Annotated in this window: 52 protein-coding genes, 1 rRNA gene and 2 pseudogenes; 39 read left to right on the plus strand and 16 right to left on the minus strand. The window is 71.8% G+C overall.

Annotated features, from left to right (window positions below):
• The first annotated feature begins 144 nt into the window (after positions 1-144).
• The 3 genes from rrf (at position 145) to ACFPZI_RS10900 (ending at position 2,786) form a co-directional block, all read left to right on the plus strand.
• Positions 145-261: ribosomal RNA gene (rrf, locus tag ACFPZI_RS10890) — 5S ribosomal RNA — on the plus strand.
• Positions 262-444: 183 nt separating this feature from the next.
• The gene (locus ACFPZI_RS10895) at positions 445-2,046 is read left to right on the plus strand and encodes a hypothetical protein (protein WP_381361654.1); all 1,602 of its coding nucleotides are present in this window, start codon (positions 445-447) and stop codon (positions 2,044-2,046) included.
• Positions 1,938-2,786 (plus strand): hypothetical protein, encoded by an 849-nt coding sequence (locus ACFPZI_RS10900; RefSeq protein WP_381361628.1) that lies wholly within the window; start codon positions 1,938-1,940, stop codon positions 2,784-2,786. Before ACFPZI_RS10895 ends, ACFPZI_RS10900 begins: the two co-directional genes overlap by 109 nt.
• A gap of 77 nt (positions 2,787-2,863) precedes the next feature.
• On the opposite strand, the gene ACFPZI_RS10905 is transcribed toward ACFPZI_RS10900, so the two are convergent.
• Entirely contained in the window at positions 2,864-4,156 is a 1,293-nt protein-coding gene (locus ACFPZI_RS10905) for a DUF1015 domain-containing protein (RefSeq protein ID WP_381361486.1), read from the minus strand.
• A 71-nt stretch (positions 4,157-4,227) separates the two neighbouring features.
• Between ACFPZI_RS10905 and ACFPZI_RS10910 the strand changes: the two genes are divergently transcribed.
• The 4 genes from ACFPZI_RS10910 (at position 4,228) to ACFPZI_RS10925 (ending at position 8,418) form a co-directional block, all read left to right on the plus strand.
• Positions 4,228-5,259 (plus strand): HAD hydrolase-like protein, encoded by a 1,032-nt coding sequence (locus tag ACFPZI_RS10910; RefSeq protein WP_381361488.1) that lies wholly within the window; start codon positions 4,228-4,230, stop codon positions 5,257-5,259.
• Between the two features lie 74 nt (positions 5,260-5,333).
• Positions 5,334-6,380: a FecCD family ABC transporter permease gene (locus tag ACFPZI_RS10915; RefSeq protein ID WP_381361490.1), complete on the plus strand. Its 1,047-nt coding sequence runs from the start codon at positions 5,334-5,336 to the stop codon at positions 6,378-6,380.
• Entirely contained in the window at positions 6,377-7,447 is a 1,071-nt protein-coding gene (locus ACFPZI_RS10920) for a FecCD family ABC transporter permease (protein WP_381361492.1), read from the plus strand. The genes ACFPZI_RS10915 and ACFPZI_RS10920 overlap by 4 nt, the downstream gene beginning before the upstream one ends.
• 74 nt (positions 7,448-7,521) lie before the next feature.
• Positions 7,522-8,418: an ABC transporter ATP-binding protein gene (locus ACFPZI_RS10925; protein ID WP_381361494.1), complete on the plus strand. Its 897-nt coding sequence runs from the start codon at positions 7,522-7,524 to the stop codon at positions 8,416-8,418.
• On the opposite strand, the gene ACFPZI_RS10930 is transcribed toward ACFPZI_RS10925, so the two are convergent.
• Positions 8,402-8,749 carry a sterol-binding protein gene (locus tag ACFPZI_RS10930; RefSeq protein ID WP_381361497.1) on the minus strand — a complete coding sequence of 116 codons (348 nt, stop codon included), beginning with the start codon at positions 8,747-8,749 and terminating at the stop codon, positions 8,402-8,404. The two genes, ACFPZI_RS10925 and ACFPZI_RS10930, sit on opposite strands and share 17 nt — an antisense overlap.
• Before the next feature lie 42 nt (positions 8,750-8,791).
• On the opposite strand from ACFPZI_RS10930, the gene ACFPZI_RS10935 reads away from it, so the two are divergent.
• The 5 genes from ACFPZI_RS10935 to ACFPZI_RS10955 all read left to right on the plus strand — a co-directional run bounded on the left by ACFPZI_RS10935 (position 8,792) and on the right by ACFPZI_RS10955 (position 14,435).
• Entirely contained in the window at positions 8,792-9,169 is a 378-nt protein-coding gene (locus ACFPZI_RS10935) for a hypothetical protein (RefSeq protein ID WP_381361499.1), read from the plus strand.
• A gap of 7 nt (positions 9,170-9,176) precedes the next feature.
• A complete protein-coding gene (locus ACFPZI_RS10940) occupies positions 9,177-9,992 on the plus strand; it encodes a TlyA family RNA methyltransferase (RefSeq protein WP_381361501.1) in 816 nt (271 codons plus the stop codon).
• Entirely contained in the window at positions 9,989-10,894 is a 906-nt protein-coding gene (locus tag ACFPZI_RS10945) for an NAD kinase (RefSeq protein WP_381361504.1), read from the plus strand. The genes ACFPZI_RS10940 and ACFPZI_RS10945 overlap by 4 nt, the downstream gene beginning before the upstream one ends.
• Before the next feature lie 411 nt (positions 10,895-11,305).
• Positions 11,306-13,024: a DNA repair protein RecN gene (gene recN / locus ACFPZI_RS10950; protein WP_381361631.1), complete on the plus strand. Its 1,719-nt coding sequence runs from the start codon at positions 11,306-11,308 to the stop codon at positions 13,022-13,024.
• A gap of 274 nt (positions 13,025-13,298) precedes the next feature.
• On the plus strand, positions 13,299-14,435 hold the full coding sequence (locus tag ACFPZI_RS10955; RefSeq protein WP_381361506.1) for a glycosyltransferase family 4 protein: 1,137 nt from the start codon (positions 13,299-13,301) through the stop codon (positions 14,433-14,435).
• A 110-nt stretch (positions 14,436-14,545) separates the two neighbouring features.
• Here the strand turns inward: ACFPZI_RS10955 and ACFPZI_RS10960 are convergent, their stop codons facing one another.
• Positions 14,546-16,348, minus strand: a complete 1,803-nt coding sequence (locus ACFPZI_RS10960; RefSeq protein ID WP_381361634.1) for a glycoside hydrolase family 15 protein — start codon at positions 16,346-16,348, stop codon at positions 14,546-14,548.
• A 528-nt stretch (positions 16,349-16,876) separates the two neighbouring features.
• Here ACFPZI_RS10960 and ACFPZI_RS10965 point away from each other — a divergent pair.
• The 11 genes from ACFPZI_RS10965 to ACFPZI_RS11015 all read left to right on the plus strand — a co-directional run bounded on the left by ACFPZI_RS10965 (position 16,877) and on the right by ACFPZI_RS11015 (position 29,897).
• Complete coding sequence (locus ACFPZI_RS10965) at positions 16,877-18,523, plus strand: CTP synthase (protein ID WP_381361509.1); 1,647 nt, start codon at positions 16,877-16,879, stop codon at positions 18,521-18,523.
• A 109-nt stretch (positions 18,524-18,632) separates the two neighbouring features.
• The gene (locus tag ACFPZI_RS10970) at positions 18,633-19,259 is read left to right on the plus strand and encodes an NUDIX domain-containing protein (protein WP_381361637.1); all 627 of its coding nucleotides are present in this window, start codon (positions 18,633-18,635) and stop codon (positions 19,257-19,259) included.
• Positions 19,260-19,421: 162 nt separating this feature from the next.
• Positions 19,422-21,479 carry a tetratricopeptide repeat protein gene (locus ACFPZI_RS10975; RefSeq protein WP_381361512.1) on the plus strand — a complete coding sequence of 686 codons (2,058 nt, stop codon included), beginning with the start codon at positions 19,422-19,424 and terminating at the stop codon, positions 21,477-21,479.
• Positions 21,480-21,614: 135 nt separating this feature from the next.
• A complete protein-coding gene (ald, locus tag ACFPZI_RS10980) occupies positions 21,615-22,739 on the plus strand; it encodes an alanine dehydrogenase (RefSeq protein ID WP_381361640.1) in 1,125 nt (374 codons plus the stop codon).
• Positions 22,740-23,246: 507 nt separating this feature from the next.
• Positions 23,247-24,374 (plus strand): ParA family protein, encoded by a 1,128-nt coding sequence (locus ACFPZI_RS10985; RefSeq protein WP_381361515.1) that lies wholly within the window; start codon positions 23,247-23,249, stop codon positions 24,372-24,374.
• A complete protein-coding gene (locus ACFPZI_RS10990) occupies positions 24,359-24,925 on the plus strand; it encodes a hypothetical protein (RefSeq protein WP_381361517.1) in 567 nt (188 codons plus the stop codon). Before ACFPZI_RS10985 ends, ACFPZI_RS10990 begins: the two co-directional genes overlap by 16 nt.
• 423 nt (positions 24,926-25,348) lie before the next feature.
• On the plus strand, positions 25,349-26,353 hold the full coding sequence (locus ACFPZI_RS10995) for a segregation and condensation protein A (RefSeq protein ID WP_417801254.1): 1,005 nt from the start codon (positions 25,349-25,351) through the stop codon (positions 26,351-26,353).
• The gene (gene scpB / locus ACFPZI_RS11000; RefSeq protein WP_381361520.1) at positions 26,350-27,003 is read left to right on the plus strand and encodes an SMC-Scp complex subunit ScpB; all 654 of its coding nucleotides are present in this window, start codon (positions 26,350-26,352) and stop codon (positions 27,001-27,003) included. Before ACFPZI_RS10995 ends, scpB begins: the two co-directional genes overlap by 4 nt.
• A 21-nt stretch (positions 27,004-27,024) precedes the next feature.
• Positions 27,025-28,101, plus strand: a complete 1,077-nt coding sequence (locus ACFPZI_RS11005) for a pseudouridine synthase (protein ID WP_381361522.1) — start codon at positions 27,025-27,027, stop codon at positions 28,099-28,101.
• A gap of 63 nt (positions 28,102-28,164) precedes the next feature.
• Positions 28,165-28,884 (plus strand): NUDIX hydrolase, encoded by a 720-nt coding sequence (locus tag ACFPZI_RS11010; RefSeq protein WP_381361524.1) that lies wholly within the window; start codon positions 28,165-28,167, stop codon positions 28,882-28,884.
• Entirely contained in the window at positions 28,881-29,897 is a 1,017-nt protein-coding gene (locus ACFPZI_RS11015) for an ADP-ribosylglycohydrolase family protein (RefSeq protein ID WP_381361526.1), read from the plus strand. Before ACFPZI_RS11010 ends, ACFPZI_RS11015 begins: the two co-directional genes overlap by 4 nt.
• 30 nt (positions 29,898-29,927) lie before the next feature.
• On the opposite strand, the gene ACFPZI_RS11020 is transcribed toward ACFPZI_RS11015, so the two are convergent.
• Both ACFPZI_RS11020 and ACFPZI_RS11025 read right to left on the minus strand, forming a co-directional pair.
• Entirely contained in the window at positions 29,928-30,620 is a 693-nt protein-coding gene (locus ACFPZI_RS11020) for a nucleotidyltransferase domain-containing protein (protein ID WP_381361644.1), read from the minus strand.
• A 141-nt stretch (positions 30,621-30,761) separates the two neighbouring features.
• Positions 30,762-31,364 (minus strand): annotated as a pseudogene (locus ACFPZI_RS11025) (Rieske (2Fe-2S) protein); the annotation flags it as partial.
• Here ACFPZI_RS11025 and aroH point away from each other — a divergent pair.
• The 5 genes from aroH to der all read left to right on the plus strand — a co-directional run bounded on the left by aroH (position 31,306) and on the right by der (position 36,025).
• Positions 31,306-31,668 (plus strand): chorismate mutase, encoded by a 363-nt coding sequence (aroH, locus tag ACFPZI_RS11030; RefSeq protein WP_381361529.1) that lies wholly within the window; start codon positions 31,306-31,308, stop codon positions 31,666-31,668. The pseudogene ACFPZI_RS11025 and the gene aroH overlap by 59 nt on opposite strands.
• Positions 31,665-32,750 (plus strand): prephenate dehydrogenase, encoded by a 1,086-nt coding sequence (locus ACFPZI_RS11035; RefSeq protein WP_381361532.1) that lies wholly within the window; start codon positions 31,665-31,667, stop codon positions 32,748-32,750. Before aroH ends, ACFPZI_RS11035 begins: the two co-directional genes overlap by 4 nt.
• 396 nt (positions 32,751-33,146) lie before the next feature.
• A complete protein-coding gene (cmk, locus tag ACFPZI_RS11040; RefSeq protein ID WP_381361535.1) occupies positions 33,147-33,827 on the plus strand; it encodes a (d)CMP kinase in 681 nt (226 codons plus the stop codon).
• A complete protein-coding gene (locus ACFPZI_RS11045; RefSeq protein ID WP_381361538.1) occupies positions 33,824-34,471 on the plus strand; it encodes a lysophospholipid acyltransferase family protein in 648 nt (215 codons plus the stop codon). The genes cmk and ACFPZI_RS11045 overlap by 4 nt, the downstream gene beginning before the upstream one ends.
• A gap of 75 nt (positions 34,472-34,546) precedes the next feature.
• Positions 34,547-36,025, plus strand: a complete 1,479-nt coding sequence (gene der, locus ACFPZI_RS11050; protein WP_381361539.1) for a ribosome biogenesis GTPase Der — start codon at positions 34,547-34,549, stop codon at positions 36,023-36,025.
• 89 nt (positions 36,026-36,114) lie between these two features.
• On the opposite strand, the gene ACFPZI_RS11055 is transcribed toward der, so the two are convergent.
• Both ACFPZI_RS11055 and ACFPZI_RS11060 read right to left on the minus strand, forming a co-directional pair.
• A complete protein-coding gene (locus ACFPZI_RS11055) occupies positions 36,115-36,534 on the minus strand; it encodes a hypothetical protein (RefSeq protein ID WP_381361542.1) in 420 nt (139 codons plus the stop codon).
• A 130-nt stretch (positions 36,535-36,664) separates the two neighbouring features.
• Positions 36,665-37,513, minus strand: coding sequence for a hypothetical protein (locus tag ACFPZI_RS11060; RefSeq protein WP_381361544.1), 849 nt, complete (start codon positions 37,511-37,513; stop codon positions 36,665-36,667).
• Between the two features lie 558 nt (positions 37,514-38,071).
• On the opposite strand from ACFPZI_RS11060, the gene ACFPZI_RS11065 reads away from it, so the two are divergent.
• The 3 genes from ACFPZI_RS11065 (at position 38,072) to ACFPZI_RS11075 (ending at position 40,551) form a co-directional block, all read left to right on the plus strand.
• Positions 38,072-38,782 (plus strand): transglycosylase family protein, encoded by a 711-nt coding sequence (locus ACFPZI_RS11065; RefSeq protein WP_381361546.1) that lies wholly within the window; start codon positions 38,072-38,074, stop codon positions 38,780-38,782.
• 131 nt (positions 38,783-38,913) lie between these two features.
• Positions 38,914-39,900 carry a helix-turn-helix transcriptional regulator gene (locus ACFPZI_RS11070; RefSeq protein ID WP_381361549.1) on the plus strand — a complete coding sequence of 329 codons (987 nt, stop codon included), beginning with the start codon at positions 38,914-38,916 and terminating at the stop codon, positions 39,898-39,900.
• Between the two features lie 435 nt (positions 39,901-40,335).
• Positions 40,336-40,551, plus strand: coding sequence for an I78 family peptidase inhibitor (locus tag ACFPZI_RS11075; protein ID WP_381361551.1), 216 nt, complete (start codon positions 40,336-40,338; stop codon positions 40,549-40,551).
• A gap of 83 nt (positions 40,552-40,634) precedes the next feature.
• Here ACFPZI_RS11075 and ACFPZI_RS11080 read toward each other — a convergent pair whose 3' ends face one another.
• Positions 40,635-41,651 carry a phosphatase PAP2 family protein gene (locus tag ACFPZI_RS11080; protein ID WP_381361553.1) on the minus strand — a complete coding sequence of 339 codons (1,017 nt, stop codon included), beginning with the start codon at positions 41,649-41,651 and terminating at the stop codon, positions 40,635-40,637.
• 267 nt (positions 41,652-41,918) lie between these two features.
• A complete protein-coding gene (locus ACFPZI_RS11085) occupies positions 41,919-43,214 on the minus strand; it encodes a glycosyltransferase family 39 protein (protein WP_381361556.1) in 1,296 nt (431 codons plus the stop codon).
• A gap of 281 nt (positions 43,215-43,495) precedes the next feature.
• Between ACFPZI_RS11085 and ACFPZI_RS11090 the strand changes: the two genes are divergently transcribed.
• Together ACFPZI_RS11090 and ACFPZI_RS11095 are read left to right on the plus strand one after the other, a co-directional pair.
• A complete protein-coding gene (locus tag ACFPZI_RS11090; RefSeq protein ID WP_381361559.1) occupies positions 43,496-45,154 on the plus strand; it encodes an MFS transporter in 1,659 nt (552 codons plus the stop codon).
• Between the two features lie 188 nt (positions 45,155-45,342).
• Positions 45,343-46,533, plus strand: coding sequence for an acyl-CoA dehydrogenase family protein (locus tag ACFPZI_RS11095; protein WP_381361561.1), 1,191 nt, complete (start codon positions 45,343-45,345; stop codon positions 46,531-46,533).
• A 52-nt stretch (positions 46,534-46,585) separates the two neighbouring features.
• On the opposite strand, the gene ACFPZI_RS11100 is transcribed toward ACFPZI_RS11095, so the two are convergent.
• Complete coding sequence (locus tag ACFPZI_RS11100) at positions 46,586-47,023, minus strand: cell division protein SepF (RefSeq protein ID WP_381361564.1); 438 nt, start codon at positions 47,021-47,023, stop codon at positions 46,586-46,588.
• Positions 47,024-47,374: 351 nt separating this feature from the next.
• Here ACFPZI_RS11100 and ACFPZI_RS11105 point away from each other — a divergent pair.
• Both ACFPZI_RS11105 and ACFPZI_RS11110 read left to right on the plus strand, forming a co-directional pair.
• Positions 47,375-48,454 (plus strand): annotated as a pseudogene (locus ACFPZI_RS11105) (DUF5685 family protein).
• 455 nt (positions 48,455-48,909) lie between these two features.
• The gene (locus ACFPZI_RS11110) at positions 48,910-49,815 is read left to right on the plus strand and encodes a S1 family peptidase (protein ID WP_381361646.1); all 906 of its coding nucleotides are present in this window, start codon (positions 48,910-48,912) and stop codon (positions 49,813-49,815) included.
• Positions 49,816-50,278: 463 nt separating this feature from the next.
• Here the strand turns inward: ACFPZI_RS11110 and ACFPZI_RS11115 are convergent, their stop codons facing one another.
• Positions 50,279-50,653 (minus strand): cupin domain-containing protein, encoded by a 375-nt coding sequence (locus ACFPZI_RS11115; protein WP_381214513.1) that lies wholly within the window; start codon positions 50,651-50,653, stop codon positions 50,279-50,281.
• 110 nt (positions 50,654-50,763) lie between these two features.
• On the opposite strand from ACFPZI_RS11115, the gene ACFPZI_RS11120 reads away from it, so the two are divergent.
• Positions 50,764-51,210: a MarR family winged helix-turn-helix transcriptional regulator gene (locus ACFPZI_RS11120; protein ID WP_381361567.1), complete on the plus strand. Its 447-nt coding sequence runs from the start codon at positions 50,764-50,766 to the stop codon at positions 51,208-51,210.
• 174 nt (positions 51,211-51,384) lie between these two features.
• Positions 51,385-52,245 carry an esterase/lipase family protein gene (locus tag ACFPZI_RS11125; protein WP_381361569.1) on the plus strand — a complete coding sequence of 287 codons (861 nt, stop codon included), beginning with the start codon at positions 51,385-51,387 and terminating at the stop codon, positions 52,243-52,245.
• Between the two features lie 107 nt (positions 52,246-52,352).
• Here the strand turns inward: ACFPZI_RS11125 and ACFPZI_RS11130 are convergent, their stop codons facing one another.
• Both ACFPZI_RS11130 and ACFPZI_RS11135 read right to left on the minus strand, forming a co-directional pair.
• Positions 52,353-52,634: an LAETG motif-containing sortase-dependent surface protein gene (locus ACFPZI_RS11130; RefSeq protein WP_381361648.1), complete on the minus strand. Its 282-nt coding sequence runs from the start codon at positions 52,632-52,634 to the stop codon at positions 52,353-52,355.
• Between the two features lie 6 nt (positions 52,635-52,640).
• The gene (locus tag ACFPZI_RS11135; RefSeq protein ID WP_381361571.1) at positions 52,641-52,775 is read right to left on the minus strand and encodes a hypothetical protein; all 135 of its coding nucleotides are present in this window, start codon (positions 52,773-52,775) and stop codon (positions 52,641-52,643) included.
• 138 nt (positions 52,776-52,913) lie between these two features.
• Here ACFPZI_RS11135 and ACFPZI_RS11140 point away from each other — a divergent pair, with 138 nt between their 5' ends.
• On the plus strand, positions 52,914-53,552 hold the full coding sequence (locus ACFPZI_RS11140) for a class I SAM-dependent methyltransferase (protein ID WP_381361574.1): 639 nt from the start codon (positions 52,914-52,916) through the stop codon (positions 53,550-53,552).
• Here the strand turns inward: ACFPZI_RS11140 and ACFPZI_RS11145 are convergent.
• A complete protein-coding gene (locus tag ACFPZI_RS11145) occupies positions 53,541-54,041 on the minus strand; it encodes a ribonuclease FAU-1 family protein (protein WP_381361576.1) in 501 nt (166 codons plus the stop codon). The genes ACFPZI_RS11140 and ACFPZI_RS11145 overlap by 12 nt on opposite strands.
• Positions 54,022-54,951 carry a GNAT family N-acetyltransferase gene (locus tag ACFPZI_RS11150; RefSeq protein ID WP_381361578.1) on the minus strand — a complete coding sequence of 310 codons (930 nt, stop codon included), beginning with the start codon at positions 54,949-54,951 and terminating at the stop codon, positions 54,022-54,024. Before ACFPZI_RS11150 ends, ACFPZI_RS11145 begins: the two co-directional genes overlap by 20 nt.
• Before the next feature lie 71 nt (positions 54,952-55,022).
• Here ACFPZI_RS11150 and ACFPZI_RS11155 point away from each other — a divergent pair, with 71 nt between their 5' ends.
• Entirely contained in the window at positions 55,023-55,391 is a 369-nt protein-coding gene (locus ACFPZI_RS11155) for a GntR family transcriptional regulator (RefSeq protein WP_381361581.1), read from the plus strand.
• Between the two features lie 57 nt (positions 55,392-55,448).
• On the opposite strand, the gene ACFPZI_RS11160 is transcribed toward ACFPZI_RS11155, so the two are convergent.
• On the minus strand, positions 55,449-56,546 hold the full coding sequence (locus tag ACFPZI_RS11160) for a DUF5925 domain-containing protein (RefSeq protein WP_381361584.1): 1,098 nt from the start codon (positions 56,544-56,546) through the stop codon (positions 55,449-55,451).
• Between the last annotated feature and the right edge of the window lie 133 nt (positions 56,547-56,679).

Here is a 56,679-nt window from a genome sequence, read left to right on the forward strand (position 1 = left end):
TGTGGAGTTGACCGGTACTAATAGGCCGAGGGCTTGTCCTCAGTTGCTCGCGTCCACTGTGTTAGTTCTGAGACAACGAACAGTTGTCGGCTTTGAGCAGAACATAAAAGAAAAGTGTGCTTGTTCGCTCGAAACCATTAGGGTTTCGGTGGTCATAGCGTAGGGGAAACGCCCGGTTACATTCCGAACCCGGAAGCTAAGCCTTACCGCGCCGATGGTACTGCAGGGGGGACCCTGTGGGAGAGTAGGACGCCGCCGAACAATCTTTGGAAGGACCCCTGGTCACCAGCGTTCAGCTGGGGCCAGGGGTCCTTTTGTATTTTCTGGAGCGCGCCGGATGTCTGGCTGCGCGAGAATATTTGCGGTACCGAAGACAGGAGCCACCGATGTCCACCAACTCTCCCGACGATCGACCGGAGCGCGACCAGCGGCGACGGGACAGTGGTGACCGTTCGGACCGAGGCGGCCAGCGGGGTGCCGGTCCGCGTCGATCCAGCGACCGCGACCGTGGGGTTCATCGGGACGACCGGCGCGACGACCGAGGCGCCGGCCGACCGGAGCGGGGCGGTTTCCGCGGCAGGGACGACAACCGCGGTGACACCCGGAGCGGTGAGCGCGGCGGCCACCAGGGCCGGGACGACCGTAAGGACGATCGCCGTGACGGTGGACGTGAGCGTTCCGGCTTCCGCCGCGATGACGACCGGGGCCACGGCCGCCGGGACGACCGGCGCAGTGACGACCGTGGCGAGCGTGGTGGTGACCGCGGGCGTGATGACAGCCGTGGTGGCGAGCGTGGCGGATACCGCGGCCGGGACGACAGCCGCGGTGACCGGGGTGGTTTCCGCGGGCGTGACGACCGTGGTGGCTTCCGGCGTGACGACAACCGCGGTGGTGGCGAGCGTGGCGGTTTCCGCCGGGACGACAGCCGCGGTGACAGCCGTGGTGGCGAGCGGGGTGGATACCGCGGCCGGGACGACAGCCGCGGTGACCGGGGTGGTTTCCGCGGGCGTGACGACCGTGGTGGCTTCCGGCGTGACGACAACCGCGGTGGTGGCGAGCGTGGTGGTGACCGCGGGCGTGACGACAGCCGTGGCGGTGACCGGGGCGGTTTCCGCCGGGACGACAGCCGCGGTGACAGCCGCGGTGACCGGGGTGGTTTCCGCGGGCGTGACGATCGTGACGACCGTGGTGGCTTCCGGCGTGACGACAACCGCGGTGGTGGCGAGCGTGGTGGTGACCGCGGGCGTGACGACAGCCGTGGCGGTGACCGGGGCGGATACCGCGGCCGGGACGACAGCCGCGGTGACCGGGGTGGTTTCCGCGGGCGTGATGACAGCCGTGGCGGTGACCGGGGCGGCTTCCGCCGCGACGACGACCGAGGCCACGGCCGCCGCGACGACCGGCGCAGTGACGACCGTGGCGAGCGTGGTGGTGACCGCGGCCGGGACGACAGCCGTGGCGGTGACCGCGGTGGCTTCCGTCGCGACGACAGTCGCGGTGACAGTCGTGGTGGCGAGCGGGGTGGATACCGCGGCCGGGACGACAGCCGCGGTGACAGCCGTGGTGGCTTCCGCGGGCGTGATGACAGCCGTGGCGGTGACCGGGGCGGCTTCCGCCGCGATGACGACCGGGGCCACGGCCGCCGCGACGACCGGCGCAGTGACGACCGTGGCGAGCGTGGTGGTGACCGCGGCCGGGACGACAGCCGTGGCGGTGACCGCGGTGGCTTCCGTCGCGACGACAGTCGCGGTGACAGTCGTGGTGGCGAGCGGGGCGGATACCGCGGCCGGGACGACAGCCGCGGTGACAGCCGTGGTGGCTTCCGCGGCCGTGACGACCGGGGCGGGCGGCCCAGTGGGTTCCGTGGGCACGATGACCGGCACGGTGGCGGCCGGTTCCGTGAGGAGCGGGAGCGGGACCGGGAGCCCATCAAGCGGCTGCCGATCCCCGAGGACGTCACGGGCGAGGAGATCGACAAGGACGTACGGCAGGAGTTGCAGAGCCTGCCCAAGACGCTCGCGGAGGATGTTGCCAAGAACCTGGTGATGGTCGCCCGGCTGATCGACGAGGACCCCGAGGGCGCGTACGACTACTCCAGGGTCGCGCTGCGGCTGGCGTCGCGCGTCGCCGCCGTGCGGGAGGCCGCCGGCTTCGCCGCGTACGCCAACCAGAAGTACTCCGAGGCACTGGCCGAGTTCCGGGCGGCGCGGAGGATGACCGGTACCGCGGAGCTGTGGCCCCTCATGGCCGACTGCGAGCGTGGGCTCGGGCGGCCGGAGAAGGCGCTGGACATGGCCGGTGCCCCCGAGGTGCAGAAGTTGGACAAGGCCGGGCAGGTCGAGATGCGGCTTGTCGCGGCCGGCGCGCGGCGCGACATGGGGCAACTGGACGCCGCCATTGTGACGCTCCAGAGCTCCGAGCTGGCGTCCCACGTCGTGCAGCCGTGGACCGCGCGGCTGCGGTACGCATACGCCGACGCGCTTCTCGCCGCCGACCGGGCGGACGAGGCACGGGAGTGGTTCGCGAAGGCCGTGGAGGCCGACCGGGACGGCAGCACCGACGCCTCGGACCGGCTGGCCGAGATGGACGGCGTGGAGTTCATGGACGCGCTCGACGAGCATGACGACACCGCCACCGAAACCGACGCCGACGCCGGTTCCGACACCTTGGCCGACGAGGCCGAGGACGTGCGCACGGACCTGGACACGGACAACGGTGATGCCGACAACGGTGATGCCGACAACGGTGATGCCGATAAGGCCGAGACCGACGTCAACAAGGACTGACGCCTGACGCAGGAAGGGGTGGGATTCCCGGTTCACCGACCGGGAATCCCACCCCTTCCTGCGTCACCGGCGACGCGTCACCCGTCGAACGCGCGCAGCACCAGCCCCGAGGCCGGCTTGGGGCCGAAGGACGTCGACTTGCGGGGCATCGTGACGCCCTGGCGGGCGAGGTCGCGGACGACCTCCTCGCGGACCGGATGCATCAGCACCGCCGTACCGCCGTCGCGTTCCGCCTTCTCGACGGTCGCGGCCGTGTCGTGGATGTAGGCGATGTGGGCCGGGGAATCTTCGGGGATGTGCCACACCTGGTCCAGGAGCGTGGAGTGCAGGACCGCCGCGTCCAGGGTTCGCCAGACTTCCGGGCGGTCGGCGGGGACCGTACGGGCCAGCAGATCCGGGTCCGGGCGGTCGACGAGGTGGAAGGCGCCGTCGCCGGCCAGGAGGAAGGCGTTGCCCGCACCGGCCGCCCCGGCCAGTGCCTCCATGGCCTCCGGCAACGCGGTGTCGATGCGGCGGACCCGGAACAGGCCGTCGAGGGCGGCCAGCGCGTCCGTGACGGGCAGGCCGTGCAGCAGGCGGTGGATGGCGCGGACGCGCAGCGGGTAGCGGGCCGTGTCGACGAGAAGCACCAGGCCGTGGTCCCAAGGGCTGGGGGAGGGGTGCTGCGCGCGCAGGCGACGGTAGGTCGCCCAGCGGTGGTGGCCGTCGGCGATGAGCGCCTGCTGGCCGGCCAGGTCGGTCCGGACGGTGGCCAGGTCCTCGGGGTCGGTGAGGGACCACAGCCGGTGGTGGAAGCCGTCCTCCGTGGTGGTCGCGAGGACGGGAGATGTCTTGGCCGTGCGCTCGATCAGGTCGGCGGTGGCGGTTGCCGAGCCGTCGCCGGGGTAGGTCAGCAGCAGCGGTTCGAGGTTCGCCGAGGTGGCCAGCATCAGGGCCGCGCGGTCGGCGACGATGTGCGGCATGACGTCCTCGTGCGGCAGGACCAGCTGCTCGTCGGGGTCCGACACACGCAGGGCGCCGATGATTCCACGCTGCAGCAGACCGTCGCCGTCGCGCTGTTCATAGACGTAGAGACCGGGTTCGGGGTCCGTGGTCAGCACGCCCTCGGCCCGCCAGCGGTTCAGGGTCTCGGCGGCCTGGGCATTGCGGGCTTCGGGGGTTTCGGCCTCGGGCAGGATCAGCCGGACGATGTTGTACGGGTCGGCGGACTGCAAGTGATGCAGACCGTCGGGACGGACGACGACGTCGTACGGCGGGGATGTCACGGCGGCCAGGCTGCCGACCCGGTCGGGGTCGTAACGAAGGCCTCGGAACGGGGTGAGTTCCAGGCCTCGGCGCGCCTTCGCTTCCGAGGGACCTGCAGTCTTCATCCAGGCATCGTACGGGTGTCAGTGGCATGGGGGATGATCGGGGAAAGCCGTCGAACGAGGAGCGATGCACAATGAGCCGAAGCGTCAGGACGAGGCCCGAGGGCAGTGGGCAGGCCCTGAGCGAGGCGTACGACACGGCGCTGCTCGACCTCGACGGTGTGGTGTACGCGGGGGGGAAGGCGATCGTCCACGCGGTCGAGTCGCTGGCCACTGCCGGCGCCGGGGGCATGCATCTGGCGTACGTGACGAACAACGCCCTGCGCACGCCGGACACCGTCGCCGCGCATCTGACGGAGCTGGGGATACCGACGGAGGCCGGCGATGTGATCACATCGGCGCAGGCGGTCGCGCGGTTGGTGAGTGAGCAGGTGCCGCCGGGGGCCAGGGTGCTGGTGATCGGTGGCGAGGGCCTGCGGGTGGCGCTGAGCGAGCGCGGGCTGACGCCCGTGGAGTCGGCGGACGACGACCCGGCGGCGGTGGTGCAGGGGTACGGCGGCCCCGACTTCCCGTGGGGGAGGTTCGGGGAGGCGAGTTACGCGATCGCGCGCGGAGTGCCGTGGTTCGCGTCCAACACGGATCTGACGATCCCCAGCGGCCGGGGCATCGCGCCGGGCAACGGGGCGGCGGTGGAGGTCGTACGGATCGCGACGGGCGCCGAGCCGCAGGTGGCGGGCAAGCCGCTGCCGCCGATGCACCGGGAGACGATTCTGCGGACGGGTGCCGAGCGGCCGCTGGTGGTGGGCGACCGACTGGACACGGACATCGAGGGCGCTTTCAACGGCGGTGTCGACTCACTGCTGGTACTCACGGGCGTGACCGACGGTGCGCAGCTGCTGGCAGCGCCGCCGCAGCACCGGCCGACCTTCGTCGACGCCGATCTGCGCGGGATGCTCACCGGGCAGCCGGAGGTCGTCGCGGTGGACGGCGGCGGGTTCCGGTGCGGTGGCTGGACGGCGACGGCGGCCGGCGAGCGCCTGGAGCTGGACGGGGAGGGTACGGCTCCGGACGGGCTGCGGGCGTTGTGCGCGGCGGCGTGGACAGCGGCGGGCGACGGCGAGTGCCGGCTGGACGGGGGGAAGGCGCTGGCGCGGCTGGGGCTGTGAGGGGTGCTCAGTACCCGGATGCCCGCGGATCCGAGGAATCGTGATCGAATGGGAGGGTAGGCTAACCTAACCGGGTGTTGGTCGAGAGTCCCCCCGAACAGCGCGCGGACACCGTCCTCGCGCATCCGAACCGCCGGGCGCTGCTCCGTGTCCTAGGGCTGCTCCTCTCCGCCGTGGTCCTGGTACTCGTCGCCCTGGCGAGTATCGCGATCGGGGCGAAGGACCTGTCCCTGCAACAGGTCTGGCACGGCCTGTTCGAGGATTCGGGCACCTACGGCGATGCCGTCGTCGCCGACCGGTTGTCACGGACCGTTCTCGGCGCGCTCGCCGGTGCCGCGCTCGGCCTGGCGGGAGCGGTGCTTCAGGCGCTGACCCGTAATCCGCTGGCCGATCCGGGACTGCTCGGCATCAACGCGGGCGCGTCCGCGGCGGTCGTCACGGCCATCACCTTCTTCGGCGTCACCTCGCTGTCCGGCTATGTGTGGTTCGCGTTCTGCGGAGCGGCGGCGGTCGGGGCACTGGTGTGGTTCCTCGGCGGCAGCCGGGGCGCGACACCGGTGCGCCTGGTACTCGCCGGCACCGCGATCACCGCCGCGCTGTTCGGCTACCTCCAGGCGGTCATGATCCTCGACGAGGCTGCCCTGGGCAGGATGCGCTTCTGGACGGTCGGATCGCTGTCCTCGGCGAACGGCTCGGTGATCCGGCAGGTGCTGCCCTTCCTGCTGATCGGTTTCGTGCTGGCGCTGCTGCTCGCCCGACCGTTGAACGCCATGGCCATGGGCGACGACACCGCCAAGGCCCTCGGCGCCAACCTGAACCGCACGCGAGGGCTGGCCATGCTCGCCGCGACCCTGTTGTGCGGGGCCGCGACGGCCGCCTGCGGGCCGATCGTCTTCGTCGGCCTGATGGTGCCGCACGTCGTGCGCTCGTTCACCGGACCCGACCTGCGCTGGATCCTGCCGTACGCGGCGGTCCTGTCGCCCGTGCTGCTGCTCGGCGCCGACGTCATCGGCCGTGTCCTGGCCCGGCCCGCCGAAGTCCAGGTCGGCATCGTCACCGCGATCATCGGCGGCCCGGTGTTCATCTATCTCGTACGACGGCGGAGGACGGCCCAGCTGTGAAGACCAACCGTGTTGTGCGGACGCCCGGCGGCCTCTCGCTCCGGGTGGACGTGCGCGCCCTCGTCGTCGGCGTCCTGCTGCTGCTCGTGGCGCTCACCGCGAGTGTGATGCTGATCGGCACCGGCGACTTCCCGATACCGGCCGCCGACGTGATCCGGACACTGCTGGGCGAGGGCGACCCGGGCCAGGAATTCATCGTCACCGAACTGCGGCTGCCCCGGGTCCTGGTGGGGCTCCTCGTCGGTGCCTCCCTCGGTCTCTCCGGTGCGCTGTTCCAGTCCATCTCCCGCAATCCGCTTGGTAGTCCGGACGTCCTCGGCCTGGGCCAGGGCGCCACGGCCGGCGCGCTCGTGATGATCGTGCTGTTCTCCGGAACCGCCAACCAGGTCGCCCTCGGCGCACTGGTCGGCGGCCTCGTGACCGGGTTCGCCATCTATGTGCTCGCCTGGAAGCGGGGGGTGCACGGATACCGGCTGGTCCTGGTCGGTATCGGTGTCTCCGCGATCGTCACCGCGGTCAACGGCTATCTGCTCACCAAGTCCGACATCGTCGACGCGGCCCGTGCGATCGTCTGGATGACCGGTTCCCTCGACGGCCGTGACTGGGACCAGGTCTGGCCCCTGCTGGCGCTGTGCGCCGTCCTCGTACCACTGGTTCTCGCCAACTCCCGAGGGCTCAGGGTGATGGAGATGGGCGACGACGTCTCGTACGCCCTCGGGGTCCGGGTGGAGCGCGTACGAATGCTACTGATGCTGTCCGCCGTCCTGCTCACCGCGTCGGCGACGGCCGCCTCCGGGCCGGTCGGTTTCGTCGCACTCACCGCGCCGCAGCTCGCCCGGCGCCTGACCCTCCCCCGCTGCTTCAAGGGTGTGGGAGGTGCCCCCATGCCCGGACCGAATCTGGTGCCGTCGATGTGCATGGGTGCCGCCCTGCTGGTGACCGCCGACTGGATCTCGCAGCGGGCCTTCGGCGCCGAGCAGTTGCCCGTGGGCGTCGTCACCGGCGTGCTCGGCGGTGTCTACCTGCTGTGGCTGCTGGTCACCGAACGCAAGGCGGGCCGGATATGAAGCGACCGATCAACGGACCGATCAACGGACCGGCCGACCGACAGACCGGCGGGCTGAACGACCGAAGGAGCATCGTGAACCGACTGTCCGCCGAGGACGTCACCCTCGCCTACGACCAGCGCGTCATCGCCGAGCAACTGTCGGTGGAGATACCGGACAACTCCTTCACCGTGATCGTCGGCCCGAACGCCTGCGGCAAGTCGACGCTCCTGCGGGCGTTGTCCCGGATGCTGAAGCCCAGCCGGGGGCGGGTGCTGCTGGACGGTCAGGTCATCCAGTCGATGCCCGCGAAGAAGGTCGCCCGCACCCTCGGGCTGCTGCCCCAGTCGTCGATCGCGCCCGACGGGATCACCGTCGCCGACCTGGTGGGGCGCGGCCGGTATCCGCACCAGGGCATCCTGCGCCAGTGGTCCACCGAGGACGAGCGGGTCGTCCAGGAGTCGATGGCCCGGACCGGCATCGCCGACCTCGGCGAACGCCATGTCGACGAACTCTCCGGCGGACAGCGGCAGCGTGTGTGGATCGCCATGGCGCTCGCCCAGGAGACCCCGCTGCTGCTGCTCGACGAGCCGACGACCTATCTGGACATCCAGCACCAGATCGACGTACTGGACCTGTGCGCGGAACTGCACGAGGAGCAGGGCCGCACCCTCGTCGCCGTCCTGCACGATCTCAACCACGCCGCCCGGTACGCCACCCACCTCATCGCGCTGCGCGAAGGGAAGGTCATCGCACAGGGTGCTCCGAAGGAGATCGTCACCGCCGGGCTGGTCGAGCAGGTCTTCGGCCTGAGCTGCCAGGTCATCGACGACCCCGAGACGGGTACGCCCCTGATCGTGCCGGCCGCCCGCAAGGCGCGGACCGCGGCAAAGCAGGGCACGGACAAGCAGGGCACGGACAAGCAGGACACGGTCGAGCAGAGCACCGGCAAGCAGGCCGTGGCGAAGGTGGGAGCTAGAGAAGCTTCCTGAGGTGGAGCAGGTCGAGCAGTCCTGTCTCCAGCTTCACCCGGCCCGCCCCCCAGGCCCTGGCGAAGTGCAGTTCGCCGTCGACCAGGGCCAGCAGGTCGTCCCCCTTCATGGCGAGCCTGATCTGCGCCCGCTCGCGCGGAGGGCCCTCGAAAGTGTCGTGCACCTCGATCCGCCCGCCGGTGAGCCGGCCGGAGAAGGTCACATCCAGGTCGGTGACGTGGCAGCTGACCGAGCGGTCCATCGCCGCCGCCGCGCGGACGTCGCCCTCGGCACGCCGCATGGAGTCGGACAGTCTGCCGAGTGCGGCACGGCATTCCTCGATCGTGGCCATCGTGGACGACGGTACCCCAGCGGTTCGCGGTAGCGTCAGGGCATGAACGACGCAGTACCCCAGCAGGGGAGCGCGCAGCAGCCGCCCCCGCAGGCGGAGCACACCGGGTCACCGGCCGCGTACCCCACATCTCCGCGGCCCGAGTACACCCCCGCCGCCCCCGCGCCCCTGAACGTGACCCGCACCCCCACCGGCAACGCCGAGGTGGACGCGCGGGTGGAGCGGCTGGCCGACGCCGACCACCTTGCCACGGACGGCCATGTCGAGGTGTACGAAGATGTGCACCGGGGGCTGCGCGACGCGCTCACCGCGCTCGACGCCCGCCCGGGACCTCCGGTTCCCACCCGTCACCCGACCACCGCCCCTCAACGGGGCCCTTCGGGCCACGAGTCCCATTCGACCTACCGACAGGGGAGCTGAACCGAACGTGGCAGGAGTCGCACGCCGCCGTCTCGACGCGGAGCTGGTCCGCCGGAAGCTCGCCCGGTCGCGTGAGCACGCCGGTCAGCTGATCGCCGCCGGGCGGGTCAGCGTCGGCAAGACCGTCGCGACCAAGCCCGCCACCCAGGTGGAGACCGCCGCCGCGATCCTCGTCGCCGAGGACGCCGGCGACCCGGGCTACGTGTCGCGCGGCGGCCACAAGCTCGCCGGCGCGTTCGAGGTGTTCGTGCCGCAGGGGCTGGTCGTCCAAGGGCGGCGGGCGCTGGACGCCGGTGCCTCGACCGGGGGTTTCACCGATGTTCTGCTCCGGACCGGGGCCGCGCACGTGGTCGCGGTGGACGTCGGATACGGACAACTCGCCTGGTCTCTCCGAAACGATGAACGCGTCACCGTCAAGGACCGTACGAACGTACGGGAGTTGACGCTTGAAGCAATCGATGGGGAGCCTGTGGATCTTGTCGTGGGGGATCTGTCCTTCATCCCGCTCGGGCTGGTCCTGCCCGCCCTGACACGGTGCGTGCGGCCGGACGCCGATCTGGTGATGATGGTCAAGCCGCAGTTCGAGGTGGGCAAGGAGCGGCTGGGCAGCGGCGGCGTCGTACGCAGCCCGCAGCTGCGCACCGAGGCCGTGCGGGGAGTGGCCGCCAAGGCCTGGGAGCTGGGACTGGGGGCGAAGGGCGTGACCGCGAGTCCGCTGCCCGGACCCTCGGGGAATGTCGAATACTTTTTGTGGCTGCGGGCGGGGGCTCCGGAACTGGACCCGGCCGACGTCGACCGTGCAGTGGCGGAGGGGCCGCGTTGACACCGAACCGAGCTCGTACTGTTTTCCTGCTCGCCCACACCGGCCGCCCGGCGGCCATCCGCAGTGCGGAACTCGTGGTCAAAGGACTGCTGCACTCCGGACTCGGGGTGCGGGTGCTGGAGACCGAGGCGCGTGACCTGCCGCTGCCGGACGAGGTGGAGACCGTCAGGGAGGCCACCCCCGAGTGCCTCGACGGCTGCGAACTGCTGATCGTGCTGGGCGGCGACGGCACCCTGCTGCGCGGCGCGGAGTTCGCCCGGGCCTCGGGCGTGCCGATGCTCGGCGTGAACCTCGGCAGCGTCGGCTTCCTCGCCGAGGCCGAGCGGGACGACCTCGACAAGGTCGTCGACCGGGTGGTGAGCAAGGCGTACGAGGTCGAGGAACGGATGACCGTCGACGTCGTCGTGCACCAGAACGGCGCCATCGTGCACACGGACTGGGCGCTGAACGAGGCGGCGGTGCAGAAGGTGTCCGCCGAGCGGATGCTGGAGGTCGTGCTGGAGATCGACGGGCGTCCGGTGACCGGGTTCGGCTGCGACGGCATCGTGTGCGCCACCCCGACCGGATCGACCGCGTACGCGTTCTCCGCCGGCGGGCCCGTGGTGTGGCCCGAGGTCGAGGCGCTGCTGATGGTGCCGATCAGCGCGCACGCCCTGTTCGCCAAGCCGCTGGTGACCTCGCCGGACTCGGTGCTCGCGGTGGAAATGCTGCCGCACGTCCCGCCCGGCGTGCTGTGGTGCGACGGGCGGCGGACCGTGGAACTGCCGGCCGGCGCGAGGGTGGAGGTCCGGCGCGGTGCCGTCCCGGTCCGGCTGGCCCGGCTGCATCACGCCTCGTTCACGGACCGGCTGGTGGCGAAGTTCGCACTGCCGGTCTCGGGATGGCGGGGAGCGCCGCACTAGGGCGTGTTTCGAAAGTAGCGTCGTCTGCCCGAAGGGCGGGCCCGACGGCGTCTGGTGCGTGCGATCGCAAGGCGGAGGGTCGCCCCGATACTGGGTGTATCGGGGCGAGCCCGACAACGCGGCTGGGGGGTCCCCCTGCTCGAAGAGCTTGGGGGAGTGCGTGCCAGGCGTCGCCGGGCAGGCGGGGCTTTCGAAACACGCCCCAGGGCATTCCCTGGCACGCGGGTTTCCCTCCGGCCCCCGCCCTGCCTCACCACCCCGCCTCCGCCCGCGCCCGTACCGGGGCACCGGGACCCGCCGGTGAACGGGGTCCCGCTCACCGGTGACGACCTGCGGTGTTTCCGTTCGGGCGGGGGGCGGCGTCGCACGGCGCGGGGAAAACCTCGTAAGGTCTGGGACGTGTTGGAGGAGATGCGGATACGGTCGCTCGGAGTCATCGACGACGCCGTGGTCGAGCTGTCACCCGGCTTCACCGCAGTCACCGGTGAGACGGGCGCGGGCAAGACCATGGTGGTCACCAGCCTCGGGCTGCTGCTGGGGGGAAGGGCGGACGCGGCCCTGGTGCGGATCGGGGCCAGAAGCGCGGTCGTCGAGGGGCGGATCGTCGTGCCCGAAGGCGCCGTGGCCGCCGCACGCGCGGGAGAGGCCGGGGCCGAGCTCGACGACGGAGCGCTGCTGATCAGCCGTACCGTTTCCGCCGAAGGGCGTTCCCGGGCCCACCTGGGCGGGCGGAGCGTACCCGTGGGGCTGCTCGCCGAGATCGCCGACGACCTGGTGGCGGTGCACGGGCAGACCGACCAGCAGGGGCTCCTCAAGCAGTCCCGGCAGCGGCAGGCGCTCGACCGGTACGCGGGCGACGCGGTCGCCGGGCCGCTCGCCAAGTACACGGCGGCGTACAAGCGGCTGCGGGCCGTCGCCACGGAACTCGAGGAGATCACCACACGCGCGCGTGAACGGGCCCAGGAGGCCGACATGCTGCGCTTCGGGCTCGACGAGATCGCCGGTGTGGAGCCCCGCGCCGGCGAGGACGTGGAACTGGCGGAGGAGGCCGAACGGCTCGGGCACGCCGAGGCCCTGGCGTCCGCCGCGTCCGTCGCGCACGCGGCTCTCGCCGGAAACCCGGAGGACCCCGAGGACGTCGACGCGGGAACGCTCGTCGCGGGCGCCCAGCGGTCCCTGGAGGCCGTCCGGGCGCACGATCCGGAGCTGGCCGCGCTCACCGACCGGATCGGCGAGGTCGGCATCCTGCTGCGTGACGTGGCCGGGGACCTCGCCGGGTACGCGGACGATCTGGACGCCGATCCACTGCGGCTGGCGGCGGTCGAGGAACGCCGGGCCGCGCTCACCGGGCTCACCCGCAAGTACGGCCAGGACATCTCCGCCGTGCTGGCCTGGGCCGAGGAGAGCGCCGCGCGCCTCACCGACCTGGACGGCGACGACGAGCGGATCGAGGAACTCACCGCCGAACGCGACGGCCTGCGTGCCGAACTGGGCGGGCTGGCGCAGACCCTCTCCCAGGCGCGCACCGAGGCCGCGGAGCGCTTCGCGGCCGCCGTCACCGCGGAGCTGGCATCCCTCGCCATGCCGCACGCGCGCGTGTCGTTCGACATCCGGCAGACGGAGGACCCGGACGGTGTCGAGGTCGGCGGGCGCACGGTCGCCCACGGGCCGTCGGGCGTCGACGAGGTCGAACTGCTGCTCGCCCCGCACCCCGGGGCGCCGCCCCGGCCCATCGCCAAGGGCGCGTCCGGCGGTGAACTGTCGCGCGTGATGCTGGCCGTGGAGGTCGTGTTCGCCGGGACGGACCCGGTGCCGACGTATCTGTTCGACGAGGTCGACGCCGGTGTCGGCGGCAAGGCGGCGGTCGAGATCGGGCGGCGGCTCGCCAAGCTGGCGAAGAGCGCCCAGGTCGTGGTCGTCACGCATCTACCGCAGGTGGCCGCCTTCGCGGACCGGCAGCTGCTGGTGGCGAAGACGAACGACGGTACGGTCACCCGGTCCGGTGTGAAGGTGCTCGAAGGGGAGGACCGGATCCGGGAACTGTCGCGGATGCTGGCCGGCCAGGAGGACTCCGAGACGGCCCGCGCCCACGCGGAGGAACTCCTGGCGACGGCACGCGCGGACGGCTGACAGCCCCGCGCGGACGGCTGGCAGACGGCTGACGGAGCCGGCGGTCGGCCGGTCATCCATCGAGGTGTCGGCCGACAGGAGGTACTTTGTCACTCGTACGGGTGGCGTTTCCGTCCACTCCGCTGTGGGCGGCCGCTCCGGTCGTTGCCGGAATCGCCTTGCTTCCTGGCATGCTTGACCGAGCACGCGTAGGAGATCGTGCGGTCCATCCTCTCCGCACGGTCCTTCTGTACGTTCCTCGGGACCACCCGACCCGAACCAGGAGCTCGGCCACGTGACCCCCGTGAGCAGCCACTCACCGCACGGCCAGACGCCGCTGCGCACCGTGCAGGTACTGGGCGGCGGCACCGCCGCGACCAGCGCCCACGTGCGCTCGCTGACCGCGGGGCTCGTCGCGCGGGGCGTGCGGGTCACGGTGTGCGCCCCCACCGAGGCGGAGCACATCTACGACTTCACGGGCGTCGGCGCCGACCATGTCCACGTGCCGCGCAGCAGCGACCCCGGCTCGGTGTCCGCACTGCGGGCGGCGTGCGCGGACGTCGACCTGGTGCACGCGCACGGCCTGCACGCCTCTTTCAGGACCGTGCTCGCCCTCGGCGGGCGACGCACCCCGCTGATCGTCACCTGGCACGACCGGGCGCATGCCGACGGCGCCCGCGCGCACGTCCTGCGGCTGATGGAGCGGCGGGTCGTCAAGGCGGCCACCGTGGTGCTCGGGACCACCTCCGCCCTGGTCGACCGGGCACGCCGGACCGGAGCACGGGACGCGAGGCTGGCGGCCGTCGCCTTCCCCGGGCTGCGCACGACCCCGGAAGCAGAGGACCCGGACGGGTCGCGGCCCAAACTTCTGGCCGAACTCGGCGCCATCGGCCGCCCGTTACTGATCGCCGTCGGCGCCCTCGAACGCAACCGCGGCCACCACACCCTGCTCGACGCCACACACGGATGGCGCCGCCTCGATCCCCAGCCGCTGGTCGCCGTCGCGGGGGAGGGGTCACTGCGCGGTGAACTCCAGCGCCGGATCACGGACGAGGACCTGCCGGTCCGGCTCGTCGGACGGCGCGACGACATCACCGATCTGCTGGAGGCCGCCGACCTCGCGCTGCTGCCGAGCCGGTGGGAGGGGCGCTCCGTCCTCGCCCAGCAGGCCCTCCACGCGCGCGTGCCGCTCGTCGCGGCCGACACCGGCGGCATCCCCGAACTGGTCGGCGACGCCGCCGAACTCGTCCCGTACCGCAACGCGCGTGCCCTCGCCGACGCCGTCGTACGGCTGCTCGGCGACCCCGGACGTCGGGACGAGCTCAGGGCCAGGGGCGCCCGGCAGGCGGCCGGATGGCCGACGGAGGACGAGGCGGTGGCCCAGGTCCTCAGCGTCTACGACGAATTGACGCAGCCCCGGCCCCTGATCTGAGGCGCCGAACCGAACGCGCCACCTTCTGTGCGGGGCCGCGCTCCTGGCCACCGCTCCCGGCCACCTCCGCCGGACGGGCCGGGCCCGTCCGGCGGACAGCGTGTGCCCGCTCAGCCGCCGTACGCCCCCGAGGCCGTCAGGCGCAGGGCCGTGTCGATGAGGGGGACGTGACTGAAGGCCTGCGGGAAGTTGCCGACCTGGCGCTGCCGGACCGGGTCCCACTCCTCGGCGAGCAGGCCCAGGTCGTTGCGCAGGGCCAGCAGCCTCTCGAACAGCCTGCGGGCCTCGTCCACGCGGCCGATCATCGCCAGGTCGTCGGCCATCCAGAACGAGCAGGCGAGGAACGCGCCCTCGTCGCCCGGCAGCCCGTCGACGCCCTCGTCGGAGCCCTCCGTCGGGTAGCGCAGGATGAAGCCGTCCGAGGTGGACAGCTCGCGCTGGATCGCCTCGATGGTTCCGATCACCCGCTTGTCGTCCGGCGGCAGGAAGCCCATCTGCGGGATCAGCAGCAGGGAGGCGTCCAGCTCCTTGGAGCCGTACGACTGCGTGAACGTGTTGCGTTCCTTGTCGTAGCCCTTCTCGCACACGTCCCGGTGGATGTCGTCGCGCAGTTGCTTCCAGCGCTCCAGCGGACCGTCCGCGTCACCGGACTCGATGAGCTTGATGGTGCGGTCGACGGCGACCCACGCCATCACCTTGGAGTGCACGAAGTGGCGACGCGGGCCGCGCACCTCCCAGATGCCCTCGTCCGGCTCCGTCCAGTGCTTCTCCAGGTAGGAGATCAGCTTCACCTGGAGCAGGGACGCGTAGTCGTTGCGTGTCAGGCCCGTCATGTGGGCCAGGTGCAGGGCCTCGGTGACCTCGCCGTACACATCCAGCTGGAGCTGGTGCGCCGCGCCGTTGCCCACCCGGACCGGGGCGGAGTTCTCGTAGCCGGGCAGCCAGTCCAGCTCCGCCTCGCCGAGCTCGCGCTCACCGGCGATGCCGTACATGATCTGCAGGTTCTCCGGGTCGCCGGCCACCGCGCGCAGCAGCCACTCGCGCCAGGCGCGGGCCTCCTCGCGATAGCCGGTGCGCAGCAGCGAGGACAGGGTGATCGCCGCGTCCCGCAGCCAGGTGTAGCGGTAGTCCCAGTTACGGACGCCGCCGATGTCCTCCGGCAGGGAGGTGGTGGGCGCGGCGACGATGCCGCCGGTCGGCGCGTAGGTGAGGGCCTTCAGCGTGATCAGGGAGCGGATGACGGCCTCGCGGTAGGGGCCGTGGTACGTACAGTGCTCCACCCACTCCCGCCAGAAGTCCTCCGTCGCCTCCAGCGACTGCTCCGGTTCCGGCAGCGCCGGCGGCTCCTTGTGCGAGGGCTGCCACGACACCGTGAACGCGATCCGGTCGCCCGGCGCGACCGTGAAGTCCGAGTAGGTCGTCAGCGACTGCCCGTACGTCTCGGCGGACGTGTCGAACCACACCGAGTCCGGGCCCGCGACGGCGACCGTGCGCCCCTCGTGCTTGTGCACCCACGGCACCACCCGGCCGTAGGAGAAACGCATCCGGAGCGCCGAGCGCATCGGCACGCGGCCCGAGACGCCCTCCACGATGCGGATGAGCTGCGGCGCGCCGTCGCGCGGGGGCATGAAATCGGTCACCCGGACCGTGCCGTGCCCGGTGTCCCACTCGGACTCCAGGATCAGCGAGTCGCCGCGGTAGCCGCGCCGGGTCGCGGCCGGCGGCGGGGCATCAGGGGCGTGCGCCGGGCCGATCCGCCAGAAGCCGTGTTCTTCGGTGCCCAACAGGCCGGCGAAGATGGCGTGCGAGTCGAAGCGGGGCAGGCACAGCCAGTCCACCGTGCCGTCCCGGCAGACCAGGGCAGCGGTCTGCATGTCTCCGATGAGTGCGTAATCTTCGATGCGCCCGGCCACGTGCAACTCCAGTCGAACGGCCACGTCACCCCACAAGGGGTTGTCGCTGGTGCGGTCAAGGGGTTCATGAAATGTGTCGTTGAGCGATAAAGCAAAGCAGTTGCTCAGCCGTGAATGCAAAGCGCCCATTGTTACTCAACGAACTGACGAGCTTGTGTTGTTCCGGTGAGACGGGCGGGATGGTGCCGTTCGGCCGGCCGGGCTCGCCAGCGGGTGTCCGAGCAGGATACGACGCACGTAGACGGTCTGTGTGCCGCTCCGGGCAACGCGCACCCGCCGAACGGGTGAGCAGGGCGTGAGGGACGTGTGACGGGTCACGGACGTGTGGTCGCGCCTGTGCGGAGCGTGCCCGGACAGCATTGTCCCGCGGCGCTGATACGCTGGTAGCCCGTGGACCGGTGGGCCCCTTCCCCTGAGGGGAAATTCAAAAAGGGCACCCCCGAACCGCAGCGACGGCGCCGTCGGAGTTCTCCGGCAGCCAGCCGCCCCGCACCCCCAGACCGCGACCACGGGAGCCCCCTCTTGGCCATGCCAAAATCCACGACGACCAAGCACATCTTCGTCACCGGGGGTGTCGCCTCCTCGCTCGGCAAGGGTCTGACGGCCTCCAGCCTCGGCATGTTGCTCAAGGCCCGCGGTCTGCGCGTCGTCATGCAGAAGCTCGACCCGTACCTCAACGTCGACCCCGGCACGATGAACCCCTTCCAGCACGGTGAGGTCTTCGTCACCAACGACGGCGCCGAGACCGACCTGGACATCGGACACTACGAGCGCTTCCTCGACCGTGACCTGGACGGCTCCGCCAACGTCACCACGGGCCAGGTCTACTCGACCGTGATCGCCAAGGAGCGGCGCGGCGAGTACCTCGGCGACACCGTGCAGGTCATCCCGCACATCACCAACGAGATCAAGCACCGCATCCGCCGCATGGCGACGGACGAGGTCGACGTCGTGATCACCGAGGTCGGCGGCACGGTCGGCGACATCGAGTCGCTGCCGTTCCTGGAGACCGTCCGCCAGGTGCGGCACGAGGTCGGCCGTGACAACGTGTTCGTCGTCCACATCTCGCTCCTGCCCTACATCGGTCCCTCGGGCGAGCTGAAGACGAAGCCCACCCAGCACTCGGTCGCGGCGCTGCGCAACATCGGTATCCAGCCGGACGCGATCGTGCTGCGCTGCGACCGCGAGGTGCCGACCGCGATCAAGCGGAAGATCTCGCTGATGTGCGATGTCGACGAGGCCGCCGTGGTCGCCTGCCCCGACGCCCGCTCGATCTACGACATCCCGAAGGTCATCCACACCGAGGGCCTGGACGCCTACGTCGTGCGCAAGCTGGACCTGCCCTTCCGGGACGTGGACTGGACGACCTGGGACGACCTGCTCGACCGGGTCCACAACCCCGACCACGAGATCACCCTCGCCCTGGTCGGCAAGTACATCGACCTGCCCGACGCCTACCTCTCGGTCACCGAGGCGCTGCGCGCGGGCGGCTTCGCCAACAAGGCCCGGGTGAAGATCAAGTGGGTCACCTCCGACGACTGCAAGACCGCGGCCGGCGCCCAGGCGCAGCTCGGTGACGTCGACGCCATCTGCATCCCCGGCGGCTTCGGGGACCGCGGGGTGCTCGGCAAGGTCGGCGCGATCCGTTTCGCGCGCGAGAACCGGATTCCGCTGCTCGGTCTCTGTCTGGGCCTGCAGTGCATCGTGATCGACGCGGCCCGCAACCTCGCGGACATCTCCGACGCCAACTCCACCGAGTTCGACCCGGCGACCTCCCACCCGGTCATCTCCACCATGGCCGAGCAGCTCGACATCGTCGCCGGTGAAGGCGACATGGGCGGCACGATGCGGCTCGGCATGTACCCGGCCAAGCTGGCCGAGGGCTCGATCGTGCGCGAGGTGTACGACGGCAAGGAGTACGTCGAGGAGCGCCACCGGCACCGCTACGAGGTGAACAACGCCTACCGTGCGGAGCTGGAGAAGAAGGCCGGTATCGTCTTCTCCGGCACCTCCCCGGACGGCAAGCTCGTCGAGTATGTCGAGTACCCGCGCGAGGTCCACCCGTACCTGGTCGCGACCCAGGCACACCCGGAGCTGCGCTCGCGTCCGACGCGTCCGCACCCGCTGTTCGCGGGCCTCGTCAAGGCCGCCGTCGAGCGGAAGATCTCGAAGTAACACACCGGTTGTACGGTTGCCGGGGCGCGAAACCCTCAATCGGCGAGCGCCCCGGCCGCCGCTGTGTGCCCGTACGCCTGTACGTCTGGGAAGGACCCCAATGACCGGAATGACCATCAAGGACACCCCGGAGGAGTGGGAGGTCCGGGCGACCAGGACGCCCTTCGTCGGCAACAAGACCTTCGTACGCACCGACGACGTGGTCATGCCCGACGGGACCGTGGTCCACCGTGACTACCAGGTCCACCCCGGGTCCGTGGCCGTCCTCGCCCTCGACGACGCCGACCGCGTCCTGGTCCTGCGCCAGTACCGCCATCCCGTGCGCCACAAGCTGTGGGAGATTCCGGCCGGCCTGCTCGACGTCCCCGGCGAGAACCCGCTGCACGCCGCTCAGCGGGAGCTGTACGAGGAGGCGCACGTCAAGGCCGAGGACTGGCGGGTGCTGACCGACGTCTACACCACCCCCGGCGGCTGCGACGAGGCCGTACGGATCTTCCTGGCCCGAGGTCTGTCCGAGGCCGAGGGCGACCGCTTCGAGGTTGAGGACGAAGAGGCGGACATGGAACTGGCCCGGGTGCCCGTCACGGACCTGGTCCGCGGGGTGCTGGCCGGCGAACTGCACAACAACTGCCTGGTGGTGGGCGTGCTTTCGCTCGTCGCCGCGCGGGACGGGGACGGGCTCGACGCGCTGCGTCCGGCCGGGACGCCGTGGCCTGCCCGCCCGTTCGACGCCTGAACCACCCCGGCCCTCTTGTGATGTGACCATCGGCTGATCCGATCGGGGGACGCGTCCGCCGTGCTCCACACGGAACGTAGCAGAGCGTGAACTAGGCTCTGAAAAACGCCCGATCCGGAGTCCCGGCGGGCTTGCGCGTGCGGTGGGACGGGAGTGTGGCCCGTGACGGATCAGGCGGTGGACACGGACGGTGTGCGGCTCTCCCACGACGTTGCCGCGGAAACCCGATTCCTGGGCCGCACCAGGGAGTTGAAGGAACTGCGGGCCGACATCGAGCGCGCGGGACTCGACACGCTCTCCGGACGGAAGGCCCCCCGCGCCCGAGTGCTGCTCATCGCCGGCCGGCCCGGCTCCGGCCGGACGACGCTCGGTGAGGAACTCGTCCGCCAGGTCGCCGACCGCTACCCCGACGGGGTGCTGCGCGCCCGGCTGAGCGAGACCGACGGCACACGCGTGCCCGTCGAGCGCTCCGTGCGGGAGCTGCTCGGCGCGCTCGAGGTGCCCGCCCCGGCCGGCGCCGACGAGGACGACCTCGTCGAGGCGCTGCGGACCGCCCTGGCCGCCCGCCGGACGCTGCTCCTGCTGGACGACGCGGCCGACGCCGAGCAGGTCGACGCCCTGCTGCCGGACAACCCCGACTGCCTGGTGGTCGCCATCTCCCAGGGCCCGCTGACCGGCATCTCCGACGTCCGCCCCTGCACCCTCGGCGGCCTCGACACCAAGTCCGCCGTGGAACTGCTGTCCCGGATCGCCGGCTCGGTCCGCATCACCGTCGACCCGCGGGCCGCGGAGGGCCTGGCGGAACAGTGCCAGGGGCAGCCTGCCGCCCTGGTCCTGGCCGGCGGCTGGCTCGCCGCCCGGCCCAAGGCCGCCGTCGCCGACCTCGCCAGACATCTGCATGCCGGGGCCGACGAGGGCACCGCGACCGGCCGTGCCCTGCGGCTGGTGCACGACGAGCTGCCCGCGCCCGCCGCCCGGATACTGCGTCTGCTGAGCCTCGCCCCGGCCGGCCTGGCCGACCCGCACACCGCCTCCGCGCTCGCAGGATGCTCGATGAGCAGCGCGCGCACCACCCTGGACGACTTCGTCTCCGTGGGTCTGCTGCACCCCGTGGGGACCTCGCTGCCGCAGTACGAGGTGCCCGGCTGCCTGCACCCCCTGCTGAAAGGCATCGCCGAGGCCCACGAACGGCCCGGGGAGCTCCAGCTGGCCCGCGCCCGCATGCTGGAACGGACCGTACGGCTGCTCCAGTCGTGCCGGGCCATCACCGAGACCGACAGCCCACAGGCACGCGAGAAGCTCCTCGGGATGCCCCGCTCCCTGCGCTTCCCCAGCCCCCGCGACGCCGCCGACTGGCTGCGCGTCCGCAGGCCCGCTCTGCTGGCCTCGGCCCGCCTCGCGGTCGCCGACGGGACGCTGGACACCCTGGCCCGCCGCCTGATGTCCCAGCTGGTGCGTGCCATGGTGGCCCACTTCGGCACCCAGGCCGCCGCCGGCGACCTCTACGGCATCCACCACCTGGTCCTCGATGTGGCCGAGCGCCGGAAACTTCCCCGCGAGCAGGCCGCGGCCCTGCTGAACCTCGGCGACCTCGACGCCCGTACCGGCCGCACGGCCGACGCGCTGGCGCGCTACCGGGCCGCGCTGGACGCCGGACGCGCGGCGAACGATCCGTACGCGACCGGCCGCGCGACGGAATCCGTGGGAGGCGCCCATCTGGAACTCGGCGACTTCGACCGGGCCGCCGACTGGTTCGGCCGGGCCCTGGCCGAGCGGCTCGCCCAGGGCGAGCGCGCGGACGCCGCCCGCCTGTACGGCCGGATCGCCGCCGCCCACACCTACGCCGGCCGCTACGGCGAGGCGCTGCGGAACTGGCGGGCGGCGGTCGCCGGGCACCGGAAGAACGGCGATGTGACCGCCCAGGCGCGCGCGTTGAGTGAACTGGCCCGGGTCCAGGAGTACGCGGGCCGCCCCGAGGAGTCGCTGCGTACCTGCCGGGAGGCGGTGGAGTGGGCCCGGCGGGCCGAGGACACCCGGCTGCAGGCCGCGCTGCACCTGAGGCTCGCCGACACCTTCGACCACCTGGGCGACCCCACGTCGGCCGCGCTGCACCGGAGCTCGGCGGAGCAGATGCTGGGAGAAGAGGCCCAGGAGCCTGGAAGCGATCCGAAACAAGAAGGCAGCACCTACGAAATCCGTAACTTCCCTGCGGAAGATTAAGGCTTTGTAAGGCTGTACAGCGGGAACACCTTCATCAAGATGGCCTTGCCGCACCCTCTTCCGCGGCCTCTCCCGGCGTGTGCGGGTATGTCCGGGTATGTGTAGCAATACCTCATGCCCCCCGAACCAAGGACCGTGATCGACGTGAAGGTCGGCATCCCCCGCGAGGTCAAGAACAACGAGTTCCGGGTGGCCATCACCCCCGCCGGCGTGCACGAGCTGGTGCGCCACGGCCACCAGGTCGTCATCGAGCACGGCGCCGGCGTGGGCTCCTCGATCCCGGACGGCGAGTACATCGCCGCGGGCGGGCAGATACTCGACACCGCCGACGAGGTGTGGGCCGCCGCCGACCTGCTGCTGAAGGTCAAGGAGCCCGTCGCCGAGGAGTATCACCGGCTGCGCAAGGACCAGACCCTCTTCGCCTACCTGCACCTGGCCGCCTCCAGGGAGTGCACGGACGCCCTCCTGGCCTCCGGCACCACCGCGATCGCCTACGAGACCGTCGAGCTGCCCAGCCGCGCGCTGCCGCTGCTCGCCCCCATGTCCGAGGTCGCGGGCCGGCTGTCCGCCCAGGTCGGCGCCTACCACCTGATGCGGGCCGGTGGCGGCCGCGGCGTGCTGCCCGGCGGGGTCCCCGGGGTGCCGGCCGGCCGTGCCGTCGTCATCGGCGGAGGCGTCTCCGGCTGGAGCGCCGCGCAGATCGCCGTCGGCATGGGCTTCCACGTGACCCTGCTCGACAAGGACATCAACAAGCTCCGTGAGGCGGACCGGGTCTTCGGCACGAAGATCCAGACCGTCGTCTCCAACGCCTTCGAGCTGGAGAAGGCCTGCATCGAGGCCGATCTCGTGATCGGCGCCGTGCTGATCCCCGGCGCCAGGGCGCCGAAGCTGGTCACCAACGACCTCGTCTCGCGGATGAAGGGCGGGAGCGTCCTCGTCGACATCGCGATCGACCAGGGCGGCTGCTTCGAGGACTCCCACCCGACCACGCACGCCGAGCCGACCTTCACGGTCCACGAATCGGTCTTCTACTGCGTCGCCAACATGCCCGGCGCCGTGCCCAACACCTCCACCTACGCGCTCACCAACGCCACGCTGCCGTACATCGTCGAACTCGCGAACCGCGGCTGGGTGGAGGCGCTGCGCCGCGACCCCGGGCTCGCCAGGGGCCTCAACACGCATGACGGCAAGGTCGTTTACCGGGAGGTCGCCGAAGCGCACGGCCTGGACCACGTCGAACTCGCCGCGCTGCTCGACTGAACCGGCCACGCTGCCCGGCCGAACCGGGAAGGCGCCGCCCGGACGCCGCCCCGGGCCGTCTCCCGCGCAGCCACCCCCGACTCGACGCCCAGGGGCCGCCTCCGGGCGTTAAGTCGACCAAGTCGCCGCTCGGCAAAGGCGATACGTCAACTTCTTTCGTCAACGTCATGCATCCGGACCCACCTTCCCCATCGGGTGCGGCGAGATGTGTGTATGGTCACTTCACGGATCAGGGGCAACTCGCCTCGAACGCACCCCTTCCACCGATTCGCACACCGGTGAAACCTGCCGTGCGACGGCCGTACGCCCTTGACAGAGGGATGTTTCATTGTCGACACATCGGGCCGGGTCCGGCGGATTGTGTTGCTGCGGACCGCCGACACGCCATAGAGTCGCCAACCGTCGGCATGATGCCACGCTGACCTGTCTAGAAGTTTCCTGGTCACCAAGGAGGTAAGACGACTTGTGAATGAGTCGACATTTACTCCCGGGGGTGGTCACCCAGGAATGACTGCACGGGGGCGGGGTCCCGCGGGGTTCGCTCCTGTCGGCTCCGTCGCCGTGCGCACCTTCGCATCCCATCAGATCCAGCAGGCGACTCCCACTGCACACCAGAGCATGGATGGCCATCACGTGAACGCCATGGCCGGCGACGGAAGTGGCGCGCCCCACAACCAGTTCGCCGACTACGACGAACTGCCCGAGGGGCACTTCTACGATCCCGACGCCGAGTACGAGCCGGATCCCGAGTACGCGGCCACCCTCGCGCCCGACGCGGCCCGTCAGCGCCGTGAGCGCGTCGGCCCGACCGGGCGCCCGCTGCCGTACTTCCCGATCCCGGGCCCGCTGACCGACCACGGCCCCGCGAAGATCATCGCGATGTGCAACCAGAAGGGCGGCGTCGGCAAGACGACGTCGACCATCAACCTGGGTGCCGCGCTCGCGGAGTACGGACGCCGGGTGCTGCTCGTCGACTTCGACCCGCAGGGCGCGCTGTCGGTCGGACTCGGCGTCAACCCGATGGAACTCGATCTCACCGTCTACAACCTGCTCATGGAGCGGGGCATGGCGGCCGACGAGGTGCTGCTGAAGACGGCGGTCCCCAACATGGACCTGCTGCCCAGCAACATCGACCTGTCGGCGGCCGAGGTCCAGCTGGTCTCCGAGGTCGCCCGCGAGTCGACGCTGCAGCGCGCGCTGAAGCCGCTCATGGACGACTACGACTACATCGTGATCGACTGCCAGCCCTCGCTCGGCCTGCTCACGGTCAACGCGCTGACGGCCGCGCACAAGGTGATCGTGCCGCTGGAGTGCGAGTTCTTCGCACTGCGCGGTGTGGCCCTGCTGACCGAGACCATCGAGAAGGTCCAGGAGCGGCTCAACCCCGAGCTGGAACTCGACGGGATCCTCGCCACGATGTACGACTCGCGCACGGTGCACAGCCGTGAGGTGCTCGCGCGTGTCGTCGAGGCCTTCGACGATCACGTCTACCACACGGTCATCGGGCGTACGGTCCGCTTCCCGGAGACCACCGTCGCCGGCGAGCCGATCACCACGTACGCGTCCAACTCCGTCGGTGCCGCCGCCTATCGTCAGCTTGCCAGGGAGGTGCTCGCCCGGTGTCACGCCGAGTGAGTCTGCCGGGGGCCGACGAACTCTTCCGTACGACAGGGGGGACGGCGCTCCAGGCGTCCGCGCCCAGGCGTCAGGCCAATGGCGAGGGCAGGGTCCCCGCTCCCGCGGGGGAGAGCGACGCGGCCGCGGCCCAGGAGGACACTCCGCAGTCGGTGCCCGCGCAGGGCGGTGACGGCGAGGGCGCCGAGCACGTCGCCACGGACGCGGAGCCGGCCGAAGCGGGCGAGTCCCGCAGTCGCGCCGCGCCGGAGCGCTCCGCGCGACGGCAGGGGGCGTCGGAGGGGCCGGCCGCAGAGGCGGCCCCGCGCAAGCGCGGGAGGGCGGCGGCACGCCGGCCCAGCGGCCGCGAGCGGCACGACGAGAAGATCACGGTGTACGTGTCCGCCGAGGAGCTCATGGACCTCGAGCACGCCCGTCTGGTACTCCGGGGCGAGCACGGACTGGCCGTCGACCGGGGCAGGATCGTCCGCGAGGCGGTCGCCGTGGTCCTCGCCGACCTGGAGTCCCGCGGGGACGCCAGCATCCTCGTACGACGTCTGCGCGGACGATAGCGGTAGCCTGCGGAGGCCATGACCTCGAACGACACCCCCGCCGCCGGCCGCGGCCCGCAGCCCGGCCGCCGTCGCGCGCTGGGGCGGGGACCGGGGGCGGTGCCGCCGACGACACCGCCCGCGGAGGCGGGGGTGGAGCCGGACGACGTGGTGGACGCCGCCGATCGTGCGGCGGTACCCGTCGTGGAACCGCGAGCGGAGGAACCAGGGGCGAGACTCGCGCCTCCCGCTGAGGTGCGGGCTCAGGCTCTGTACCAGGCCGCCCCGGCTGCCTGGGACGACGTACCCGACCCGGACGCCGATCTGCCGGCCGGGACGGCGTCTGCGGGCCCCGGGACGGCGTCTGCGGGCCCCGGGACGGCGTCTGCGGGCCCCGGGACGGCGTCTGCGGGCCCCGGGACGGGCGACGAACCGGCCGGGCCCGTGGTGGCACGTGCGGGGGACTCCGGTGCGGGGACGCACGACCCGGAGCGTGCCGAGGGGAACCCGAGGGCTGACGGGGCCGAGACGGCCGACGAGGCCGCGGAGTCCGAGACGGCCGAGGTACCTGCGGAGTCCGAGGTACCCGCGGAGTCCGAGGCGGCCGAGACGGAGGACGACGGCCGGTTCAAGGTCCGGTTGTCGAACTTCGAAGGACCGTTCGACCTGCTGCTTCAGCTGATCTCCAGGCACAAGCTGGACGTCACCGAGGTCGCGCTGTCCAAGGTGACCGACGAGTTCATGGCGTACATCCGGGCGCTGGGACCCGACTGGGATCTGGACGAGACGACCGAGTTCCTGGTCGTCGCGGCCACGCTGCTCGATCTCAAGGCGGCCCGCCTGCTGCCCGCCGCCGAGGTGGAGGACGAGGCCGACCTCGCCCTGCTGGAGGCCCGGGACCTGCTGTTCGCCCGCCTGCTCCAGTACCGCGCGTACAAGCGGATCGCGGAGATCTTCAGCCGGCGGCTGGACGAGGAGGCCCGGCGCTACCCCCGTACCGTGGGACTCGAACCGCACCACGCCGAGTTGCTCCCCGAGGTCGTCATCAGCATCGGCGCGGAGGGGTTCGCCCGGCTCGCCGTCAAAGCGATGCAGCCCAGGCCCAAGCCGCAGGTGTACGTCGACCACATCCACGCGCCGCTGGTCAGCGTGCAGGAGCAGGCCGGGATCGTGGTCGCGCGGCTGAGGGAGCTCGGTGAGGCCAGTTTCCGGGCCCTGACCGAGGACACGGACGACACCCTGACCGTCGTCGCCCGGTTCCTCGCGCTCCTGGAGCTGTACCGGGAGAAGGCCGTCGCCCTCGACCAGGAGACCGCGCTCGGCGAGCTGACCGTGCGCTGGACCGGCGGCGACGGGGACGTCGGCCCCACGGTCACCGACGAGTTCGACCGACCGCCCGAAGCACCGGGAGAGCCGCCGAAGGAAGGAGAAGGGGTGAGCAAGGCGTGAGTGAGGGCACAGCCGATGGTTCGGCAGGGCCGCGCGCCGTCGCGGACCTCGATCTCAGGTCCGCGCTGGAGGCGGTTCTCATGGTCGTGGACGAGCCCGCCACCGAGGAGCGGCTGGCGAAGATTCTGGAGCGGCCCGGACGGCAGGTCGCGGACGCGCTCCGCGCACTGGCCGACGAGTACACCGCCCAGGGACGCGGCTTCGAGCTGCGGCTCGTCGCCGGCGGCTGGCGTTTCTACAGCCGTCCCGAGTACGCCGCGGCTGTCGAGGGCTTCGTTCTGGACGGCCAGCAGGCCCGGCTCACCCAGGCCGCCCTGGAGACCCTCGCCGTGGTCGCCTACCGCCGGCCGGTCAGCCGCAGCAGGGTCTCCGCCGTGCGCGGAGTGAACTGCGACGGGGTCATGCGCACGCTGCTGCAGCGCGGTCTGGTCGAAGAGGCGGGCACGGAACCCGAAACAGGTGCGATCCTGTACACGACGACGAACTACTTCCTGGAACGGATGGGCCTGCGCGGTCTGGACGAGCTCCCGGAGCTCGCGCCCTTCCTCCCGGAGGCGGAGGCGATCGAGGCCGAGACCCAGGAAGCCGTACCGTCGTTCGATCCGGACGCCCCGGACCCGGACGACGGTCCATCCGACCAACATGCCTAAAACGACAACAACGGAAATGTGATGCGAAGCAGCGGCAGCGGCAGCGGCAAGAGCGGCGGACGCGGTAACCCCCGCGGTTCCGGCGGCAACAGGGACCAGAAGCAGGGGCAGGGCCGCCCCCGCCAGCCCCGCCCCGAGGAGCGCCGCTACGACGTGGGACCCGGGGTCACCAAGGAGGGCCCGAAGTCCGGCCGCACCGGCGCCAAGCCGTCCGGCGGCTCCTCCCAGGGCTCCCGGACCGGGCAGAAGGGCGGCGGGGGCCGTACGGCTCCGGGCCGCTCGCGCGAGTACGAGACGCGGATCGAGGAGCGCAACCGCGACCGGTACGCGGAGAAGAAGGACGTCCGGCCCCCGAAGACCTTCCCGGGCGCCGAGCAGGAGGGCGAGCGGCTGCAGAAGGTCCTCGCCCGCGCGGGGTACGGCTCCCGGCGCGCCTGCGAGGAGCTGATCGAGCAGGCGCGGGTCGAGATCAACGGTGAGATCGTGCTGGAGCAGGGCCGCCGGGTCGACCCGCAGAAGGACGAGGTCAAGGTGGACGGGCTGACCGTCGCCACCCAGTCCTACCAGTTCTTCTCGCTGAACAAGCCCGCCGGTGTCGTCTCCACCATGGAGGACCCCGACGGGCGGCAGTGCCTCGGCGACTACGTCACCAACCGCGAGACCCGGCTGTTCCACGTCGGCCGGCTCGACACCGAGACCGAGGGCGTCATCCTGCTCACCAACCACGGTGAGCTGGCGCACCGGCTGACCCACCCGCGGTACGGGGTGAAGAAGACCTACCTCGCGCACATCGTCGGACCGATCCCGCGCGACCTGGGCAAGCGGCTGAAGGACGGCGTCCAGCTGGAGGACGGTTACGCGCGTGCGGACCACTTCCGCGTCGTCGAGCAGACCGGCAAGAACTACCTCGTCGAGGTGACCCTGCACGAGGGCCGCAAGCACATCGTGCGCCGCATGCTCGACGAGGCCGGTTTCCCGGTCGAGAAGCTGGTGCGCACCGGCTTCGGGCCGATCACCCTGGGCGACCAGAAGTCGGGCTGGCTGCGCCGGCTGTCCAACACCGAGGTCGGCATGCTGATGCAGGAAGTCGAGCTCTAAAGCCTTGTGAGTGACCCGCACCCCCTTTTATAGTCAGGACGACTATAAAAGGGGGTGCGGGTCATGGACGGCTACGACAAGTACGCCCACGAGCCCTTCGCCGTCACCGTCGACCTCGCCGTGTGCACGCTCCGCGCGGGCGTGCTGCACGTCCTGCTCGTCGAGCGCGGCGAGGAGCCGTACACGGGCCGCTGGGCGCTGCCGGGCGGGTTCGTGCAGCCGGACGAGTCGGCGGAGACCGCCGCCCGGCGTGAACTCGCCGAGGAGACCGGGCTGACGGACGTGTCCGGACTGCACCTGGAGCAGTTGCGGACCTACAGCGAACCCGGCCGCGATCCCCGGATGCGGGTCGTCTCCGTCGCGTTCACCGCGCTGCTGCCCGACGCTCCCGAGGCGCGCGGGGGCGGCGACGCGGCGCAGGCCCGCTGGATGCCGTACGACTCCGCGCGGGCGCTTGCCTTCGACCACGACCGGATCCTGGCCGACGCCCGGGAACGCGTCGGCGCCAAGCTCGAGTACAGCTGCCTCGCCACCGCCTTCTGTCCGCCCGAGTTCACTCTCGGCGAGTTGCAGCAGGTCTACGAGGCCGTGTGGGGCACCACGCTCGACCGGCCCAACTTCCGACGCAAGGTGCTCGCCTCCGCGGGCTTCGCCGAAGCGGTTCCGGGTGCCGCACGTCTCACCGGCGGCCGGGGCAAACCCGCCGCGCTCTACCGGGCGGGCACCGCCACCACGCTCCACCCGCCCTTGCTCCGGCCGGCCCCGGAAGGACGTCCCGCATGAACACCGTCGTCACCAAGCGCGCCGCCACGGGCGCGCTCACCGGACTCGCCCTCGGGGACGCGCTCGCCCGCCCGACGGAGTTCATCGGCGTGCCCAAGATCCTGGACTGGTACGGGCCCTGGCGGACGATGGAGTTGCCCACTCCCGCCCGCGTAACCGACGACACCCAGATGACGCTGGCTCTGGGGAGAGGGCTGCGGGCGGCGCTGGACCGCGGTCTGTTCACTCCGGAGGGCCTGGAACGGGCTGTGCGGGTTGAATTCGTCGAGTGGTACCGGTCTCCCGAGAACAACCGTGCGCCGGGGCGGACCTGCCTCGACGCGTGCGGTCTGCTGCAGAGCGACCGCCCCTGGCAGGACGCCAGTCAGGTCGGCTCCAAGGGCTGCGGCGCCAACATGCGGGTCGCGCCCCTCGGGCTCGCCCCCGGGCTGAGCGAGGAACAGCGCGCGGGAGCCGCCCAGTTGCAGTCGGCCCTCACCCATGGGCACCCGACCGCGCTCGCCGCCTCCGACCTCACCGCCCACGCCGTACGCCTGCTCGCCGAGGGTGCCGAACCGACCGGGCTGATCGGCCTGTTGCGCTCCTACGCCTACGAGAACCGCACCCGCTACCACGCGGTGTGGCTCGGCGACCTGTGGACCCGCGCGGGGGACCCCAGCCCCGAGCACTTCATCGCGCGCGGCTGGGACGAGTGCCTGGAGATCCTGGAACGCCTCCAGCGCGTCGTGCACACCGTCTCGCCGGAGACCGATCCGTGCCTGGTGACGGGGGAGGGCTGGATCGCGGAGGAGGCCCTCGCGACCGGGCTGCTGTGCTTCCTCCTCTTCGTCGACGAACCGGTCACGGCCGTGCGCCGGGCCGCCTGCACCTCCGGTGACTCCGACTCCATCGCCTGCCTCGCGGGCGCCTTCGCGGGCGCCCACCTCGGCGCGGACGCCTGGCCGGACGCCTGGGCCGACCGCATCGAGTACCGGGACGAACTGCTGGCCCTGGGGGCGCTCTGGGACGTCTGAGGGCGGGAGCACCTGGGACAAGGGCCGCCCCTACGGTGTCCGCAGGGCGGAGGCGCGGCGGGCGCGGACGAGGAAGTCCTCGACCCGGCGGCGGTCCGGTTGCGCCGGGAGCGGCGTATGGTGCAGCGCCTCACCGGCCTCCCGCTCCAGCCGGGCCATCCGGGCCTCGACCTCGGACCAGGAAACCTCGCCCCGCTTCACCGCGAGCAGCGGCTCGCGCCGCTCGCCCACGTCGATGGTGAGGACGCCCGTGCGCAGCACGTCGCGGGCGGAGGCCAGCAGGCGGAGCAGATGCATCGCGTGCTTCCAGCGGGGCGCCCCGTGCACACGGACGTCGGCCTCGAGTTTGCGGCGCTGACCGTACGCATACCGAGTGAACGTCTCGTGGACCCGGCGGGAGAGGAACGCCCCGCGCAGGGCGAGCAGTTCGCGACCAGTGTCGTCGGCGTACTCCACGAGCGGTGAGTGCAGGCACTCCAGGATGTTGGGGTTGGCGCGCAGGGCCAGCTCGCAGAAGCGCTCCAGCTCCCAGCTGAACTGTTCCTCGGCCGGGCCCTCGACATGGGTCGGCGGCTTCTCGAAGCGCCAGAACAGGGGAGTGGGGGCGAGGAAGACGCCCCGGCGGTCGGTGTCGCTGCCCTCCGTGGCCAGGCCGAAGGCGCGCGAGCCCATGACGCAGGCGTAGACCGTGTGGTCGCGGACCAGGAGCTCGGCGGAGTGCATGCCCGGGAGCGTACGGGCCGGCTCACGCCAGACGAATCGAATTTCCCTCCACCGTGATCCGCTCCACGGGCAGCGCCCTGGTGGCCGGCCCTGCTCCACCGAGCCGTCGGTGATCCGGAACCGGCTGCCGTGGCAGGCGCAGTGGACCGTGCCGTCCGACACGTCCGCCACCAGGCGGTTCTGGTGGGTGCAGATCGCCGAGAAGGCCTTGAAGTCGCCCTGCTCGGGCCGGGTCACCACACCCTTCTTGCCCTTGAAGAGCACGCCCCACGCACCGGGATGCCGTCGGTCGTGGCGAGGTCCCGCCCCGCCCCGCCCCGCCCCGCCCCGCCGAGCTGTCCGGCTCGCGGTGTCCGAGGCGGGGTCCGGCGAGGAGCCGTCGTCGCCTCCGCCCCCGTTCCCGCCGCAGCCGCCGGCCGGCGCTGTCGCGCCTGCCGCGAGAAGGGCCGTGTGTCGTGTCGTGCGTGGGGTCGAGCCAGTCATGACGTCACTCCGGGGGAGGGAACCGCGAGGGCTTGGGAAGTTTGCGGCAGACTGGGGCATTTTTGCGCCGACCGTCTCGGCGGGCGGGCACCGGACACCGGCCGCGCCCGTTCTGACTAGGCTGAACGACCGAACAGCCGATACACGCGTCAGCGCATCCAGCGCAATCAGCACATTCGGCACACCAGCAAGGAGCAACGCCGTGGCGGTACGAGCGGTCCGGGGCGCCGTCCAGCTCGAGCGGGACGAGGCCGGCCACATGGAGGAACAGGTCGGCGCGCTGCTCACCGCGGTGCTGGAACGCAACGATCTGGCCACGGACGACCTGATCAGCATCTGGTTCACCGCCACGCCCGACCTGCACAGCGACTTCCCGGCCGCTGCCGCCCGCAAGCTCGGCATCGTCGACGTCCCCCTGATCTGCGCCCAGGAACTGGACATCGAGGGCGCCCTGCCCCGCGTCGTCCGCATCCTCGCGCACATCGAGTCCGACCGGCCGCGCGCCGACATCGCCCATGTGTACCTCGGCGCCGCGGCGGCCCTGCGCAAGGACATCGCCCAGTGAGAACCGCAGTCGTCATCGGTACCGGACTGATCGGCACGTCCGCCGCCCTCGCCCTGTCCCAGCGGGGTGTCACCGTCCACCTCGTCGACCACGACCCGGAGCAGGCCCGTACGGCCGCCGCGCTCGGCGCCGGTACCGACGGGCCCCCCGAGGGGCCGGTGGACCTGGCGATCGTCGCCGCCCCGCCCGCCCACGTGGCCGGCGTGCTCGCCGACGCCATGGAGCGCGGTGTGGCACGCGGCTACCTCGACGTCGCCAGCGTCAAGGGCGGGCCGCGCCGCGAGCTGGAGCAGCGTGGGCTCGACCTCTCGGCGTACATCGGTACGCACCCCATGTCCGGTCGTGAGAAGTCCGGCCCGCTGGCCGCAGGCGCGGACCTCTTCGAGGGCCGTCCCTGGGTACTCACGCCCACCCGGGACACCGACACCGAGGTGCTGAACCTCGCCCTTGAGCTGGTCTCGCACTGCAGGGCCGTCCCGGTCGTCATGGACGCCGACGCCCACGACCGTGCCGTGGCCCTGGTCTCCCACATGCCGCACCTGGTGGCCGGCATGGTCGCCGCACGCCTGGAGCACGCCGAGGAGGCCGCCGTACGGCTGTGCGGGCAGGGCATCCGGGATGTGACCAGGATCGCCGCCTCCGACCCCCGGATGTGGATCGACATCCTCTCCGCGAACCCCGGCCCGGTCGCCGACCTGCTCACCGACATCGGCGCCGACCTGGAGGAGACCGTACGGTCCCTGCGCGCGCTGCAGTCCTCCGACGAGCACAAGCGGCGCGAGGGCAGTACCGGCATCGAGGACGTGCTGCGCCGCGGCAACGCCGGCCAGATCCGGGTCCCGGGCAAGCACGGCTCCGCCCCGCGTGCGTACGAGATCGTGGCGGTGCTCATCGACGACCAGCCGGGCCAGCTGGCGCGCATCTTCGCGGACGCCGGCCGTGCGGGCGTCAACATCGAGGACGTCCGTATCGAGCACGCGACCGGGCAGCAGGCCGGTCTGGTACAGCTCATGGTGGAGCCCAAGGCGGCTCCGGTGCTCACCGCGGCGCTGCGGGAGCGGGGCTGGTCCATCCGGCAGTAGCGCTGCCCGGCGGGTAGGCTGCCCGGCGGGCGGGCGAGCAGTGGTGGGCGGCGGTGGCGGACGGCATGCGGGGCGGACGGCGTGTGGTGCACGGCGGACACGGCGCGTGGCGGGCAGTGGCCGGCGGCAGCGGGCGGTGTGTGTGGCGGGACGGCGTGTGGGGTGCACGGGGTGTGGCGGACGGAGGACACCGCGCGGTAGTGGTGGTGGGCTGCGGGGGTGGACAGCCCGACGGGTAGCCGAGGGCATGGGGCGAGGGCGGTGCCGCCACCGCTTCCGGGCCGGTCGCGTCCCCGGGCCCGGGTACGGCCGATCGGGGGACGCGCACCCAGTAACCTTGTGCAGGGCGGTTTCGCGCCCCGTTCCCCGCCAGCCAGGTCCAGGAAGGTCCCCACTGTGGAAAGCGCCACGCCAGTGATTGTCGCCATCGACGGCCCGTCCGGCACGGGCAAGTCGAGCACGTCGAAGGCCGTGGCGGCACAGCTGGGCCTGAGCTACCTGGACACCGGCGCCCAGTACCGGGCGATCACCTGGTGGATGGTCACCAACGGCATCGACACCGCCGACCCCTTCGCGATCGCGTCCGCGGCCGGCAAGCCCGAGATCGTCTCCGGCACCGACCCGGAGAAGCCCGCCATCACGGTCGACGGCCTCGACGTGGCCGGCCCGATCCGCGAGCAGGACGTCACCTCCAAGGTCAGCGCGGTCAGCGCGGTCCCCGAGGTGCGCGCCCGGATCACCGAACTGCAGCGCGCCATCGCCGGCTCCGCCGTCACCGGCATCGTCGTCGAGGGCCGCGACATCGGCACCACCGTGCTGCCCGACGCCGACCTGAAGGTCTTCCTCACCGCCTCCCCGGAGGCACGGGCCGCCCGCCGCAGCGGTGAACTCGAGGGCGCCGACCTGCACGCCACGCGCGAGGCCCTGGTCAAGCGGGACGCGGCCGACTCCAGCCGCAAGACCTCCCCGCTGGCCAAGGCGGACGACGCGGTCGAGGTGGACACCACCGACCTGACCCTGCAGCAGGTCATAGAGTGTGTCGTCACCCTCGTCGAGGAGAAGCGAGCCGGCCGGTGACCGGGCTTCCGTCGGCGCGGGGCGCCGAGGTCGGGCGGCGTATCGGCGTCGGCCTGATGTATGGACTGTGGAAGCCGCGCGTGCTGGGTGCCTGGCGGGTGCCCGCCGCCGGCCCGGTGCTCCTCGCCGTGAACCACTCCCACAACATCGACGGTCCGATGGTCATGGGCGTGGCCCCCCGGCCCACGCACTTCCTGATCAAGCAGGAGGCGTTCGTCGGGCCGCTCGACCCGTTCCTGACCGGCATCGGCCAGGTGAAGGTGGACCGGAACACCACCGACCGCACGGCCGTCTCCCGGGCGCTGGGCGTCCTGCAGCAGGGCGGCGTCCTCGGTATCTTCCCCGAGGGCACCCGCGGCGAGGGTGACTTCGCCGCGCTGCGCGCGGGGCTCGCCTACTTCGCCCTGCGCGGCGGCGCGCCGATCGTGCCCGTCGCCGTCCTGGGAAGTTCCGGGCAGGACGGACGGTTGATAAAGGCGCTGCCCCCACTGCGCTCCCGCGTCGACGTCGTCTTCGGCGACCCGTTCGAGGCGGGTGACGGCAGCGGACGGCGTACCCGCAAGGCGCTGGACGAGGCGACCGAGCGCATCCAGAAGCAGCTCACCGCGCACCTGGAAAACGCCAGGCGTCTCACCGGGCGCTAGCGGACACTGAGTAGTGGAACGCCCGGAATCGGGTGTTCCACCGACCACCACGATGAACAACGAGGTACGGACTTCATGAACGACCACATCCAGCCCGACGGCTCGGCCGAGCACGAGCACGACCACGGGGCGCTCGGCGACGCCGAGTTCGCGGAGTTCATGGAGCTCGCCGCGGAGGAGGGCTTCGATCTCGAGGACGTCGAGGGCGCCATCGAGGCAGCCGGACACGGCCCGCTGCCCGTGCTCGCCGTCGTCGGCCGCCCCAATGTCGGCAAGTCGACCCTGGTGAACCGCATCATCGGCCGCCGTGAGGCGGTCGTCGAGGACAAGCCGGGCGTTACCCGGGACCGCGTCACCTATGAGGCCGAGTGGTCGGGCCGCCGCTTCAAGGTCGTCGACACCGGCGGCTGGGAGCAGGATGTCCTCGGCATCGACGCCTCCGTGGCGGCGCAGGCCGAGTACGCGATCGAGGCGGCCGACGCGGTGGTGTTCGTGGTGGACGCCAAGGTGGGCGCGACCGACACGGACGAGGCCGTCGTCCGGCTGCTGCGCAAGGCCGGCAAGCCGGTCGTCCTGTGCGCGAACAAGGTGGACGGCCAGAGCGGCGAGGCCGACGCCTCCTACCTGTGGTCCCTGGGCCTGGGCGAGCCGCACCCGGTCTCGGCCCTGCACGGCCGGGGCACCGGCGACATGCTGGACCAGGTCCTGGAGGCGCTGCCGGAGGCCCCCGCGCAGACCTTCGGCACGGCGGTCGGCGGCCCGCGCCGGATCGCCCTGATCGGCCGCCCGAACGTCGGCAAGTCCTCGCTGCTGAACCAGGTCGCCGGTGAGGAGCGCGTCGTCGTCAACGAGATCGCCGGCACCACTCGCGACCCGGTCGACGAGCTGATCGAGCTGGGCGGCAGGACCTGGAAGTTCGTGGACACCGCGGGCATCCGCAAGCGCGTCCACCTCCAGCAGGGCGCCGACTACTACGCCTCGCTGCGCACCGCCGCCGCCGTCGAGAAGGCCGAGGTCGCCGTCGTCCTCCTCGACGCCGCCGACTCCATCTCGGTGCAGGACCAGCGCATCGTCACCATGGCCGTCGAGGCGGGGCGCGCGCTCGTCCTCGCGTTCAACAAGTGGGACACCCTCGACGAGGAGCGCCGCTACTACCTGGAGCGGGAGATCGAGACCGAGCTCGGCCAGGTCGCCTGGGCGCCGCGGGTGAACGTGTCGGCCCGCACCGGACGCCACATGGAGAAGCTGGTCCCGGCGATCGAGACGGCCCTGGCGGGCTGGGAGACCCGCGTCCCGACGGGCAGGCTGAACGCCTTCCTCGGCGAGCTGGTCGCCGCCCACCCGCACCCCGTGCGGGGCGGCAAGCAGCCGCGCATCCTGTTCGGCACGCAGGCGGGCACCAAGCCGCCGCGGTTCGTGCTCTTCGCCTCCGGCTTCATCGAGGCGGGCTACCGGCGGTTCATCGAGCGCCGGCTGCGTGAGGAGTTCAGCTTCGACGGCACGCCCATCCACATCTCGGTGCGGGTGCGGGAGAAGCGCGGCAAGAAGAAGTGACGTAACGGCGGCACGCAGGGTGAAGGGGGCGGTCCCGGCCGGGACCGCCCCCTTCACCCTGTCTCGTCGGTGGGCCCGGTGGCCCTTGGTCAGGCCTCCCGGCGCGGGGCCGGGGGCAGTGCCGCCGGCACGTGATGCCTCCCGATGGCGTGCCGGCCGACCGCCGAGACGCGCTGCCACTGCGGCTGCTGCCCCGCGCTCTGACGGGCGCTGCTCGCCCCCGCGCTGTAGGCGCCGTACGACCCGCCGCCGACGGAACCGCCGAACGTCCCCGAGCCGTGGCCGACGGACGAGCCCGTACTGTGCGGGGCGCCTCCGAAGGCGGTGAAGCCCAGTTTCTCCTCGCCGCTGCGGTCACCCGGCAGCGAGCGGAAGGACTTCACGTACTCGGCGTAGAGCGCGTCGTAGATCGGCGTGGCCGAAGGGCCGCCCGCGGAGTCCTGAGCCGACCGCACGGGGGAGGGAACCAACGGGAAGGGCTGGCGGCGGGGAGCGTCGTATGCGTGCACGTATCTCCAAACGACCCCGCCCGGTAAGGGATGCGGCCGCGGTATGGGTTTTCGCCGGTCACCGGCCTGCCGGCCGGCAGCCGGGGCTCAGCCGTCGGTCATCGGCCGTCAGCCGTCCGTCGACCACCTGTCAGAGACCGGCGAGCGGCAGTGCTGCCGTGACCAGCCTTCCGTTCGCCGCGGTCCTGTCCAGTGCGTCGCGCAGCAGGTCCTCGCGCGGCTGACGGCCGATCGAGCCGACCGGAGCCGCGAACAGCAGCACCTGCTGGTGCTTGTTGGCGGCCGCCCGCCAGCCCTCGGTGACCTGGAGCGGCTGGTGCGCCTGCCACCAGGCCACCGGCTGCCCGCCGTTCGGGTTCGGCTGGAGCACCGCGTGCAGCTGTCCCACGGCCAGCAGAACCGACCAGCCGTGCAGCACGGACGGCGCGGTGGACAGCTCGGTCACGGGCATGAAGCCCTGCTCGATGAGCAGCGGCAGGAAGTCGTCGCCGGAGCCGAGAGAACCGGGCCGCGCCACTGGTGCGGTCGGCTCGACGACCAGGGCCGGGTGCAACTCCCCGGCGATCAGGACCAGTCCGCTGGTCACGCCGAGTACGGCCTGCTCGGGCATGACGTGCGGCGCTGCGACCTGATGGGGAGCAGCCTGCGCAGGGGCCGTCTGTGCGGCCTGCGCGTTCTGCGCGGGCGCCGCCGGGGCTGCGGCGTCGCCGCCGATGGACCGCACGGCGCCCTGGAGCTGCTCCTCGGTGACCTGGACGACCTGCGAGGGCAGGCATGTGGAGTGGGCGAAGGCGAGGACGGCGGTCTCGTCCCCGATGAACAGGACCGTGCTGGTCCGCTCCTGCTCCGGATCGCCCGGTGTGCGGCAGGAGGTGCAGTCGTACCCGCCCGGGGCGGAACCTCCGGCGAGCAGGCGGTCGGCTTCTTCGTCGCCGATCTCGGCGCGTACCTCGTTGCTGACGTCGAGCATGCGCGGCACGGGTGGCTCCCTCGGGATGCGGTGCGTGGCGAGGCCGGGTGGGTCCCGGCCCGTGGTCCGGGGTGGGCCCCCGGCTCATACAGATGACAACGGGCGATCTGTGGCGGGAGTCACGCCCGGGAGTGAACGGAATCGAACCATCCTGCGCCCACGGTCACTTCCAGCACGGAATCGGACACTCAACGTCAACTGCCTGCGGTATCAACGCCGTTGACCGGGTGAAGTGGCTCACAGGACATGCGTCCCGCTGGTTGATAAATCATGAAATCAGTGAATGAAGTGGGTGTCCTGAAATTGACGCTACCGAGGGTAATGCCGAACTGGCCTGCGAAGACGGGGAGTTGCTTGATACCGGCCCGGTCGGCTGCCTAGATTCCTTCGCCGTGTGCAGCGAGCACCGCTCGGGAACGTCCGCCGACCGCACCAGCCGGATCCATCGCACCACCGGATCCGTCGCACGACCCGACGGCGGACGGGGCGAGCGCGACATGCCGCGTCCCATGACGCGGCGGTGGCGCTTTGCTCCGGGGGACCCCGGGTCCTTGGAGAGGGAACTACATGTCCGATTGTGCCGACAACACCCGCGACGCCCGCAGGACCCAGAAGACCCAGAAGCCCCGTACGGCGGCGGCTCTGGCCGGCGCGGCACTGCTCGCGCCCCTCGGGCTGCTGGCCTCGGCCGGCAGCGCCACGGCGGCGGACCGCGGAGTGTGGGACCGCATCGCACAGTGCGAGAGCGGCGGCAACTGGCACATCAACACAGGCAACGGCTACTACGGCGGACTCCAGTTCTCCGCCTCCACCTGGCGCGCGTACGGCGGCACGGCCTACGCGCCGACCGCCGACCGGGCCACCAAGACCCAGCAGATCACCATCGCCGCCAAGGTCCAGCGCGGCCAGGGGTGGGGCGCCTGGCCCACCTGCTCGGCACGTGCCGGGGCGTCCGGGAGCGCACCCGGTGCCGGCTCGGTGACCGCCCAGGAAGCCCCGGCGAAGCCCGCGGAGTCCTCCCGGCGGTCGACATCGTCGAACCAGTCGAACCAGCCGAACCAGCCGAACCAGTCGGTCCCGTCGAAGGCGCCGGCCCAGTCGTCGGGCGGCGCGGACCGGAGCTCGTCCGGCGGTGACTACACCGTCCGCGAGGGCGACACGCTGAGCGCCATCGCCGACCGGCACGGCACCACCTGGCAACAGCTGCACGCCGCCAACAAGGCCGTCATCGGCGGCGACCCCGACGTGATCCTCCCCGGTCAGCGTCTCGTGCTCTGATCCGCCCCGGATGCACCGGGTGGTGAGGCGAGGCGAGGCCCCGTCCGGGCGGCCGCCGGTTTCCGGCGTCCGGACGGGGCCCACCTCCTTTGCGGACAGTGACTGTCCGCAAAGGCTGGCAGACTCGGCCCATGGTGGAGACCTCGGCACGACTGCTGCGTCTGTTGTCCCTGCTCCAGGCCCACCGCGAGTGGTCCGGCGCCGATCTGGCCGGGCGGCTCGGGGTCAGCTCCCGGACCCTGCGCCGCGACGTGGACCGGCTGCGCACGCTCGGCTACCCCGTCAACGCCAGCCCCGGAACCGGCGGCGGCTACCAGTTGGGCGCGGGCGCCGAACTGCCGCCGCTGCTGCTGGACGACGACGAGGCCGTCGCCGTCGCGGTCGGGCTGCGTACGGCGGCCGGGCAGGGCATCGAAGGCATCGGGGAGACCTCGGTGCGGGCCCTGGCCAAGCTGGAACAGGTGCTGCCGGACCGGCTGCGCCGCCGGGTGGGCGCCCTGAACGCCGTCACCGTGCCGATGCTGCGCGGACCGGGCGCCGACGCCGTCGACCCGGCCGTGCTCACCGAACTCGCCCAGCTCTGCCGCGACACCGAACGTCTGCGTTTCGAGTACCGGGGCCACGACGGCGCGACGAGTCGCCGCACCGTGGAACCGCACCGTCTGGTGTGCTCGGAACGCCGCTGGTACCTGGTGGCCTGGGACCTGGGCCGCGAGGACTGGCGCACCTTCCGGGTGGACCGCGTCACCCCGAAGCCCCCGCACGGCCCGCGTTTCGTCCCGCGGGAGCCCCCGGCCGAGGACCTGGCCGCCTATGTGTCCCGGGGCGTCTCCACGCGCGCGTACGCCTCGCAGGCCGCGATACGGCTGCTGGTGCCCGCCGAGGAGGCCGCGGAGCGGATCTCGCCCTCCGTCGGCACGCTCCGGGCGGAAGAACCGGACACCTGTGTCCTGACCACCGGGGCGGCGAGCTTCAACGCCCTGGTGGTCCACGTGATGCTGCTGGGCTTCGAGTTCGAGGTGCTGGAGCCGGCCGGGCTGACCGACGCGATCACCACGGCCCGCGACCGGCTCTCCCGCGCCCTGACCAGGGCGGGGGGATCCGGCGTGGCGAGCTGACGCCGGATCGCGCGCCGACCGGGCCGAGCGGAGCCGGACCGAGCAGAGCCGCGCAGGGCCGGTCGGAGCGGTCCGGGCCCGCCCGTACCGGCCGGTGGGGGCGGGTGGATCGTGTGACGGAACCGCGAATTTTCCGTGGGGCACGTTTTCCGGGGGTGCGCACCCGTCGTCACGGCGACGGAATGGAATGGCCCGAAGGGGCCCGGGATGCTTCTTCCGGAAGCCTCTGCCGGGTTTATCCGCGGCCCCGGAGCGATGCCCGGGAATTACGTTCGGCCGCCGCTCGAAGAGGCTTCGAATCACCCATTAGTGTGATGGGCGTGGGCATAAACGTCTGCCGTGATCCTGTGACAGAAGTGTGACCGCCGGGGGATCTCGGGCAGGTGTTCCCGGTCCGGCCTTCCCCGTCCGCCGGGCAGGGCATAGCGTGACTGTATGGCACCTATTCCGACACCTTCCGCGGATCCCGACGACAGCCCGGACGCCTATGTGGGGCTGCCCGTGGACCGGGCCGAGCACCTCGCGCGCGAGCGTGGCTGGGCGACGGTCCGGGCGCTGCCGCCGGGGACGATCATCACCATGGAGTACCGCGTGGGACGGCTGAACTTCGAGGTGAAGGACGGCACGGTGGCGCGGTCCTGGAAGGGGTGAGACACGGCGACGGCCCCGGTTCCGCGAGGGAACCGTGGCCGAGGTGTGTACCGGGCCTGTCGCCGCGGGGTCCGGCGGGACCGTCAGGGGCGGGCTGCCGGGGTGTTGCCGCGCGGATGACGTTCGCCGTACGGCGGGCGGCGGCTGCCGGTCGGAGTGACCGGTGTGCGCTCCGCGCGCGTCGAGTGCGGTCCTGGCGCCAGATAGGCGGGTGACCGGCCGACTGGGCGGGACGCGGAGACCGGTTCGGGGGCCGCGCCGGCCTCACGGCCGGTGAGTGGCCTGAGCGTGACCGGCGTCGTGACGGGAGTCGCGGGTACCGCCCGGCCCCGCTGGGCGTACCGGCGGTCCCGCCAGTGGTCGCGCCAGCCGAAGATCCGGTCCTCGGCACGGGCGATCAGCGGCTCGAACCAGGGCAGGGCCAGCAGGATCAGCAGGCCCGCCACCCAGCCGAGCAGGACGTCGCTCAGCCAGTGGGTGCCGAGATAGACGGTGGACAGCCCGACACCGAGCGAGGTCACCGCGGACACGGCGGACAGCCAGCGCCGCGCTCTCGGAGTGGAAGCCAGATAGGCCAGGATTCCCCAGGTCACCACGGCGTTCGCGGTGTGACCGCTGGGAAATATACTGCCGCCGAGCCACATCTCGCTGGAGCCGATCTCGGTCGCGTAATGCGGTCCGAGGCGTCCCATGCCGTACTTCGCGGCACCGACGGTGATGTTGAGCAGCAGCAGGGAGACCGCGAGCGCGAGCAGTGGGCGCAGGGTGTGCTGCCGCCAGGAGCGCCAGCCCAGCCAGGCCGCCACCATCACCGCGGTCGGACCGCGCTGGCCGAGCACCACGTAGTAGTCGACGATGGCGTGCAGCTCCGCCCACTGCTCGTACGGGCGGAAGAACATCACCTGCCAGTCCAGCCGGACCAGCCAGGACGCGATGACGACGGCCCACACGATCGCCACGTAGAAGGCCAGGGTGGAGCCGAAGAGCACCGTCCGGTGCCGGCTCATTCGAGGCACGTCGAGGTGGGCCGGTCGTTCCGGCTCACGATCCAGCCTCGTGAACACCCGGTCCAGACGGGTGGTCTTCCGTTCGGTACGCACCCAATCGACGTTACAGGGAGTGAGCGCCCAGCCCCGTCGAATCAGCGGCTTTGTGATGACGATGTGATGTGGGGTTGCTCTCAAGGCGGCCTTTATTTTCCGCGAATCGGCATTCTTCAGCCGTCGCCGCCTTCAATTTCTTTGATCATTCGAGGGGACAGTTTTATCGCGCTTTTAGAATGCGTTCACCGAAGGTCGGCGCAGTTTTTCCCCGGCGCTCACCGCCCGTTGGCGCGGGGAGGGGGTGGACAGGGCCCGCGGGGCCGGTCAGGGCGGGCCGGAGCCGTTCAGCCAGAAGGCGCCGTACACCGCCGAGGCCACCGCGACGGACCCCACCACCAGCGCCGACCTGGGCGTACGCAGTCGTGCCAGGGTCAGGGCGAGGGGCAGCAGCAAGGGGAAGGCGGGCATCAGCAGGCGCGGTTTCGAGCCGAAGTAGCTCGACGCGCAGAGGGCGAGGACGGTGACGACACCGGCGTACACCAGCAGTGGGAGCGGCTGGCGCTGCCGTACGCAGAGCACGTACAGCCGCACCAGCAGGCCGACCCCGAGGACCAGTCCGAGCCCCGCCAGGGCCGACGGAAACGACGTGAACTTCTCTGCCGTGAACCGGGCGAAGGCGAAACCGCCGTCGAACCCGTTCCGCCAGCCCGCCTGTACGTCGAGATACCCGAACGGGCCCTTCCCGGTCCGGTGCCCGACCCACAGAACGTAACCGGCGGCGCCGAGCGGAGCGACGAACAGGGCGAGCGCCCGGCGGACGCCCACACCGGGGGCGCCCGGGAGGAGGGACGCGCCCCCGGCAGGAGACGCGCGCGGGGTGTTCCCGTCCGGGGCGGCGCGTTCCCCGGAGCGCGCGCCGTCCACCGCTGCCGCACCACGGCTCCCCCCGAACGAGTGGTGCTCCTCCCCGGCGCTGCGGCGGTCGCGCAGGAAGGAGACGACGCCCGCCGCCCAGACCGCCGCGACCACCGCCAGCCCGACCGGGCGGGTCAGACCGGCGAGCGCCGCCAGGACCCCGGCCGTCACCCAGCGCCCGGTCAGCACCGCGTACAGCGACCAGGCGGCGAGCGCCGTGAACAGGGACTCGCTGTACGCCATCGACTGGACGACCCCGACCGGCAGCACCGCCCAGAGCAGCACCGCGCAGACCCCGGCCCGCGGCCCGTACACATGGTCCGCCACCGCGAAGATGCCCCAGGCCGCGGCGAGCGAGGCGAGCACGGCGACCACGAAGCCCCCGTCCGCGTACGACAGCGGCGACACCGCCGCCACCAGCCGCTCCAGCCAGGGGAGCAGGGGGAAGAAGGCCAGGTTCGAGTGCACGTCCCCGTTCGCCAGGCGCACCTCGTAGCCGTACCCCAGCTCCGCGACCCTCGTGTACCAGAGGGCGTCCCAGCGGGCCGTGAGCAGGGTGTACGCGCTCTTGCCGCGTGCCTCGCTCCACAGGACCAGGACGAGGAGGCCCAGGGCGCGCACGGCCGCGTACCCGAGAAGCGCCGGCGCGGCCCTGCGCAGCGCTCCGGGGCGGGCCGGTGCGGCATGCGTCTCAAGATCGGTCACGGGCCCGATTATCGACCGGGTGCGTGGCCGGCCCGTCCCGCGGGTGTGCGAACCCCGGAGCGGGTCGCGGAAGCCGTGCGGAAGTGGTGTACGCCACACCTGTCGGCCGCAGATGGGAGAGGCCTGCCACTCGATAACGGCACGGCCTCGCGTACGCTGCCTGTCACTCGCCGTTCGTTGCGCGGGCCGGAGTTCGTACCGCTCCTCTCCGGCCGAGTCACGGGGGAGTCCCCCACCCCGTGAGCCCGCCGAGGGCGAGGGAACATCTGGGAGGTCTGTACATGTCCGGGACGACCACGGCCGCCGCGCTGCGCCGTCGGGCGGCCGGGGCCGGTGCCAACCGCTGGGTGGTACTCGTCGTCCTCTGCGTCAGCCTGCTGCTCGTCGCCGTCGACGCCACCGTGCTGCATGTGGCGGTCCCCGCCGTCACGGAAGACCTCAGGCCGGGCGCGGTGGAACTGCTCTGGATCGTCGACGCCTACCCGCTGGTCTGCGCCTCACTGCTGATTCTCTTCGGCACCCTGGGCGACCGGGTCGGCCGCAGACGCGTACTCCTGCTCGGCTACGCCCTGTTCGGCCTCGCCTCCGGACTGGCGGCCCTCGCGGACAGCGCGCCGGTGCTGATCGCGGCGCGGGCACTGCTCGGCGTCGGCGGCGCGATGATCATGCCCGCGACGCTGTCGCTCCTGCGGCAGGTCTTCCCCGACCGGCGCGAGCGGGCGTTCGCCATCGGTATCTGGAGCGCGGTGGCCGCGGTGGGCGCGGCGGTCGGACCGCTGCTCGGCGGCTTCCTGCTCGAGCACTTCTGGTGGGGCTCGGTCTTCCTCATCAACATTCCGCTGATGCTGGTCAGCCTCCCGGTGGGACGGATCCTGCTGCCCGAGTCGAAGGGCGACGGCACCGGCCCCTGGGACGTGACGGGCGCGCTGATGGCCGCCGCCGGACTGTTCGCGGTGGTCCTCGGTGTGAAGCGGCTCGGCGGGGAATCCGCCGGGGGCCTGTGGACCGCCCTGTCGCTGGCCGTGGGCGCCGCCCTGCTGGCCGCCTTCGTCCGCCGGCAGCGGCGACGCGCGCACCCGCTGGTCGACCTGCGCATGTTCGCCCGGCCGGCGTTCAGCACGTCGGTGGGCTGCATCGTGCTGGCGATGCTCGCCCTGGTCGGACTGGAACTGATCGCCGCGCAGTACCTCCAGCTCGTCCTCGGACTCTCCCCGCTGGAGACCGGACTGCGCCTGCTGCCGCTGACGTTCGCCGCGATGGCGGCGGGGCTGGCGGGCGCGCGGCTGCTGCGCCGGTTCGGACCGCGCCGCATGGTCTTCTCCGGCTTCTGTCTGACGGCCGCCGCGGTGCTGCTGCTGACCCCGATGGGCGGGCAGGACAACCGCGTCCTGCTGCTGAGCGGGTTCGTCCTGCTCGGCTTCGGCCTGGAGACCACCCTGTTCGGGGCGTACGAGTCGATGCTGAGCGAGGCGCCCCCGCAGCAGGCGGGAGGGGCCGCAGCCATAGGCGAGACCTCGTACCAGCTGGGCGCCGGAATCGGGATAGCGCTCCTCGGCAGCGTGATGAACGCGGCCTACGCGCCCGGCCTCAAAGAGGTCCCCGGGGTACCCGCTTCGGAGTCCTCGGCGGCGCGGCACTCGCTGGGCGAGGCCTACGAGGTCGCCGCCCAGCTGGGCGGGCCCGCCGGAGCCGCCCTGAGGGACGCGGCCCGCCACGCCTTCGTGCACGGGCTGCATGTGACCCTGCTGGCCAGCGCGGTCCTGCTGCTGCTCGGGGCCGTGATGGCGCTGCGGTTGCCGCGGACGATGCAGTGCGAGCCGGCGCCCGCCGGGGAAACAACGCCCGCCGAGGCCGCCTCGGACGGGCCCGCCCGGACCCCGGCCGAGGTGGCTGATGTCCCCGCGCCGAGGGAGGCCGCGGAGTCCCGCGTCTCGGTGTGAGGCGTGCCGCGGGCCGACCGGGTGGACGTGCGCGACCCCGCGTCGTAACGTCGGCCCAAACCTGACTAGCAGCGCTAGTTGAGCAGTACGAGCCGTATCCAACCGGCTGTACTCGTACCGGCCGTATCCGTACCGGCCGTACGCGTCGGCCGAATCCGCCCCGGACCGATCGCCCCGGAGGGTGTCCCATGTCCGCGTCCGCGAAGTTGCCCCCCTTCGACCCGGCCGACCCGCTCGGCCTCGACGACCTGCTGGAGCCGGAGGACCTGGCCGTCCGGGACACCGTGCGTGCCTGGGCGGGGGACCGGGTGCTGCCGTACGTCGCCGACTGGTACGAGAAGGGCGAACTGCCCGGCATCCGGGAGCTGGCCCGGGAGCTCGGCGGGATCGGAGCGCTCGGCATGCCGCTCAGCGGCTACGGCTGCGCGGGCGCCTCGGCCGTGCAGTACGGGCTCGCCTGCCTGGAGCTGGAGGCCGCCGACTCCGGCATCCGGTCCCTGGTCTCCGTACAGGGCTCGCTCGCCATGTACGCGATCCACCGGTTCGGCAGCGAGGAGCAGAAGCAGCGGTGGCTGCCGGGGATGGCCGCCGGCGAGGTCATCGGCTGCTTCGGGCTCACCGAACCCGACCACGGTTCCGACCCCGCCGCCATGCGGACCCACGCCAAGCGCGACGGCGGGGACTGGGTGCTGAACGGCCGCAAGATGTGGATCACCAACGGATCCGTCGCCGGCGTCGCCGTGGTGTGGGCACAGACCGACGACGGGATCCGCGGCTTCGTGGTGCCCACCGACAGTGCCGGGTTCTCGGCGCCCGAGATCAAGCACAAGTGGTCGCTGCGCGCCTCCGTCACCAGCGAGCTGGTCCTCGACGACGTACGGCTGCCCGCCGACGCCGTACTGCCCGAGGGGACAGGACTGCGCGGACCGCTCAGTTGCCTGACGCACGCCCGGTACGGGATCGTCTGGGGCGCGATGGGCGCGGCGCGCGCCTGCTTCGAGGCCGCCGTCGACTACGCGAAGTCGCGGGAGCAGTTCGGGCGGCCCATCGGCGGGTTCCAGCTGACGCAGGCCAAACTCGCCGACATGGCGGTCGAACTGCACAAGGGGATTCTGCTCGCCCATCATCTCGGGCGGCGCATGGACGCCGGCCGCCTGCGGCCCGAGCAGGTCAGCTTCGGCAAGTTGAACAACGTCCGCGAGGCCATCGACATCTGTCGTACGGCCCGCACGATCCTCGGTGCCAACGGGATCTCGCTCGAGTATCCCGTCATGCGGCACGCGACGAACCTCGAATCGGTGCTGACCTACGAGGGCACCGTGGAGATGCACCAGCTCGTGCTGGGCAAGGCGCTGACCGGGATCGACGCGTTCCGGTAGGCCGGGTCGGGAGGGGGAGTGGGGAGGGGCAGGGCCGGTGAGCGGCCCTGCCTCAGCTCTGGTTGAAGAAGCCGTCCGACCGGTGCGCCGCCGGCTCCCCGCTGACGACCTCGGTGTCGGCCGGGCTCAGCAGGAACACACGGTTGGACACCCGCTCGATGGAACCGCGCAGACCGAAGATCAGCCCGGCGGCGAAGTCGACGACGCGTTTGGCGTCACCGGCCTCCATGGCGGTGAGGTTCATGATGACGGGGACCCCGTCCCGGAACAGTTCGCCGATGGCGCGGGCGTCCCGGAAGCTGTCCGGGGTCACCGTGCCGATGCGGCGGCCCTTCTCCACGGCGACGTCCGGGGCCACCTTGACCCGCGGATCGGTGACCCAGGCGTCCCCGGGCGCGGTTCCGTCGGAGTAGTCGTCGTCGTAGTAACGCTCGTCTTCGTTGTCGTCGACGAGGCCAAGCCAGGCACTTGCCTTGCGTACCGATCCCATGGACGCCTCCTCTCACAGCGGTCCTTCTTGCTTTCCGCATCCCTATGGTCGTCCATGATGCGGATGGCGCGCCAAGTGATGGGACGCCGTGCGGGGGGTTTGTGACGGTACTGGTGCAGGGCGCATCCGTCGAGAGCCCAAGCCCCCCAAGGGTCCTGATGTAAGAGGATGCTGACTGTGAGTGAAATATGATTCTTCTCGGCGTATGGGTGAGTAGCGGCGCGTACGGGTGAACGCGGCAGTGCGTACGATGCCGCCGCTCCACTTCGGATCACCCACGGGGGGGACGTCATGTTCGGAATGGTCAGACCCTGCCGGCGCCGGCTCGGTGAACGGCTCACGGCTTAGTGGATGGCGCATCTGTGCGGGCTGTGCATGGCGTTGCGTGGGGACCACGGGCAGCTCGCACGCGCCGTCACCAACTACGACGGACTGCTCGTCTCCGTCCTGACGGAGGCTCAGGCCGAAGACGCCGGTGCCGGGCGACGCACCGCGGGGCCGTGTCCGCTGCGCGGCATGCGGACCGCCTCCGTCGCGCACGGTGAGGGTGCGCGGCTCGCGGCGGCCGTATCGCTGGTCCTGGCCTCCGCCAAGGTGCGCGACCATGTCGCCGACCGGGACGGGCTGCTGGCCCGCCGCCCGGTGGCGCTCGCCGCTCGCCGCGAACTGGGACCGGGCCGGGGCGCGGACCGGTACGGACGTCGGGTTCGACACGGCCGTCCTGGTCGACGCCGTCGACCGGCAGACCGGCATCGAGACCCTCGCCGGCCCCGGCACCCCGATCCTCACCGTCACCGAACCGACCGAGACCGCCACCGCGGCAGCCTTCGTGCACACGGCGGTACTCGCCGGGCGGGTGTGCAACGCCGGGCCGTCCATCTCCTGGACGCCGTGGAGGACCGGGAGACCGACGCCGCGTCGGGCGCGTGGAACCCCCTCACCGCCACCGGCACTCCGCTCACCGAGGCCCGCCGGCTCGCCGACGACGCCGTGCGGGGCATCCGTCTCGCGCTGCGCGAGGTGGCCTGGGGGTCCGGGGTTTCCCCGGGAGGACACAGCACCGACGGCGGTCTCGCTCACCGGCTGCTCGTTCACGAACTGCCCAACTCCGTAGATCGTGCCTTCGACACCGTTTCTTGTGCCCACGGTCCTCACCCCTACGCACCGCCCGGCGCCCCCGGTACCCCGGGCGGTCCCGGCGGTCCGGTGCCGCCCGGGCCGCCGCGCCGGCGTGGGCTGATCGCGGGGTGCGCGGTGTGGGTGGGGCTGTTCTGTACGTGCCAGTTGTGCTGCGGCACCCACGAGGACCCCTGGACCGGGGAGCGCAAGCAGGCCTGCTTCAACGGTGACTGCAGCGGGTGTTGCGACTGCTGCGAGTGCTGCAGTTGCTGTGGTGAGGGCGGCGGCTGCGACTGCGGGTGCGACTGCTGAGCCCGGGGTGCGGGGAGGCGTTCGTGGGCGGGCCTGAGCCGAGGGGCGGCCCGAAGGGCGTACGGCGGTCGGCCGGCCGGATGCCCGGCGGGGTGTTCGGCGGGTGTCCGACGGGATGTCCGACGGTTGTTGAGTCCTTTGGCGACTGGTTCGTAGGAACGTCAGCAAGAGTATTCGGAGGGTTCACTTCCGGACATCTCCGGGACGGCGGCGGCCGGTCATGGCGCAGGAGTACCGGCTGGTGGCGCAAGGGTGTCGGGGGTCGCGCCGCACAGGCGGTTCACAGGGTGACGGCCGAAAGGCACTCTTGCGGCGACCGGTCCGTCGGCCGAATACTCACCCCCAGCGCTTGTCAGGAGCACGGCATGTCCGGAATCCGGGCACCGGTCTCCTGACTGCGCCTCACGGGCCCGAACCCCACGGGGCCCCCTACTTCCTTCATGGAGGAACGAGAAGTGAGGATCAAGCGCACCACCCCCCGCAGCGGCATTTCGAGACGCACCCGGCTGATCGCCGTCTCCACCGGTCTCGTAGCCGCCGCCGCGATCGCGATCCCCAGCGCGAACGCATCCGAAGCTCCCACCACCTTCAGTTCCGCCGAGCTCAAGAGCGTCAGCGGTTCGGTGCTGGAGGCCGACATCCCGGGCACCGCCTGGGCCGTCGACAGCAAGACCAACCGGGTTGTCGTCACCGTCGACAGCACGGTGTCCGAGGCCGAGATCGCGCAGATCAAGCGGGAGGCCGGCGCCGACGCCGACGCGCTGCAGATCAAGCGCACGCCCGGCACGTTCAGCAAGCTCATCCAGGGCGGCGACGCCATCTACGCGAGTAGCTGGCGCTGCTCCCTCGGCTTCAACGTCCGCAGCAGCAGCGGCGTCGAGTACTTCCTGACGGCCGGTCACTGCACCGACGGCGCGGGCACCTGGTACTCCAACTCCGGCCGCACCACAGCCATCGGCTCGACCGCCGGCTCCAGCTTCCCGGGCAACGACTACGGCATCGTGCGCTACACCGGTTCCGTCAGCCGCCCCGGCACCGCGAACGGCGTGGACATCACCCGCGCGGCCACCCCGAGCGTGGGCACCACCGTCATCCGTGACGGCTCCACCACGGGTACGCACAGCGGCCGGGTCACCGCGCTCAACGCGACCGTGAACTACGGCGGCGGTGACGTCGTCTCCGGTCTCATCCAGACCACGGTCTGCGCCGAGCCCGGTGACTCCGGCGGCTCGCTCTACGGCAGCGACGGCACCGCGTACGGTCTGACCTCCGGCGGCAGCGGCAACTGCACCTCCGGCGGCACGACCTTCTTCCAGCCGGTGACGGAGGCCCTGAGCGCCTACGGGGTCAGCGTCTACTAGGCCGGGCGCCCGCCGACCGGGACCGGCCGGTACCACCGGTCCCGCAGCGCAGGGCCTCACCGCGGCCGACACGCGACGACGAGCCCCCGCACGCAACCAGCGTGCGGGGGCTCGCCCTTGTGCGGACACGGAGCTACCTTCGAGGGACACACACCAGGACGCGCCGGGCGGCGCCGGTCGCGGAATCACCTGATGCGCCACTTCGGACCCGGGAGCCGTAGCAACAGGCGCCGTCGCAGCGCCAGTCGCGGGGGCCTCAAGAGGTCCCGGACGTGGCGCGGGAATCGGTGCAGGAGCAACCTCCGTCCGCCGCGCCCCGCTCGAATCCGGACCAGGCGGGGGAGATTTCAAACCAGGGGCAGATCTCCCGAATCAGCATGCCGGCCGAGCGAGGGGCGGGATGTCCGCATGTGCATACCCGCCGGGCCGCGAGGCCGGCCGTGCGGCGTGACGCCCCCGCGGGTCAGTTGGCCCACGGCGGGGTGATCCGGGTGCCGTCGGCCAGCTCGGCCTCCAGGCCGACGGAGGTGGTGACCCAGGACGTCGCGGCTCGGTCGGTGGGGTTCTCGACGGCGAGGGTCGCCCCCGGGTTGATGATCACCGTGTCGCCCGCGGTGACGCGCTCGGTGCGGCCGTCGAGGGTGATCAGCAGCTCGCCGGAGAGCAGGTGGAGGATCTCTTCCCGGTTGACGGTGTGCGCGGGGGCCTTCGTGCCCGCCGGGATCTCGCCCCGCCAGGCGCACAGCTCCTTGCTGCCGGTGCGGGGAGTGGCGTACGAGACGAAACGGGCGCCGTGGATTTGGTGGGTCACGGCTTCGGACGAGCGGACGACGGGCATGGCGGTCTCCTGTCGATGGCCGAGGATTATTGGTCAAGTAACTTGACTACATTGTCGACCTCCATGGTCAAGTTGCTTGACCAATGTGTCAAGGGTGTTTCAATGCCCCCGTGCAGAACTCCGACGCCATGGCCCTGTCCGCCGCCCTGCTCGCCGCCGCCGGCGGGCTCACGCAGCGCATCCATGAGGGTGTCGTCGCCCGCGGCTTCGAGGGGCTGCGGCCCGCGCACGGTTTCGCCTTCGCCCGGCTGGCCCCGGACGGCGCGACGGTCACCGACCTCGCCGCGCATCTCGGGATGACCAAGCAGGCCGCCAGTCAGCTCGTCGACGAGCTGGTCCGCAAGGGATACGCCGAACGCCGGACGCATCCCACCGACGCGCGGGCCCGACTGGTCGTACTGACCGAGTCGGGGTGGGCCTGCACGCGGGCCGCGGAGGAGGCGGCGGCGGAGGCTGTACGCGCATGGGTCGACGTGCTCGGCGAGGGCGAGGTCCGCGCGCTGCGTGACCGTCTGCTGCGCGTCGCGCCCAACGGGCCTGTGCGGCCCGTTTGGTGACTCTTTATCACCTGTAGTGCCACCGACGTCGATGGTCGCTGGAAACTTTTACCGACCCGTAACTTCACAATTGTACTACTCACCCGTAACTTGACGAGTGACCAGCATGCTCGTGATCCGGATCACAGGGCGTCCTTTCGTTGCAACTCCCGTGAACCGTAAGGAGATCACTCGATGCTGCCCTGGAGACGAGTGCTCGGACCGCTGACTGCGCTGCTGTTGACCGCCGCGGTCGCCCTGCTCCCCGCCACCACCGCCCACGCCGCGGGGGCGCCCAGTTCGGGTTGGAACGACTACTCCTGCAAGCCGTCCGCCGCCCATCCCCGCCCCGTCGTCCTGGTCCACGGCACCCTCGGGAACTCCGTCGACAACTGGCTGGGCCTCGCGCCCTATCTGACCCACCGCGACTACTGCGTCTTCTCCCTCGACTACGGCCAACTCGCCGGCGTCCCCTTCTTCCACGGCCTCGGCCCCATCGAGAAGTCCGCGCAACAGCTCGACGCCTTCGTCGGCAAGGTGCTCGCCGCGACCGGCGCGGCGAAGGCTGACATCGTCGGGCACTCGCAGGGCGGGATGATGCCCCGCTACTACCTCAAGTTCCTCGGCGGCGCCGACGAGGTGAACGCCCTCGTCGGGATCGCGCCCAGCAACCACGGCACCACCCTCGCCGGCCTCACCAACCTGCTGCCGTACTTCCCCGGCGCCGGGGGCCTGCTGAACGAGGCGACCCCCGCCCTCGCCCAGCAGGTCGCCGGCTCGGACTTCCTCACCAGGCTCAACGCGGGCGGCGACACCGTGGCCGGCGTCCGCTACACCGTCATCGCCACCCGGTACGACGAGGTGGTCACCCCGTACCGCAGCCAGTACCTGAGCGGGCCCAACGTGCGCAACGTCCTGCTCCAGGACCTGTGCCCGGTCGACCTGTCCGAGCACCTGGCGATCGCGCTGATCGACCGGATCGCCTTCCACGAGGTCGCCAACGCCCTCGACCCCGCCCGGGCCCGGCCCACCACCTGCGCCTCGGTGTTCAGCTGACACGTGTAGCCGAAGCGAGTCGCTGACACGTGCAAGTGCCCGTGCGCATGCCGGGGCCTGTCCGGCCTGAGCCGCCGGACAGGCCCCGGTCCGCGGTCGACGCGGGGTCAGCGGCCGTGCCGCCCGCTCGACGCACGCCGCCGGGTGGAGGCGAACAGCGCTGCCGAACCGAGTGCCAGGGCGGCGGCCCCGCCGGCCATCAGGTACGGGGTGTTCCCGTCGCCGCCGGTCTCCGCGAGGTTCCCCGAAGTGCCGGCCGCCTTGGGCTGGTTGGCGACGGCGTCGGGGGTGCCGTCGGTGCCGTCCGCGTCCGCGCCGTCGCCCGTCGTGTCACCGGCGGTGTCGTCGCCGGCCGCGGAGTTGCGTGGTGGGCGGGAGGAGGCGGACAGTCGTGGTCAGGAAGTGGGCCACCAGGTCCGGGCGATGTCCTCGCGGATTTCCGGACGCGGGGCGGGGCGGTCCTCGGGTTCGTCGCGGACCCGGTGGGTGGTCGTCCTCTTTAGGGGCTTCTGCACGGTGACACGGCGCATGGCTGCCTCCTTCGGGGTCCACGGGTGCCGCGGTCGCGCGGGAGTGGACCTTTCGGGGGAGAGTTCCTCATGGGCCCCGGTCTGTCTGTGGCCGCGGTCACTCATCGAGTGTCAGTGGCGTGTGTCACTCTTTGCCGCATGACCGATGACAGTGACGTGACGGGCACGGTGGGGGTCGACTGGGACGCGCGGGCGGCCGACTTCGACGAGGAACCCGATCACGGCCTGCGCGACCCGCGGGTGCGCGAGGCATGGGCGGGGCGGCTGCGTTCCTGGCTCCCCGAGCGGGCGAGCGACGTCCTCGACCTCGGCTGCGGCACCGGCAGCCTGTCGCTGCTCGCTGCCGAGCAGGGGCACCGGGTCACCGGAGTCGACCGGTCACCGGCCATGGTGCGGCTCGCCCGGGAGAAACTCGCCGGACGCGACGCGGTGTTCCTCGTCGGTGACGCCGCGGCGCCGCCGACCGGGGAGCGGCGCTACGACGTCGTACTGGTCCGGCATGTGCTGTGGACGCTGCCCGATCCCGGCCGGGCGCTGCGGCACTGGCGGGGGCTGCTGCGCCCCGGCGGGCGGCTCGTCCTGGTCGAGGGGGTGTGGGGGACGGTGAGCCCGGTCGGGATACCCGTGGACCTGCTCACCGCCCTCCTGGCCCCGCTCGGCGGACGGACGAGCGTGGAGCGGCTGTCGGACGACGCGGCGCTGTGGGGCCGTGTCGTGGACGACGAGCGCTACACCGTGGTCGCGGTGCCGGACCGACCCGGACCCTCACGCGAGTAGCGCGCCGAGCCCGCCCTCGCGGGCCAGGGCGTCCAGCTCGTCGAGGGCGGCCACCGCGGCGGCCGCGGCCCCGGGATCCGTCGCGGCGAGGCCGCTCGCCGCGAACTCGTCCTCGTCCAGCCGCCGTACGTCCGTGCCGTCCGCCGAGACCCACAGGTCCAGGTCGAGATCCTCGACCACCAGCCGGTCGGCCGAGAGCTCGGCAGGGCGGGTGACGTCGCAGTAGTGGCCCTTGAGGGTGCCTGTGGCGGTGCGCACCTCCTTCACCGCGTACCACCGGTCGCGCCAGTAGTGCTCCGTGAAGACGTCACCGGGCTCGAAGCGCACGAAGCCGAAGTCCCGTACGCCGTCACCCGCCCAGGGGGCGCGCACGGTGACGCGGGTGCCGTCGTCGGCGAGCAGTTCGGCCGGGTAACTGATCTTCGTGCGCCCCGCTTTGACGAGGACGACGTCCAGGAATGCCGGACGTTCAGCCGAGTTCTCGGACATACCGCACCTCCGTGGCGCAGACCTCGTAGCCGAACCATTCGTTGATCGCGATCATCGGCCCGTTGCCGGTGTCGTTCCCCGTGAACGCCTTCGTGTACCCGGCGGCGCGGGCGCGGTGCAGGGAGTCGTTCTTGGCGAGCTTGGCCAGTCCCCGGCCGCGGTGGGCCCGGGCGGTACCGGTCATGGCCGTGCCGTACCGGGTGCCGTTGTCCGTGCGGGCCGCGGAGAAGGCGGCGGGCCGGCCGGCCACCACCGCCACCGAGGTCAGCTCGGGGCTGAACAGCGGGTGCCGCCAGGTCTCCTTCAGCCAGGCCTCGTAGTCGGTGAACTCCGTGTCCACATCGCTCGGTTCGTCTGCCGTCGTTTCCGCGTCCAGCTCGAACAGTGGGCGCGGATCACCGGCGAAGTCCGAGCCCGTGCGCAGCTCCACGCCGGGCGGCGGGTCCTGGAGCGGAGGGAGGGTGCCGTTCGCCAGGTCCAGGCGGAGGAAGTGGGCGGCACGGCTCGCCCGGTAGGCGTGCCGCTCGGCGAAGGCACGGTTGCCCGGCTCGTCCAGCACCCAGGCGAACAGCCTGGTCGCCCCGTGCGCGACCAGGTGCTCCTCGGCGGCGCGCACGAGCAGCGTCCCGGCGCCCCGGCGCGTGTGCTCGGGATGCACGTACACGTTGACGTTGCCCTGGCCCGGCTCGGAGCTCTCGTGGGTCAGGTGCACCTGCGCCGTACCGATCACCTCGCCGTCGGCCACGGCGACGAGGGGACGGTAGTGGGCCTCGGGGTGCATACGGGTGAGGTCATGGGCCAGGGAGTCCGGCGTGAGGAGGATGAACGGCAGCGCGTCGTGCCGGACGCGGGCGAAGCCCTCGAGGTCGGCACGGGCATCGGAGCGAAGATCGCGGACGGTTACGGTCACGGAGGTGCACGCTACGGGGGGAGGTGTTGCGGCTGCCTCTCATTTTCCGTCGGGTGCGGGACAATCGGGCCGTGACCTTGAAGATCCATATCGACGACAGCGCGCCGCCGTACGAGCAGGTGCGGGCCCAGATCTCCGAGCAGGCCCGGTCGGGGGTGCTGCCGGTGGGCTACCGGCTGCCGACGGTACGGGGCCTGGCCCAGGCGCTCGGCCTCGCCGCGAACACGGTGGCCAAGGCCTACCGCGCGCTGGAGGCGGACGGCGTGATCGAGACCCGCGGCCGCAACGGCACGTTCGTCGCCGCCGCGGGCTCGGCCGCGGAGCGCGAGGCCGTGGCGGCGGCCCAGGTGTACGCGGAGCGGGCGCGACGGCTCGGGCTGGACGAGGACGCGGCCCTGGCCGCCGCACGGGACGCGCTGCGGGCGGCGTACGAGGCGTAGCCGCGGGCGGCTGCGCAGGAGCGGGCGGGGGCCGGCTCGGTTCCCGTGCCCCGTGTCTTACAAGTACAGCCCCGCCTCCGCTTTCCCGCGCGGTTCCGGCAGGGCCGTCGGGGAGGTGCCCCGGCGCAGGGCGTACAGCTCGGCCAGGGTGGCGCCCTCGCGGCCGATACCGTCCTCGTGACCCAGCCAGTTCACCGCCTCGGCGCGGGTCAGCGACCCGACCTCGATCCGGGCGAGACAGCGTCCCGGGCGGACGACGGCCGGGTGGAGGCGCTCCAGGTCCTCGTTGGTCGTGACGCCCACCAGGACGTTGCGGCCCTGGCCGAGCAGACCGTCGGTGAGGTTCAGCAGCCGGGACAGGGCCTGTCCCGCGGTGTGCTTGGCCTCGCCGCGGATCAGCTCGTCGCAGTCCTCCAGCAACAGCAGCCGCCAGCGCCCCTTGCCCGTCGTCTCGTCCTCCTCGCCGATCGCGATGTCCATCAGATAGCCGACGTCGGAGAAGAGCCGCTCCGGGTCCAGGACGCAGTCCACCTGGCACCAGTCCCGCCAGGACCGGGCCAGCGTGCGCAGCGCGGACGTCTTGCCGGTGCCCGGCGGGCCGTGCAGCAGGAGCAGCCGGCCCGCGATGTCCTCCGGCGTGGTCTTCATCAGGCGGTCCATGGCGTCCGCCACCGGCGCGGTGTAGTTGGGCCGGATCTCGTCCCAGGTGCCCGCGGAGATCTGCCGGGTGGTGCGGTGCGGGCCGCGGCGCGGGGACACGTACCAGAAGCCCATGGTGACGTTCTCCGGCTGCGGTTCCGGTTCGTCGGCCGCGCCGTCCGTGGCCTCGTCGAGGATCTTCGCCGCGAGTTCGGCGGTGGTCGCGGTGACGGTGACGTCGGCGCCCCGGTTCCAGCGGGAGACCAGCAGCGTCCAGCCGTCGCCCTGGGCCAGGGTGGCGCTGCGGTCGCCGTCCCGGGCGGTCCGCAGCACCTCGGCGCCCGTCGGCAGCAGGGTCGCGCCGGAGCGTACGCGGTCGATGTTCGCCGCGTGCGAGAACGGCTGCTCGCCCGTCGCGAAGCGGCCGAGGAACAGCGCGTCGACGACGTCGGACGGGGAGTCGCTGTCGTCGACGTTGAGCCGGATCGGCAGTGCGTCGTGCGGATTCGCAGGCATACCGTCATGATCGGGCACGCGGACGCCCCCGCGCACCCGGTTTCCTCGAGGCGCGCGGGGCGCGTGAAGTACGTGACCTGCGCCGCATGCCTGTGTCACTGCCGGCCGTGCGCCGCCAGCCGCCGCGCGTGCC

The sequence above is a fragment of the Streptomyces chlorus genome (assembly GCF_042655885.1).
Taxonomy (GTDB): domain Bacteria; phylum Actinomycetota; class Actinomycetes; order Streptomycetales; family Streptomycetaceae; genus Streptomyces; species Streptomyces chlorus.

Excerpts from the sequence above, each read along its gene's own strand:
- ACFPZI_RS10905 (WP_381361486.1), bottom strand. The coding sequence starts at position 4,156 with ATGAAGACTGCAGGTCCCTCGGAAGCGAAGGCGCGCCGAGGCCTGGAA.
- ACFPZI_RS10910 (WP_381361488.1), top strand. The coding sequence starts at position 4,228 with ATGAGCCGAAGCGTCAGGACGAGGCCCGAGGGCAGTGGGCAGGCCCTG.
- ACFPZI_RS10930 (WP_381361497.1), bottom strand. The coding sequence starts at position 8,749 with ATGGCCACGATCGAGGAATGCCGTGCCGCACTCGGCAGACTGTCCGAC.
- ACFPZI_RS10935 (WP_381361499.1), top strand. The coding sequence starts at position 8,792 with ATGAACGACGCAGTACCCCAGCAGGGGAGCGCGCAGCAGCCGCCCCCG.
- recN (WP_381361631.1), top strand. The coding sequence starts at position 11,306 with ATGCGGATACGGTCGCTCGGAGTCATCGACGACGCCGTGGTCGAGCTG.
- ACFPZI_RS10965 (WP_381361509.1), top strand. The coding sequence starts at position 16,877 with ATGCCAAAATCCACGACGACCAAGCACATCTTCGTCACCGGGGGTGTC.
- ACFPZI_RS10970 (WP_381361637.1), top strand. The coding sequence starts at position 18,633 with ATGACCATCAAGGACACCCCGGAGGAGTGGGAGGTCCGGGCGACCAGG.
- ACFPZI_RS10985 (WP_381361515.1), top strand. The coding sequence starts at position 23,247 with ATGACTGCACGGGGGCGGGGTCCCGCGGGGTTCGCTCCTGTCGGCTCC.
- ACFPZI_RS11005 (WP_381361522.1), top strand. The coding sequence starts at position 27,025 with ATGCGAAGCAGCGGCAGCGGCAGCGGCAAGAGCGGCGGACGCGGTAAC.
- ACFPZI_RS11010 (WP_381361524.1), top strand. The coding sequence starts at position 28,165 with ATGGACGGCTACGACAAGTACGCCCACGAGCCCTTCGCCGTCACCGTC.
- ACFPZI_RS11015 (WP_381361526.1), top strand. The coding sequence starts at position 28,881 with ATGAACACCGTCGTCACCAAGCGCGCCGCCACGGGCGCGCTCACCGGA.
- ACFPZI_RS11020 (WP_381361644.1), bottom strand. The coding sequence starts at position 30,620 with ATGCACTCCGCCGAGCTCCTGGTCCGCGACCACACGGTCTACGCCTGC.
- der (WP_381361539.1), top strand. The coding sequence starts at position 34,547 with ATGAACGACCACATCCAGCCCGACGGCTCGGCCGAGCACGAGCACGAC.
- ACFPZI_RS11065 (WP_381361546.1), top strand. The coding sequence starts at position 38,072 with ATGTCCGATTGTGCCGACAACACCCGCGACGCCCGCAGGACCCAGAAG.
- ACFPZI_RS11070 (WP_381361549.1), top strand. The coding sequence starts at position 38,914 with ATGGTGGAGACCTCGGCACGACTGCTGCGTCTGTTGTCCCTGCTCCAG.
- ACFPZI_RS11075 (WP_381361551.1), top strand. The coding sequence starts at position 40,336 with ATGGCACCTATTCCGACACCTTCCGCGGATCCCGACGACAGCCCGGAC.
- ACFPZI_RS11090 (WP_381361559.1), top strand. The coding sequence starts at position 43,496 with ATGTCCGGGACGACCACGGCCGCCGCGCTGCGCCGTCGGGCGGCCGGG.
- ACFPZI_RS11095 (WP_381361561.1), top strand. The coding sequence starts at position 45,343 with ATGTCCGCGTCCGCGAAGTTGCCCCCCTTCGACCCGGCCGACCCGCTC.
- ACFPZI_RS11100 (WP_381361564.1), bottom strand. The coding sequence starts at position 47,023 with ATGGGATCGGTACGCAAGGCAAGTGCCTGGCTTGGCCTCGTCGACGAC.
- ACFPZI_RS11115 (WP_381214513.1), bottom strand. The coding sequence starts at position 50,653 with ATGCCCGTCGTCCGCTCGTCCGAAGCCGTGACCCACCAAATCCACGGC.
- ACFPZI_RS11125 (WP_381361569.1), top strand. The coding sequence starts at position 51,385 with ATGCTGCCCTGGAGACGAGTGCTCGGACCGCTGACTGCGCTGCTGTTG.
- ACFPZI_RS11135 (WP_381361571.1), bottom strand. The coding sequence starts at position 52,775 with ATGCGCCGTGTCACCGTGCAGAAGCCCCTAAAGAGGACGACCACCCAC.
- ACFPZI_RS11140 (WP_381361574.1), top strand. The coding sequence starts at position 52,914 with ATGACCGATGACAGTGACGTGACGGGCACGGTGGGGGTCGACTGGGAC.
- ACFPZI_RS11145 (WP_381361576.1), bottom strand. The coding sequence starts at position 54,041 with ATGTCCGAGAACTCGGCTGAACGTCCGGCATTCCTGGACGTCGTCCTC.
- ACFPZI_RS11160 (WP_381361584.1), bottom strand. The coding sequence starts at position 56,546 with ATGCCTGCGAATCCGCACGACGCACTGCCGATCCGGCTCAACGTCGAC.